We start from the raw sequence: 56,937 nt of genomic DNA on the forward strand, positions 1-56,937 counted from the left end.
TCTCGGTCCCGACAGCGCACGCCCGCAGCACGCGCTCCCGCAAATCTCTCGAATAGGCTCGGCTCATCGCGACACCCTCCACAATGGGGCAATCGCTCCAACAGCCAAGCCTCACTTCCGTTCTTCGCTCCCAACAGAAATTTGCTCTAATCGCCTTTGACCGCCAATCGCCTTTGACCGCCACACCCCCGACCGAACCGGATCATTCCGCCTTGGACAGCAGGACCTCTCCACGTTCCGTGGGCGTGGGGTGTGGCGGCGTGCCCGGAAGGACGATGCTCACCACCGTCCCCTCTCCGGGGGCGCTGCTCAGCTCGAGCCGCCCGCCGTGGGCCTCCACAAAGCGCTTGGCGAGCGGCAGCCCCAATCCCGTGCCCGAATGGGCCTTGGTCATGTAGTTGTTCACTTGGCGGAAGGGCTCCAGCGCGATCGTGATGTCCTCCGGCGACATGCCGATGCCGGTATCGGCAACCGTCAACGTCACGCAGCCATCCCCTCCACGCGCCGCGTCCACACGCACCCATCCCCCCACCGGCGTGAACTTGATGGCGTTGGACAACAGGTTCAGGACGGCCTGCCGCAGCCGGATGGCGTCGGCCGTCACCGTAAGGCCGGGTTCGACGGGGGGGCATTCCATCCGCACGCCCTTCTGACCGGCCAGCGCTTCCAACAGTTCGACGCATTCGCTCAGCAGGACAGTGACCCGCACCGGCTCCGGATACAGCTCCAAGCGCCCCGCCTCCACCTTCGCCATGTCCAGAACGTCGTTGACCAGCGACAGCAAATGCTGACCGGAAGCGTGGATGCTGGCGATGTACTCCTGATGCTTCGGTGGGCTTGGGCCGAACAGGCCGGACAGCAACGCCTCGCTGAAGCCGATGATCGCGTTCAGCGGCGTGCGCAGTTCGTGGCTCATGTTGGCCAGGAAATCGGACTTTGCGAGGTTGGCGGCCTCGGCATGCTCCTTTTCGGCCTCCAGCCGGCGGCGCTGCTCCGCCAGCATGGCCTCGCGAGCGACGCGGGCCTCGCGTTCCGCATGGCGGCGGCGACGGACATGGCGCGTCACCACCAGAGACAGGACCAGCGTCGCCAGACCGGCCCCCGCCGCACCGGCCAGAATGGTGGTGCGCGTCTGGTTCAACTGGCCGCTGATCTGCTCGAACGGGACGGCCATGATGATCGACCAGCCGGTCTGCTGCGACCGGTGAACGAGAACCAGCGCCTCCTGTCCCTCCCGCGTCGTCGCCGAAAACAGTTTCGGATGCTGTTCCATGAGCCGGGGGACCATCTGGTCCCTGACCTTCTGGCCGATATGCAGGTCGGGGTCGCGGGTCCGCGCGGCGATGACCATGGAAGGGTCGACGACCGACACCGTCCATGCCTGGGGGATTCCCGATCCGCGCAGCACGGCGCCCAACCCGTCCAGCCCGACCGCCAGCGACAGGACGTGCCGGACGGACGCGCCGGGAGGACCTTCCGGGTCCAGGATCGGCGCACGAACAATCAGCGCCGGACGTCCCGGCGGCCCTCCCGGAGGCAGAACCCCGCCGACCACCGTCCGCTGCGTGGCGACCACTTGCCGGGTCACCTCGTCCAAACGCGGTGGCGGCAGGGAAACGCCCAGCGGGTACTGGGTATGGAATCGGAGGGACATATCCTCCACCCGCACCATTCCGATCGCCAGCCAGCCCGGTTGGCTGCGCACGGCCTCCGCGGCCTCCGACTTCAGCAGGGCGAGATCGTCCACCGTGTTGCGGCTCAGCGCGGCCAGAAGCTCCAGCGGGCGGGCCTTGCTTTCCAGCTCCCGGTCGATGGCGACCATCACGGAACGGGCCTGCGCCGCCAACTCCGCCGCCAGGACGTCCTGCTGCCGGAGATCCAGAATCCAGACCACCACCGCCAGGAACAGCAGCAGCGGGGCGATGGCGGCTAGCCCCAGGCCAAGCGTCGATGAGGGCAGGCGCAAGGCACTCTCCGACCATTGACGGAAATGGAATGGCATCCGGACTGGAAAGGGGAAGGCGGTGCGCTTCCCACCCCAATGGGTCGCCCGCATCAGCCCGCCTGTCAAGCCCGTCGGTTGCCCTCCCTCCCCCCTCACCCCACCGTCGCGAGCATGCGGGCCAGTTCCACCGCCGTCTTGACGCCCATTTTCTCGAAGACGTGCGCGCGGTGCACCTCGACGGTCCGCATGCTGATCCCCAACTCGTCGGCGATGACCTTGTTCAGCTTGCCGGCCACCACCAGCCCCATCACCTGCCGTTCGCGCTGGGTCAGGGTTGCCAGCCGGGCGGCCACGCCGGCCTGCCCGGCCTGCCGCGCGCGTTCCCCGGCGTCGAAGGCCAGCGCTTCGATCACCCGGTCGACGAGGTCGTTGTCGTTGAAAGGCTTCTCCACAAAGTCGCGGGCGCCCTTCTTCAAAGCCGACACCGCGATGGGCACGTCGCCATGGCCGGTCAGGAACAGCACGGGCATCCGGCAGCCCATGGCGGACAGCCGATCGAACAGCTCCAGCCCGCTCATCCCCTCCATGCGGATGTCGAGCAGAAGGCAGCCGGTCATGGCCGGGTCGTAGTCGGCGAGAAACGCCTCCGCCGACGGCCAGGAGGCCACCGGGACGTTGCGCGACTGGAACAGCCAGCCCAGGGCGTCGCGGATCGCCTCGTCGTCATCGACGATGTGAAGCTTCGGCTCACACATCGGCCGCTCTCTCGTCGTGGGAGTCCGCCGCACCCGTCACCGATGGGTCGCACAGGACCGGCAGGGAGAAGAGGAACACGGTTCCGCCGTCCGGCGCGGGCTCGAACCACAGGCGCCCCTGATGGTGTTCGATGATGGACCGGCAGATGTTCAGGCCCATGCCCATGCCCTCGGTCTTGGTGGTGAAGAAGGGAGAAAACAGTTTTTCCGCATTTTCGGACGAAATGCCACAACCGCGGTCCTGGATGCGCGTCAGGACCGCCCCGTCGACCTCCTGCACCGTCACGCCCAGCCGGCGGCGGTCGCGACGGGTCGTCGCCATCGCTTCGATGCCGTTGCGCATCAGATTCACCGCCACCTGCTGCAGCAGGATGCGGTCGGCCATCACCGCCGGCAGGCCACGCCCCATCTCCAGCACCAGCTTCACCCCTTGCTGACGGGCGTCGGCCTCCATCAGCGCCACGCAGTCCTCCAGCACCTCGGACAGGCAGCAGGGAGCGACGTTCGGTTCGCTCTTGCGCACGAAGTCGTGGATCCGGCGGATGATCTGGCCGGCCCGCTTGGCCTGCCCGGACAGCTTCTCCAGCGCCGTCGCCAGTTCGTCCGGCCGAATGCTGCCGGCCTGGAGGCGGTTGAGGCAGCCGGTGCAATAGCTGGCGATGGCCGACAGCGGCTGGTTCAATTCGTGCGCCAGGGTGGAGGCCATCTCGCCCATGGTGATGAGCCGCGCCGTCTGCTGGAGCCGTTCCTGCTGCTGGCGGGCCAGTTCCTCCGCCCGCTTGCGCTCGGTGATGTCGAGGACGGAGCCCATCCAGCCGGTGTGCCGACCCTTGGCGTCGATCAGCGGTGCCTCGTAGATCAGCGCGTCGAACCGCTCGCCGTTGGCCCGGCGGAAGCGCAGCTCGAAGCCGTTGGCCGGCGCGTTGCCGGCCAGAACGGCGCGGAAGACCTCCTCGGTGTGAACGAGATCCTCGGGCAACCAGTAGGGCATGATTGGCCCGGCCCCCACCAGTTCCTCCGCCGACCAGCCGACCATGCGGCAGAAGGCCGGATTCACATAGATGATGCGCCCGTCCAGGTCGCGGGCGCGCATGCCCACCGTCAGGCTGTCCTCCATCGCCTTGCGGAAGGCGTGCTCGGCGCGCAGCGCCTCCTCCGCCCGGATTCGCCGGGCGATGTGGCGGCGCACCGCCCACAGGCTCCACAGGGCCGAAACGGTCAGCGCGAAGATGGCGGCGATCAGGATGTTGCGCCCGAGGTTGCCGGACAGCTGATGCAGCGTGGCGACCAGGGTCAGGCCATGCCCCGGCGGATCGAAGGGCACGACATGGCTGCGCCGGGGCTCCGGCATCGCGATGCGCGACTTGGTCCCCAGCACCGCGCCGTAGGGGTCGATGACCTCCAGCTGGTAGCGCTGGGCGAACCACCAGGGCACGTGATGGGTCAGCAGGGCGTCGATCGACAGCACGCCGGCGAGCGCGCCCGCGAACTGGTCCCCGCGGAAGATGGGGATGACGACCTCGAAGGCGGTGTCCGCGGCCCCCAGCCGGTAGGGCGCCGAATAGGCCCGCCGGCCCGAGGAGCGGGCGATCAGGAAGGCGTCGGCGCGCGGGCTGGGGCCGAAGGCGTCGTCCAGCGCCGGCCCATCGTCCACCGGCGGTTCCGACCGCACCGGCCGGCCCTGCGGGTCCAGCCGCACCACGCGCTGGATCGCCGGATTCACCGTCACGATGTGGCGCGCCATCACCGAGAAGTTCACCGGTGTGGTGTCCTCGCGCCCCAGCGATTCGGCGAGATACTGCAGCTTCTCCTCGTCGGAGGTGAGCTGGAAATGCAGGTTCTGCTCCACCCACAGCACGTCCTTGATGAGGGTGAGAGTCTCCTCCTCCCGCTCGCTGCGGTGGAGCACCCACAGGAAGACGCCGAACAGAAGGACGACCAGCGCCATCGCCACGATGGGCATGGCCTGCACCGGGCCGCGCTGGCCGAGGCCATGGGCGGCGCTGGCCGCACCGCCGGTCATGGGGGGGAGAGGTGTTGGCACGGCAACCAATATGTCACGTTCACAGCTACGGATTTCCACAATAGCGTCGGGGGAGAAATTATCGAACAATGAAAGAATATCAAAGGCCGGACTATCAGTCTGGCCAACAACAAGTGGAGGATGACCCCTATGAAGTTCGTTTCGCTGCTGTGCGCCACCGTCGCCGCCGGCTGCCTGATGGCCGCCACCGCCGCCACCGCGCAGGAGCCGATCGTCATCAAGTTCAGCCACGTCGTCGCTCCGGAGACCCCGAAGGGCAAGGGCGCCGAGAAGTTCAAGCAGCTGGCCGAGCAGCGCACCGCCGGCAAGGTGAAGGTCGAGGTCTACCCGAACAGCCAGCTCTACAAGGACAAGGAAGAGCTGGAGGCCCTGCAGCTCGGCGCCGTGCAGATGCTGGCCCCGTCGCTGGCCAAGTTCGGCCCGCTGGGCGCCAAGGAATTCGAGATTTTCGACCTGCCCTACATCTTCCCCTGCAAGGCCGCCCTGGTGAAGGTCACCACCGGCACGATCGGCAAGCAGCTGTTCCAGAAGCTGGAGAACAAGGGCATCACCGGTCTGGCCTATTGGGACAACGGCTTCAAGATCATGAGCGCCAACAAGCCGCTGCACGCCACGGCGGACTTCAAGGGCCTCAAGATGCGCATCCAGTCCTCGAAGGTGCTCGACGCGCAGATGCGCGCGCTCGGCGCCCTGCCGCAGGTGATGGCCTTCTCCGAGGTCTATCAGGCGCTGCAGACCGGCGTCGTCGACGGCACCGAGAACCCGCCGTCCAACATGTACACCCAGAAGATGCACGAGGTGCAGAGCCACGCCACGCTCTCCGACCACGGCTATCTGGGCTACGCGGTCATCGTGAACAAGAAGTTCTGGGACGGCCTGCCGGCCGACGTCCGCACCCAGCTCGACGGCGCGATGAAGGAGGCGACCGAGTACGCCAACAACATCGCCCAGGAAGAGAACGACAAGGCGCTGGAGGCGATGAAGGCCGCCGGCAAGACCAAGTTCTACGAGCTGACCAAGGACGAGCGCGCGTCGTGGCGCCAGGCCATGCTGCCGGTCCACGAGGACATGGCGTCGCGCGTCGGCAAGGAATTGCTGGCGAGCATCAAGACCGAGACCGACGCCGCCAAGTGCGAGTAACACGGTTCGGGTAACCGGGCGGCACCCCCGCCCGGTCTTTCAAGAAAACAAGACAAAAGCACGGCCTTCGGCAAGCGCCCGCGCACTCGACGCGGGCGCTTCCTCCTGCGCGCGGAGCCACCATGCCCATGAAAATCCTAGACCATCTGGAGGAGATTCTTATCGCCTTCCTGATGGCCGCGGCGACGACGATCATCTTCGTCGCTGTCGTCCACCGTTATGCGTCCGGCATCCCCGTCATCCAGGACTACATCCTGCATTGGAATCTGGCCTGGGCGCAGGAACTCTGCATCTACATGTTCGTCTGGATGGCGAAGTTCGGCGCCGCCTATGGTGTCCGCACCGGCATCCATGTGGGTGTGGACGTGCTCATCAACAAGCTGTCCGTCCCGATGCGGTCGAAGTTCATCGTGTTCGGCCTGCTGGCCGGCGCGACCTTCACCGGCGTCGTCGGCACGATGGGTTCCACCTTCGTCTGGCACATGTCGAACACCGAGCAGGTCTCGGCGGACCTGGAATGGCCGATGTGGATCATCTATCTGGCGATCCCGGTCGGCTCCTACCTGATGTGCTTCCGTTTCCTTCAGGTGATGGTCAACTTCCTGCGCACCGGCGAACTGCCGCACCACGACCACGGTCATGTCGAAGGTCTGGAGGAGGACATCACCGACCCGCAGCGCGCCGCGCAGGACGTCAACTGGTACGAGATGGACGACAACCTGCACCCGCACGACATCGCCCATCACGAGGGCCGCAAGCCCGGCAACGGCCCGGCCGCCGGCCCGACCGCCGGCCCGACCGCCGGTAAGGGACCGAAGGAGAACGACCGATGAACGCCGCCATCATCTTCGGCCTTCTGCTGGTTCTGATGCTGACCGGCATGCCGATCTCGATCTCGCTCGGCCTGACGGTTCTGACCTTCCTCTTCACCATGACCAATGTGCCGATCGAGGCCGTGGCGCTGAAGCTATTCACCGGCATCGAGAAGTTCGAGATCATGGCGATCCCGTTCTTCATCCTGGCCGGCAACTTCCTGACGCACGGCGGCGTGGCCCGCCGCATGATCAACTTCGCCACGGCGATGGTCGGCCACTGGCATGGCGGCCTCGGCCTCGCCGGCGTGATGGGCTGCGCCCTGTTCGCGGCGGTGTCGGGCTCCAGCCCGGCGACGGTGGTGGCCATCGGCTCCATCGTGCTTCCGGCGATGGTCGCCCAGGGCTTCCCGAAGCAGTTCGGCGCCGGCGTCATCACCACCTCGGGCGCGCTGGGCATCCTGATCCCGCCGTCGATCGTGATGGTGATGTACTCGGTCGCCACCAGCGGCAGCCCGCAAGCCGCTTCGGTCGGCCAGCTCTTCATGGCGGGCGTCATCCCCGGCCTGATGCTGGCGGCGGTTCTGGGCGGCGTTACCTGGTACCGCGCGCGCAAGTTCGGCTATCCGCGCCTGCCGAAGGCCAGCCTGGGCCAGCGCCTGAAGGCTCTGCGCGAAGCGATCTGGGGCCTTCTGCTGATCGTCATCGTCATCGGCGGCATCTATTCCGGCATCTTCACGCCGACCGAGGCCGCGGCGATGAGCGCCGTCTACGCCTTCATCATCGCGGTCTTCGTCTACAAGGACATGCCGCTGCGCGGCGTGCCGAAGGTGCTGCTGTCCTCGGCCAGCATGTCGGCGATGCTGCTCTACATCATCACGAACGCGGTGCTGTTCTCGTTCGTGCTGACGTCGGAGAACATCCCGCAGGGCATCGCCGATTGGATCGTCGCCCAGGGGCTGGGCGTGATCGCCTTCCTTCTGGTGACGAACATCCTTCTGCTGATGGCCGGCAACTTCATGGAGCCGTCGTCGATTGTGCTGATCATGGCGCCGATCCTGTTCCCGGTCGCCATCAAGCTGGGCATCGACCCGGTCCATTTCGGCATCATGATGGTCGTGAACATGGAGGTCGGCATGTGCCACCCGCCGGTGGGCCTGAACCTCTACGTCGCGTCGGGCATCACCAAGATGGGCATCACCGAGCTGACCGTGGCCGTCTGGCCGTGGCTGCTGGCGATGCTGGGCTTCCTGGCGCTGATCACCTACGTGCCGATCATCTCCACCTGGCTGCCGCGCGCGCTGGGGATGATGTAGTCCCCGTCCCCGGGCGAAGGCCCCTAAGAAAACCCCCTCGCCGGAGCGCTCCGGCGAGGGGGTTTCTCTTTCAGGGGAAACCAGGGGTCGTCACGCCTTCTTGACGAATTCCGACTTCAGATTCATCGCGCCGATGCCGTCGATCTTGCAGGCGATGTTGTGGCCGTCGGCCCCGTCGACCAGACGGATGTTCTTCACCTTGGTGCCGCCCTTGACGACGAGGGACGAGCCCTTGACCTTCAGATCCTTGATGACCGTCACCGCATCGCCATCGCTCAGCGCGTTCCCGTTGGCGTCCCGCACCCCCTGATCCGCCGCTGCGTCCGCGCCCGCGCCGCCTTCGGCCTGCGGGTTCCATTCATGGGCGCATTCGGGGCAGATCCACAGCATGCCGTCCTGATAGACATGCTCGGAGTTGCATTTCGGGCACTTCAATCCGTCGTCCATATCATCCTCGCCGTTCGGGAGCGGCATCCTAGTGCGGCGAGGCGAAATCCGGAAACGCAACTTGCCTGCGGCGGGTAGGAAACGCTCGCCGCAGGCAACCTGTGTTTCATTGAAAGCCGCTTATGCCGCCTTGATCGAGGCCAGGAACTTCTGCACCTCGTCGCGCAGATCGACGAAGCGCGCCTGAAGGGTCTGCGCGACTTCCACCGACTGGCGGGCCGCCGTCGCCACCTCCGACGAGGCGCCGGAGGCGACCGCGATGCTGCGGGTCACGGTGTCGGCCTCGCCGGCCACCGTGCGGACCCTCTCGGCGATTTCGCCGGTCGCGGTCAACTGCTCCTCGACCGCCGCGGCGATCTCCGTCGAGCGCTGGCTGAGTTGCCCGATGGTTTCGGTGATGGCGCCGATGGCGGAGACGGTTTCCTTGGTGACGGACTGGATGGCGCCGATCTGGGTAGCGATCTCCTCCGTCGCCTTGGCGGTCTGGCTGGCCAGATTCTTCACCTCGCTCGCCACCACGGCGAAGCCCTTGCCGGCCTCCCCGGCGCGGGCAGCCTCGATCGTTGCGTTCAGGGCCAGCAGGTTGGTCTGGCCGGCGATGGAGGTGATGAGGCTGGTGATCTCGCCGATCTTCGCGGCGCCGGCGGCCAGCGCCTCCACCGTCTTGCGGCTGGCGTCGGCGCGGTCGATGGCCTGGGCGGACATGGCGACCGACTGCTTCACGCTCTCGGCGATGCTGCGGATCGATTGGGTGAGTTGCTCCGCCGCCGCGCTGGCGGTCTGGACGGTGCGGCTGGTCTCATCGGCGGCGCCGGCCACCGAGGCGTTGCACTGATCGGCGCGCAGCGCGCTGTCCAGCATGCTGCCGGCGCTGCCCTTCATCTGCGAGGCGGCGGTGGAGGCCTCGCCGACCGTCGCCTGGACCGAGCGGTCGAAGGCGGCGGCGAGGCGGGTCAGCCGTTCCCCCCGATGCGCCTCCTCCGCCTGCCGGGCCAGCTTCTCGGCTTCGAGCTGTTGGCGGTGCTGGGCGTTCTGGCGGAGCATGTCGATGGTGCGGGCCATCGCCCCCATCTCGTCGCGGCGGTCCAGCGCCGGCACGGCGACCGCGTAGTCGCCCTGGGCCAGCCGCCCGACCATCGCGGTGATCTGCATCAGCGGGCGCGTGATGGCCGAGACGACGATGTAGAGCGCCGCCATGATGGCGAGGAACGCCACCGCCCCGACGGCGATCTGGGTCGCCGCGTCGGCGGTCACCCGCGCCTCCACCCGGTCCGTGCGCAAGCGCAGGACGAACTCGCCGATGGTCTTGCGCTGCCCGGCCTGCCCGCCGACGATCGGCTTCACCACCTCGATGAAGCCTTTCGCTGCTTTGGTGTCGCCGACCTCGGCCACCACCTTGGCCTTGTCGTCGCGCACCTGGGCGCCGAGGAAATCGGGATCGGAGGACGGCGCCTTGGCGACCTCGCGCACCTGCTCAGTGTCGAAGTCGTAGAGCGGGATCGCCGCCGCGCGGGCCTGCAGCGACGCCACCATGTCGGCGCGTGCCGCCAGCGTCTCATTGGCTTGGTTGGCCGAGCCGTGCACGCCCCAGGCGATGGCCAGCACCTGATAGATCAGCAGCACGCCGCCGATCAGCAGCATCGCCCGCAGGCGCAGCCCCAAACCACCGCCTTGATTCCCGCTGTCCGGCATCGCGTCTGCCGCCCCGCTGACCGTCATGATCCGCCCTTTTTCCTTGCTGAACAACCGGTTGCCGAGGTCGGCGCCCGACGACGCCCGCCGTGGCGTCACTGGGTCGCCTTGAACCCGGCTTCGAGCTTCGCCAGAACCGCCGCGGCGTCCGGGGTCTTCTTCGAAACGACGATGTAGACGTCCAGACTCTGGACCGGCGTCGCCTTCAGGTCGGGAAGCGTCTTACCTCCCAGCGCCTGCTGCATCGGCAACGAGTATTGCAGCAGCGTCGGCGCCCGCCCGGCCTGGAGAAGCTGGAGCGCCTGATCGGCGGTGCGCGCATCGACCATCTGCACCTTGTTGGCCGGGTCCTCCATCCAGGCGCGCCAGCCGCCGTAGGAATAGCCGTTCAGCGCGATGACCGCCTTGCCCGACAGATCCTCCTTCGCCTTCACCGCCGGGGCTTCGCCGAGGCCATAGGCGTTCAGTTCGATCCGGGCGATGGGGGCGGCGCTGATCAGCGTGGAGCCGTCGAACTCCTTGACCGTTCGAATGCCCAGGAAAATGTTGAACTCGCCCTCCGCGATGCCGGAGAAGAGACGGCGGGCCGGGGCCGATTCGGCGGTGTAGGCGATGCCGGCGGCCTTGGCGGCCTTGTCGAACGATTCGATCAGGCTGCCCTTCGCGGCCCCGCCGTCGGTCTGGGTGTAGGGCGGGAATTCCACATAGCCGAGCTTGACGCCGTCCGCCCGCGCCGTGGCGATCCCCGGAGCGGCCATACCGGCAACCGCTCCGATCATGGCTCCGATCAGGCTGGCGAACACCCCGGCCCGCAGCGTCCGCCGGGCGCCTCCGGCAACATTCGCGATCATACGGCTTCCCCTTGCTGTGTCGTTCCGTGCGCGCGGCGGGGCAAGCGCCGCCTTATGAGAGTATTTTTCGGAAAACATACATCTTTCCGCGACGCACCTCCACAAGGATAGGGCTGCAACATTGAAATCTCATGGCAGTCCTTAAACAATCCTGACCGGTTGCGGAAAGCCGAACGCCGGACATAAGCTGACCACCGTTCCCCCCGCCGAGGCGTCCTTCCGTGAACTCCGTCTTCCTGCCGACCGCCTGCCCGCACGATTGCCCCAGCACCTGCGCCCTCGAAGTGGAACAGGTCGCGCCGGACCGCATCGGCAAGGTCCGCGGGGCCGCCGCCAACAGCTACACGGCGGGCGTCATCTGCGCGAAGGTCAGCCGCTACGCGGAGCGCGTCCATTCCCCCGACCGGTTGAGGACGCCCCTGCGGCGCACCGGCCCCAAGGGGTCCGGCCAATGGGCGGAAATCGGCTGGGACGAGGCGCTGGACCGCATCGCCGACGCCTTCCTGGACGCCGAGCGGGTCCATGGCGCGGAAGCCGTCTGGCCCTACTTCTACGCCGGCACCATGGGGCTGGTGCAGCGCGGCGCCATCCAGCGGCTGCGCCACGCGAAGGGCTATTCCCGGCAGATCAGCACGGTCTGCGACACGCCGGCCAACATGGGCTGGCTGGCCGGCCACGGCGACATCCGCGGCGCCGACCCCCGCGAGATGGCAGACAGCGACCTGATCGTGAACTGGGGCGGCAACCCGGTGGCGACCCAGGTCAACGTGATGACCCATGTCAGCCGAGCCCGCAAGGGCCGCGGGGCGACGCTGGTCACCATCGACCCCTACCGCACCGGCACGGCGGAGGTGTCGGACCTCCACCTGATGCTGCGCCCCGGCACCGACGGCGCGCTGGCCTGCGCGGTGATGCACGTCCTGTTCCGCGAGGGTCTGGCCGACCGCGCCTATCTCGACCGCTACACCGCCGGGGCGGAGCGGTTGGAGGCCCATCTCGCCACCCGGACGCCCGAATGGGCGGCGGCGATCACCGGCCTGACGGTGGAGGAGATCGTCGGCTTTGCCCGCCTCTACGGCGCCACCAAGCGCAGCTATCTGCGGCTGGGCTACGGGCTGACGCGCGGCCACAACGGGGCGGCCCAGATGCATGCGGTGTCCTGCCTGCCGGTGGTCACCGGCGCCTGGGCACACAAGGGCGGCGGGGCGCTCTACTGCTCGTCGGGCATCTACAGCATCGACCGCACCCTGTCGGAGGGGCTGGACCGGCTGGACAGCTCGGCGCGCGGCTTCGACCAGTCGCGCATCGGCGCGGTGCTGACCGGGGAGGACATCAAGAGCGGCCCGCCGGTCACCGCCATGCTGATCCAGAACACCAACCCGGCGGCGATCTGCCCGGACAGCGCCCGCGTGCGCCGCGGCTTCCTGCGCGACGACCTGTTCGTGGCGGTGCACGAGCAGTTCATGACCGACACGGCGCAACTCGCCGACATCGTCATCCCCGCCACCACCTTTCTGGAGCATGACGACCTCTACCGCGGCGGCGGGCAGATGCACATCCTGATCGGCCGCAAGGTGATCGAGCCGCAGTTCGAGGCGCGCGAGAACCACTGGGTGATTTCCGAACTCGCCCGCCGCGTCGGCGCCGAGCATCCGGGCTTCGCCATGAGCGCGCTGGAGATCATCGACTCCATGCTGAAGACCTCCGGCCTGACCGACGCCGCCACCCTGACGGAGCGGCGCTGGATCGACGCCCAGCCGGATTTCGAGACCTCGCATTTCCTGAACGGCTTCGCCTTCCCGGACGGGCGCTTCCGCTTCGCGCCCGACTGGGCGGCGCTCGGCCCTTACGGCGCCGGCCAGTTGCCGGAGTTGCCGGACCACATGGCGCCGGGCCGCCCGGCCGACACCGAGCATCCCTTCCGCCTCGTCACCGCCCCGGCGCGGCAGTTCCTCAATTCCAGCTTCACCGAGACGGTGACCGCCCAGCGCCGCGAAGGCCGTCCCACCGTTCTGATCCATCCCGAGGACGCAGCGGACCTCATCCTGGCCGAAGGCGACGCCGTGCGCCTCGGCAACGGGCTGGGCAGCGTCGTCGTCCACGCCAAGCCCTTCGCTGGCGTGCCGCGCGGGGTAGTGATCGTGGAGGGCATCTGGCCGAACAGCGCCTTCCTGGAGGGGATCGGCATCAACACTCTGACCTCGCCCGAGCCGATCCCCCCGGCGGGCGGCGCCGCCTTCCACGACACGGCAGTGTGGCTGCGCGCCGCGTGACGTGGCCACGGCCTCCCATCACCGGACATGATCCGTCCCATCTGAACAAATCATTTTTCACGATGGCCGGACTGCCCTAGCCTTCCTCCGCGGATCACCGAAAGCGGAGGGCGGCGCGATGCCGGTTCACAGCAGTCTGACCCAGCGCCTGGGCCTGTCCCACCCCATCGTCCAGGCCCCGATGGCCGGGGGCGCCGACACGGCGGACCTCGTCGCTGCGGTGGGCGAGGCGGGCGGCATAGGCTTCATCGGGGCGGCCTATCTATCCCCGGACCAGATCGCCGAGCGGGCGCGGGCGATCCGCGCCCGGACCGCCCGCCCCTTCGGGATCAATCTGTTCGCCCCCCTGCCCGCGCCGGACGCACCGGACGCCGGCCGGATGGACGCGGCGGTCGCCCGCATCGCGCGCTACCACGCCGATCTCTGCCTGCCCGCCCCCGGTACGCCGGCTTTGGGCGCCGATGGCTTCGCCGCCCAACTGGCCGCGGCGCTGGACTGCGGGGCGTCGGCCTTCAGCTTCACCTTCGGCATCCCGCCCGCCGACGCGCTCGCCGCCATCAGGGCGCGGGGCATGCTCCTGATCGGCACAGCGACCGGCGTCGAGGAGGCCATTGCGTTGGAACAAGCCGGCATGGACGCCGTGATCGCCCAGGGCGCGGAGGCCGGAGGACACCGCGGCAGCTTCGCCACCGGTCCGGAAGAGGTGGATTTCGCCGCCGGACTGGTCGGCACCATGGCGCTCGTCCCACAGGTGGTCGACGCGGTGGACCTTCCCGTGCTGGCGTCCGGCGGCATCATGGACGGGCGCGGCGTCGCGGCGGCGCTGGCTCTGGGCGCCGCCGGGGTGCAGATGGGCACCGCTTTCCTGACCTGCGCGGAGGCCGGCATCCCCGAGGCACACAAGCGGGCGATCCTCGACGCCCGCGAGACGCAGACCCGCGTGACCCGCGCCTTCTCGGGCCGTCCGGCGCGCGGGATCGTCAACCGCGTCATGGAGGACATCGCTGACGGCGACGCCCTTCCCTTCCCCTTGCAGAACACGCTGACCCGTCCGATGCGCACCGCCGCGGCTCAGCAGGGGCGGGCGGAGTTCCTCTCGCTGTGGGCCGGTCAGGGGGTACGGCTGGCGCGGCGGCAGACGGCGGCGGAGCTGATGGCGCGGCTGGTGGACGAAACCGACGCCGCGGTCCGACGCCTGACCGGCTGTTCCTGACGGCCGGCGGTTAACCCGCCACCGTCCCCTCCGCGCAAACGCGGTTGCGCCCGCCGCGCTTGGCGGTGTAGAGCGCCTCGTCGGCGCGGCGCATCAGGGCCAGCAGGTCCTCGCCGGCGCGGTATTCGGCCGCCCCGACCGACAGAGTGACCGAGCCGTAATTGGCGTTGCGCGACCGGTTGATGATCTGCCGCGACCCCACGGAGGCGCGAAGCTGCTCGGCCAGCTTCACGGCGTTCTGAAGCCCAGTGTGCGGCAGGATGACGCTGAACTCCTCGCCGCCGTAACGGGCGACGGTGTCGCGCCCCTTCACCCCTTCGGTCAGCACTTTGGCGACCAGCTTCAGCACATGGTCGCCGACGAGATGGCCGTGGGTGTCGTTGAAGCGCTTGAAATGGTCGATGTCCACCATCAGCAGGGTCATCGGCATTCCGGTCTGCACCGCCTCCTCCGCAGCGGAGGCCAGCGCCAGATCGAAGCCACGCCGGTTGGCGATTCCGGTCAACCCGTCGGTCATCGCCTCGCGACGCGCGGAATCCAGGACGACGCGCAACTCGGCCAACTGCTGACTGGATTCGAGAAGCTGGCTCTGCAGGCGGGTCTGGCGGTCCACGATGGCGGTCGTCTCCGCCGCGATGGCCGCCACCATGGCGCGCAGCTCGGCCAAGCTCATCGGCTGGTCCAGCTCCCCCCGGAAACCGGCCAGTGCCTGCCCGTAACGGTCGGTCTCCGAGCCGACGCTGCCCAGCTGATCAAGGATGCGGCCCAGGGCGACGCGCGCCCGTTCCGACGTTTCGCGGATCGCCTGGGCTTCGGCGTCGAGCGTGAAAAAGCGCTTGTACAGTTCGTCGCAATGGCCCTGCGACAGCGTGGCGCCGTCACGCTGAGCCAGTTCGATGGCGCGCGTCAGGTCCGGGTTCTGCCCGCCGAAATAGGCGTACCAGAGGGTAAAGTTCTCCGGGTTCGGCAGAAGCCCATGGACGGCGATCCGATCCATGGCGCGGCTCGCGAGAATCCGCGCCGTCTCGAAATCTTCTTCGCCCGCCATTGCCGCCGCCTTTCCACTGCTCATAGGGGAAAAAGGCTACCGCAGCGGGAAAGAGGCGGGCAAGCAACTTTCGGATAGGGTTATTATAATACGGTGAAAGGCAAATTTACTTGCCGTTTCATCAGTTGCACTGTCCCACGGATTTCTCGGCGCACACCGTCGTGCCGTCGATCCAGGTGGCGCCCGACAAATCGGCGTGCCGCAGGTCCGCACCACCCAGCCGCGCCCCGGTGAAGTCGGCCTTTTGCAGGATGGCGTTCACCAGCTTCGCGTTGCGCAGGTCCGCTTCCTTCAGGGATGCCCCGGTCAGGTCGGCGCGGGTGAAATCGGCCTCGATCAGGCGGGCGCCGTCCAGCTTCACCCCCGGCATGGTGGCGCTGAAGAACTTCGCGCGATAGCCGTCGGTCTCCGACAGGTCGGCATCCTTCAGCGTGGTCCGCTGGAAGGTGGCGTCGCGAAGCATCGCCCCGGCCAGTTTCACAGACGACAGATCGCGCCCGTCGAAGTAGCAACGGCGCCAGTTCACCTTCGGCTGAGCCGGATCGGTGCATTCGGCCAATGCGGCGGAGGGGACCAGGGCGGTGCCCAGGAAGGTGGCAAGTACCGCGAAGGCGGCGAAAATTGTCGTCTTCATGCGCCAACAGATAGTGTCGCGCGGGCCGAATAACAAAGGGTCCGGCGCAACAAAAGGCCGTGGCAGGCAGCGACCTACCGTCACGCCCCCTTCGGTGTGCGCAGCCCGACCGACCGACCGGCCTGCGGCGGCACGGGCAGAGCGGCGTGCTCCGCCACGGCGCGGGCCAGCCGCTCCGCGGCGTCCGGAGCCAGCGGCACCGACCGGCGCTCCGCCAGATCCACATGGACCAGAACGAATTCCGCCGTGGCGGCGAGGAATCCGTCTTCCTCATGGCGCATTTCATGAAACAGATGCAGCCGTTTGGCGTCCGCGCCCAGGACAAGGGACGTGAAGGTCAGGCCGTCGCCCTCCGTCACCTCGCGGGCATAGGTCAGGTGCGCCTCCACCGCGAACATCGACCGCCCCTCGCCCTCCGCATAGGCCTTGCCGATCCCGAAATGGTCGAGCACGGCATCGGTCGCATGATCGAAGGCGAGCAGATAGTAGGCCACGTTCATGTGGCCGTTGTAGTCGATCCACTCCGGGCGGACGGTTTCCCGGTGCAGGCGAAGCGGGGTGGGCGAATGGTTCATGCCTTCAAGGATAAGCGATGCCGCCACGCTTTGGGAACCGGCTTGGATGGTCAGCCGGGCCGGTTCCGACCATCCTGAAGGCGCCTCCTTCCCCGTCGTAACGCAGGAAAGGAGGCGATGCCCCGCTTCAGGCGGCCCGCATCACACGCTGAAGTATTTCGCCCGCGGATGATGCAGGACGATGGCGGACGTGCTCTGCTCCGGGTGGAGCTGGTGCTCGTCGGACATCTCCACGCCGATCCGCCCGGCGTCGAGGAGCTTCAGAAGCTGCTCCTGGTCGGCGAGGTTCGGGCAGGCCGGGTAGCCGAAGCTGTAGCGGCTGCCGCGGTAGACCTGCTGCAGCAGCTTCTCCTTGTCGCGGCTGTCCTCGGCACCGTAGCCCAGCTCGGCGCGGATGCGGGCGTGGACATACTCCGCCATGGCCTCGGTCATCTCCACCGACAGGCCGTGCAGGTAGAGATAGTCCTGGTAGCGGTTCTCGGCGAACCACTCCCGCGCCACCTCGGCGCAATGCTGGCCCATGGTGACGATCTGAAGACCCAGCACGTCGCGCTCGCCGTCGTTCACGTCGCGCAGGAAGTCGGCGATGCACTCGCCGTCCTCCTTGCCCTGACGCGGCAGGGTGAAGCGGGCGACCTCGCTGGTCCCGTCCTCGGCGAACAGGATGACGTCGTTGCCCTCGGCCGCCGCCTTCCAGTAGCCGTAGACCGCCTGAGGCCGCAGGATCTCTTCCTTCGCGGCGATCTTAAGGATGCGGTCGAGCACCGGGCGAAGCTCCTTCTTCGCCCACTCCTTGAACTCCTCGAAGGACTTGCCGTCCTTCCGGTAGCCCCACTGGAGCTGGTAGAGCATGCGCTCGTTCAGGTAGGTCACCAGCGTCTTCAGCGGCACATGCTCGATGACCTTCGGCCCCCAGAAGGGCGGAGTCGGCACCGGCACGCCCTCGGCGAGGCGGGCGCGGCGGGCGCGGATGGCGTCCTTGTCCACCGGGCCGACGGCGGCGCTGGTCGCCTGCCCCAGCACGCGGCGGCGGTTGACCGCCCGGCCCGACCGCTTGGCCTGCTGGATGGCGAGCTGCTGGTCGAAGCTGCCGCCCACCACCTGGTCCATCAGGGTCAACCCGTCGAAAGCGTCCCCGGCATAGGCCACGCGGCCCGAGCCGTAGGAGGCCACGCAGTCCGTCTCCACATAGGCGCGGGTCAGGGCGGCGCCGCCGAGCAGGACCGGAACCTCCAGCCCCTCGCGGGTCATCTCCTCCAGATTCTCGCGCATGACGACGGTGGATTTCACCAGCAGGCCGGACATGCCGACGGCGTCGGCCTTGTGCTCCTTCGCCGCCTGGATGATCGCGCCGATCGGCTGCTTGATGCCCAGATTGACGACCTTGTAGCCGTTGTTGGTCAGGATGATGTCCACGAGGTTCTTGCCGATGTCGTGGACGTCGCCCTTCACGGTGGCTAGCACCATGGTGCCCTTCTGCTGGCCGTCCAGCTTCTCCATGTGCGGCTCCAGCCACGCCACGGCGGCCTTCATGGTCTCCGCCGATTGGAGCACGAAGGGAAGCTGCATCTTGCCGGCGCCGAACAGCTCGCCCACCACCTTCATGCCGTCGAGCAGGTAGGTGTTGATGATCTCCAGCGGCGGGTGGGTCTTCATCGCCTCGGCGAGATCGTCCTCCAACCCGGTGCGGTCGCCGTCGACGATGCGCTCCTTCAGCCGCTCCTCGACCGTCTCGGCGCGGGCCTTCTTCTTGGCGTCCGCGGCCTTGCGGCCCTCGAACAGGGCGATGAAGGCCTGGAGCGGGTCGTAGCCTTCCGCGCGGCGGTCGAAGATCAGATCCTCGGCGGTCTTGACCTCGGTCTCGGGGATCTGGTGCAGCGGCATGATCTTCGACACATGCACGATGGCGCCGGTCATGCCGCGCTTCACCGCATGGTCGAGGAAGACCGAGTTCAGAACGTGGCGCGCCGCCGCGTTGAGGCCGAAGGAGACGTTGGACAGGCCCAGGATGATCTGGCAGCCGGGCATCTCGCGGCTGATCGCCTCGATGCCTTCCAGCGTCCAGATGGCCAGCTTGCGGTCGTCCTCGTTGCCGGTGGCGATGGTGAAGGTCAGCGGGTCGAACAGCAGGTCGTGGGCCGGCAGGCCGAACTCGTTGACCGCGAGATCATAGAGGCGCTTGGCGATGGCGAGCTTGCGCTCCGGCGTCTTCGCCATGCCCTCCTCATCGATGGTCAGCGCGATCACCGCCGCACCGAACTTCTTGGCCAGCGCGAGGCGCTTGCGGGCCGGCTCCTCGCCGTCCTCGAAGTTGATCGAGTTGATGATCGCCTTGCCGCCGTAGAGCGCCAGCGCCTTCTCCAGCACGATGTATTCGGTGGAGTCGATGACCAGAGGGGCGGTGACCGAGCCGGCGAAGCGCTGCACGACGGCCTTCATCTCCGCCACCTCGTCGCGGCCGACGAAGGCGGTGCAGACGTCCAGCGTGTGCGAGCCTTCCTTCACCTGCTCGCGGGCCATCTCGACGCAGCCGTCCCAGTCGTTCTTCTCCTGAAGCTCGCGCCACTTCTTGGAGCCGTTGGCGTTGCAGCGCTCGCCGATGGCGAAGAAGGCGTTTTCCTGGCGCAGCGTGACCTGGGAGTAGAGCGAGGCGACCGCGGGCACCCAATGGACCGTGCGGCCCTTCGGGTTCGGGCGGTGCGACCCGGCCGGGGCCAGCTTGCGCAGCATCTGATTGGCCGCCGCGATGTGCGGGACGTTGGTGCCGCAGCAGCCGCCGACGAGGTTCACCCCGTCCTCGGTCACGAACCGCTCCAGCCAATGGGCGAAGTCGTCGGCACGCAACGGATAGTGGGTCTTGCCGTCGACCAGTTCCGGCAGGCCGGCGTTCGGCTGCACGGAGACGAGGCCCGGCCAGTTCTGGCTCAGCCACTTCACATGCTCGCTCATCTCCAGCGGGCCGGTGGCGCAGTTCAGCCCCATCAGCGGCACGTCCAGCGCCTGGATCACCGTGGCCGCTGCGGCGATGTCGGTGCCGACCAGCAGCGTGCCCGTGGTCTCCACCGTCACCTGGACGAAGACGGGCGTGTCGGACCCGGCCTCGGCGCGGGCGCGCTTGATGCCGTTGACGGCGGCCTTGATCTGCAACGGGTCCTGGCAGGTCTCGACCAGGATGGCGTCGGCGCCCCCGGCGATCAGACCCGCGGCCTGGACGAAGAAGCTGTCCTCAAGATCCTGATAGGGAATGTGGCCCAGGCTGGGCAGCTTGGTGCCCGGCCCGACCGACCCGATGACGAAGCGCGGCAGCCCGTCCGTGAAGGTCTCCGCCGCCTCGCGCGCCAGTTCGACCGCGCGCTGGTTGATCTCGAACGCCTTCTCCGAGATCCCGAACTCGCCCAGCGTCACCGGGGAGGCGCCGAAGGTGTCCGTCTCCACCATGTCCGCGCCGGCCTCGAAATAGCCGCGGTGTATCTCCCGCACGATGTCCGGGCGCGACAGCGGTAGGATGTCGGTGCAGTTCTCGTGCCCCCAGTAGTCCTTCTCCACATCGAGATCGAGCGCCTGGATGCGGCTGCCGAACCCGCCGTCGCAGAGCAGGACGCGGTCGCGGAGAGTGTCGAGAATGTGCGGCATGGGAAGGGTCTGGTCCGTTTCGGAAGGAAGGTCGGGCGGAAAGGTTCAGGAAGTCAGTGTTTTATTCAAGGCCATGGCGGTTCACCGGCCACCAGTCTTCGTCAAGAAGCTGTTCGAGTGCGTAGGGACATTCGGCAGGCAGACCCCACTCATCGACGCGATCTTGTCCAAGCCCGTCGGTGGCAAAGGCGCGTCCACGGCGGAACGCGGACGGAAGATCGATATGCCCCTTCAGGCTGGGACTGTCGGCCAGCGCATCGACGGCGGCCGCACGCTGTTCGCGCACGGACTTCCGCCAACCGCTGCGCGGGTCGGAGGCCGGAGAGAACTCCAGTTTCAGAAGATGCTCGATGATACGGGTAAGGTGGCTGTTGATCGCGCGCCGATCGTTCCTGCCCATGTCCTCGATCTCCTCCGCCACGTGCTCCCAGTCGATGGACGTGTTCAGGCGTTCGCGGGCGGCTTCGCGCAGCAGACGGGCCTGTTCCTGGGTCCAGGCGTAGAAGTCGTCGTCGTACCCGATCCGGCTGTCCATGGCCCTTCCTCCGCGACCGCGATCATCCGCAACACCCTACCACAGGGGGGCGGTCAGGACACCGCCGGCTGCTTCGCCTTCACGCCCAGCATCCGGCAGATGGCCACCGTCAGGTCCGAGCGGTTCAGGGTGTAGAAATGGAAGTCCTTGATGCCCTGGGCCTGGAGCGCCTGGCACTGCTCCGCCGCCATGGTCGCGGCGACGAGTTGCCGGGTCTCCGGGTCGGCGTCCAGCCCCTCGAAGGTCTCGGCGAAGCGCTGGGGCATCGCCGCCCCGCACTTGCCGGCAAACTCCACCGCGCGGGCGAAGTTGGTGATCGGCAGGATGCCCGGCACGATCGGCACGGTGATGCCGGCGGCGGCGCAACGGTCGAGGAAGCGGAAATAAGCGTCGTTGTCGAAGAAGAACTGGGTGATCGCCCGCGTCGCCCCGGCGTCCACCTTGCGCTTCAGGTTGTCCAGGTCGAACTGCGCGCTCGGCGCCTCCGGATGACACTCCGGATAGGCGGCGACGGAGATCTCGAAATCGGCGACCTTCTTCATCCCCGCCACCAGATCGGCGGCGTAGGCGTAGCCGCCGGGATGCGGGACGTAGCGCCCGCCGACCCCGCCCTCGGTCTCCGGCGGATCGCCGCGCAGGGCCACGAGGTGGCGGATGCCGGCATCCCAATAGGTGCGGGCGATGGCGTCGATCTCCTCGCGCGTCGCGCCCACGCAGGTGAAGTGGGCGGCGGCGGGGATGCCCGTCTCCTTCTGGATGCGCGTCACCGTGTTGTGCGTGCGCTCGCGGGTCGAACCGCCGGCCCCGTAGGTCACCGAGACGAAGGATGGGCCGAGCGGGGCGAGGCGCTGGATCGCCTGCCACAGGCTCTGTTCCATCTTCTCCGTCTTGGGCGGGAAGAATTCGAAGCTGACCGACGGGATGCCGGACGTCATGACTGGGCTCCGCTGATGGAGAGGATGGAGGGATCGGCCGGGGATGCGCCCTTCGCGGCGCGCACCGCCGGCCAGATGGATACGGTAAGCGGTTCGCCCGGCAGATGCACCACCGTGCCGCAGTCCAGACCGCATTGGCGGCACCAGGCGGCGACCTCGGCGTCGGAGAAGCCCAGCCGGCGGTGTGCATGCTCCGCCCGCAGGGACTCCAGGGCATGGGGAGCGAAATCGACGAGCAGCAGCAGGCCGCCGGGTCGCAGCACCCGCGCCGCCTCGGCCAGCAGATCGGCCGGCGCCTCCGCGAAATGCAGCACCTGATGGACGACCGCCGCGTCGAAGGACCCGGACGGAAAGGGAAGCTGGTACATGTCCGCCTGCCGCACATGGCAGTGGCGGAGCGCCGTGTCCTCCAGCTTGGTGCGGGCGATGGACAGCATCTCGCGCGACTGGTCGACGCCCACGGCGCGCCGGGCGCGCGGCCCCAGCACCTCCAGCATGCGGCCCGTGCCGGTGCCGATGTCCAGGAGATCCCCCACGCCGTCGGCGGGGATCAGGCGCAGCAGCGCCTCCTCCACCTCGCGTTCCGGGACGTGGAGGGAGCGGATTTCATGCCAGCGGGCGGCGTTCTCGCGGAAGTAGCTGGCCGCCGCCTCGGAGCGGGTGCGCTTGATCGCCTCCAGCCGCTCCAGGTCCAGCGTCAGCGTCGGGTCGTCGGACGGGATCGCATCGACCAGCACCCGCGCCAGCTCCGCCGAGGCACCGCGCTCCGTCAGCCGGTAGAAGGCGAAGGTGCCCTCGCGGAAGCGGTCGAGAAGACCGGCGTCGCACAGGAGCTTCAGATGGCGGGACACCCGCGGCTGGCTCTGCCCCAGGATCTGGGTCAGCTCGGTCACCGTCAGCTCGCCATGCGCGCACAGCGCCAGCAGCCGAAGCCGCGTGGTCTCCGCCGCCGCCTTCAATGTCGCAAGCAGTTCGTCCATGACCGCCGACACCGTCCCGAAACGCCCCGAAGGGCCGGCGGACCACCACGGCCCGCCATGCGGGATACAGATATAAAGATATCTTTATGCAGCGTAAACACGTTTTCTCCGATCACGCTTTCTATCGGGCGGTTCCGGCCGACGGGAAGCCCGGAGGGGACGCGAAGGGCGCGGCAATCCTACCACATAGGGCGGTATCCGTATGACGACCTCGCGTGGCACGCTGGTCAAAAGGCGGCGCCTGTGTTAGGCACGGAACAAAGGGATCGCACGGATTTTCCGGGCGATGTCCTGTCCGGCAGCGTCCGTTGCCGCCCGGCGAGGGGTCGAACCCTTTGGACGTGGCGCGACGGGGCCGCGGAATCGGATGCCCCGCCCAAAGTCGTGTCCCCAGAAAGAGCCGTCGCCGATGAAGCTGGCCAACCTCTCCCGCTCCCTTCTTCGCTCGGCCGCCGTGGCCGTCGTCGCCCTCGGCATGGCGGGCTGCGCAACCGCGCCCGGCAGCAGCGAGGCCGACGTCACGGTGAGCGATCCGCTGGAGATTCCCAACCGATTTGTCTTCGCCGTCAACGAGACCGCGGACATCCTGCTGATCCGTCCGGCGACGGAGGTCTATGTGGGAGTCGTCCCCGACCCGTTGCGCCAGGCGGTTCACAACTTCATCCAGAACCTGCTCGGCCCGCTCTACATCGCAAACAACCTGCTGCAAGGCGATTTCGAGGGCGCCCAGGTCGCCACCGGCCGGTTCATGACCAACACCATCCTCGGCATCGGCGGCCTCGCCGACGTGGCGACGGAGGCTGGAATCGGCGACCGTCCGGAGGATTTCGGCCAGACGCTGGGTGTCTGGGGCGTCGGACCCGGCCCTTATGTGGTGCTGCCGTTCCTCGGCCCGTCGAACGTCCGCGACACGCTGGGCTACGGCGTCGACACGCTGGCCGACCCGTTCCGCATCGGCACCAACGCCGCCGGGGCGGACAACGTGATGTACGGGCGGACCGCCGCCGCCGGTCTGGACCGCCGCTCGCAGCTCCTGCGCGAGATCGACGACCTGCGCAAGAACTCGCTGGACTTCTACGCGACGGCCCGCAGCCTCTACGCGCAGCAGCGCCGCGCCGCGATCGCCAACGACATCGCGCCGGCGACGCCGGATTTCCCCGATTTCGACGAACCCGCCAAGAAATAAGGAGGAGGCTTGCCGCGGTGCGACCGTCCGCGCTCGATCCTTTGGCCGATTGAGTGTTGACAAAGCCCCCGCGGCAGCCACTTTTGCCTTGCCATGCTGACACGTCGCCTGTTTCTCGTGTGCGCGGCCCTGCTCGCGGTGAGCAGCTGGGCCGCCCGTCCCGCCGCCGCACAATCGGCCGATCCGGGCGCGACCGCGTTCATCCAATCGCTGGGGAACGAGGCCGTCGCCACCTTCTCGAACAAGAGCCTGTCGCGCGAGCAGGCGGTGCAGCGCTTCCGCGGCCTGCTCTATCAGGGCTTCGACGTGGCCTACATCGGGCGCTGGGTGCTGGGCCGCTACTGGAATTCCGCCACGCCGCAGCAGCACGACGAGTACCAGAAGCTGTTCGAACGGCTGATCGTCAACACCTACGCCGACCGCTTCGTCGAATATTCGGGCGAGACCTTCCGGATCAGCGGGTCCCGCGTCGAAGGCGAGGCGGACACCATGGTCTCCACCCAGATCGTCCGCCCCAACGGCCCGCCGGTGAATGTGGACTGGCGCGTGCGCAAGCGCGACACCGCCTACAAGATCATCGACGTGGTGGTCGAGGGCGTCAGCATGGGTGTGACCCAGCGCCAGGAATTCGCCTCCGTCATCGGCCAGAACGGCGGGCGGGTCGAAGGGCTGCTCCAGGCGCTCCGCCAGAAGGTTGGCAGCGCCGGCTGATCCTTTGTACCGCGCGCCTGGGACGACCGGGCCATCTCAAGGGCCGCCTTCGGGCGGCCCTTTTTCGTGGCTCCTTTTTAATGCCCCCTTTCCATGGCCCCATTTCATGAAGATCCAAACGGCGATTCCGTGACGAACACCGCCGGAAGGGGTATGGTCGCGCCCGAAGCCTCTCTTGTGTGTGTTGCAGCAGCGGGCGCCCCATCCGATGGCCGACCGGACTCCGAACGAGATCGAAGAGATCAAGGCGATCATCCTCGCCCACCAGACGTGGCTGACGCGCCGCGGCGGGCGGCGGGCCGACCTCAGCTTCCGTGACCTTTCAGGCCTCAACCTCGATCGGGTGAATCTGAACGGGGCGAAGCTGGCCGGAACCAATCTGGTCGGCGCCCGCCTCGTCCGGGCCGACCTCTCGCAGGCGGACCTGTTCGGCGCCGACATGGAAGGGGCGAACCTGACCGCCGCGACCCTGATCGGGGCGGACCTGCGCGGCGCCAACCTGCACCGGGCCATCCTGACCGACGCCAACCTGCGCGGCGCCGACTTCCGCGCCGGGGCGCTGATGAACGGAACGGACGACAGGCCGCGCAGCGATGGCGTCACCCGCCTGACCGAGGCGAAGATGGAGCGCTCCATCCTGGCCGGCGCGAACTTCACGGGCTGCGACCTCAGCGGCGCCGACCTCAACGACGCCGACCTGACGGGCGCCGACATGACCGCGGCGGTGCTGGTCGGTGCCGATTTCTGGGGCGCCACGCTGGACGGCGTGACGTTCGACGGCACGACCATCGACGAGGCGACGCTCGACCGCAACTACCTGCCCGCCTCCCTTCCCAAGAACGCCATCGTCAAGCCGGCCTACAAGCCGATGCCGTCCGAGGCGTTCCTGGAGGCCGTCGCCGAGCATGAGCGCTGGGTGAACAGCCAGGGAGCGGAGGGCCGCCACCTCGATCTCGACCTCGTGTCGGTGATCGGGGCCGACCTGACCGGCCGCGTGCTCGCCGCGGCGCGGCTGCGCCGCTGCCGCCTGATGGGCGTGCGGCTGCGCAAGGCGAGCCTGGAGATGGCCGACCTCTCCTACACCGAGATGATCGGGGCCGACCTGACGGAGGCCTGCCTGAACGGCACCAACCTGCGCCGCGCCGGGCTGTCCCGCGCCGTCCTGGCGCGCGCCGACGCCCGGCCCGCCCGCCTGTCCGGGGATCGCCCCTGGCCCGCCAACTTCGACGGCGCCAACCTGACCGGCGCCGACCTGCGCGATGCGCGAATGGAGGATGCGGTGCTGCGCTCCGCCAAGCTGGGCGGCGCGAAACTCGACGGCACCGGAATCACGGTGACGGTGCACACCGCGCCACCGCCGCTGCCAGCGCCGGAAGAGCGGCGGGCGCAGAAGCGCTACGCCCAGCCCTGTCTGGTCGTCCAGACCGACCGCGGCACCCACTCCTCCCGCAACTGGTCGATCGGCGGGATCTGCCTCTACGCGCCGGACGATCGGTTCGAGGAGGGCGAGACGATCGAGGGGCGCCTGTCCATGGCCGGGCGGGACGACATCATGGCCACCGCGCGGATGGTCGTGGTGCACAAAGGCGTGGGGAAGGGGCAGGTGTCCGTGCGCTTCCACCAGTATGGCGACGATCTCAAGCAGCTCTTGAAGACCGCCTTCCTGGAGCATCAGAAGCTGGAGGGGTGACCGGAAGACGCTCCCTCTCCCGAGGCGGGAGAGGGAGTTCGCCGGAGCCGCTTACGAACGGACCAGCGGCTTGTACTTGATGCGGTGCGGGTTCACCGCATCCTCGCCCAGACGGCGCTTCTTGTCGGCTTCGTAGGCTTCGAAGTTGCCCTCGAACCACTCCACATGGCTGTCGCCTTCGAAGGCCAGGATGTGGGTGGCGAGGCGGTCGAGGAACCAGCGATCGTGGCTGATGACCACGGCGCAGCCGGCGAAGCTCTCCAGCGCCTCCTCCAGCGCGCGCAGCGTGTCGACGTCCAAATCGTTGGTCGGTTCGTCGAGCAACAGCACGTTGGCGCCGGACTTCAGCATCTTGGCGAGATGGACGCGGTTGCGTTCACCGCCGGAGAGCTGGCCGACCTTCTTCTGCTGGTCCGGACCGCGGAAGTTGAAGGACGAGACGTAGGCGCGGCTCGGCATCGACTTCTTGCCGAGGTCGATCACGTCCAGCCCGTCGGATATCTCCTCCCACACCGTCTTGTTCGGGTTCAGCGTATCGCGGCTCTGGTCGACATAGCCCAGCTTCACCGTGTCGCCGACGCGGAAGGCGCCGGCGTCCGGCCCCTCCTGTTCGGTGATCATGCGGAACAGGGTGGTCTTGCCGGCGCCGTTCGGGCCGATCACGCCGACGATGCCGCCCGGCGGAAGGCGGAAGGACAGGCCGTCGATCAGCAGACGATCGCCGAAGCCCTTGTTGATGCTCTCGGCCTCGATGACGACGTTGCCCAGGCGCGGCGGCGTCGGGATGACGATGCGGGCCTCGCCCGTCGCCTCCTTGCCGCTCTCGGCCAGCAGCGTCTCGTAGGCGGAGATGCGGGCCTTGCTCTTGGCCTGACGGGCGCGCGGAGACTGCCGGATCCATTCCAGCTCGGTGGAGAGCTGCTTCTGGCGGGCCTCCTCAGCGCGGCCTTCCTGCTCCAGCCGCTTCTGCTTCTGCTCCAGCCAGGAGGAGTAGTTGCCCTCGTAGGGGATGCCGGCGCCGCGGTCGAGTTCGAGAATCCAGCCCGTCACGTTGTCGAGGAAGTAGCGGTCGTGGGTGACCAGGACGACGGTGCCCTTGTAGTCCTCAAGATGCTTCTGGAGCCACGCCACGGACTCCGCGTCCAGATGGTTGGTCGGCTCGTCGAGCAGCAGCAGGTCGGGCTTTTCCAGCAGCAGCTTGCACAGAGCCACGCGGCGCTTCTCGCCGCCGGACAGCTTGGTCACGTCGGCGTCGCCCGGCGGGCAGCGCAGCGCGTCCATGGCGATCTCGACCGTGCGGTCGATGTCCCAGGCGTCGGCGGCGTCGATCTTCTCCTGAAGCTCGGCCTGCTCGGCCAGCAGCGCGTCGAAGTCGGCGTCGGGTTCGCCCATCGCCTCCGACACGGCGTTGAAGCGGTCCAGCAGGCCCTTGGTCTCGGCCAGGGCCTCCAGGACGTTCTCCTGCACCGTCTTCGTCGGGTCGAGCTGCGGCTCCTGCGGCAGGTAGCCGACCTTGGCCCCCTGCGCGACCCAGGCCTCGCCCGAGTAATCCTTGTCCAGACCGGCCATGATCTTCATCAGCGTCGACTTACCGGAGCCGTTGACACCGAGAACGCCGATCTTCACGCCGGGCAGGAAGGACAGCCAGATGTTGTCCAGAACCTTCTTGCCGCCGGGGTAGACCTTGGACAGGCCCTTCATCACATAAACATATTGATAGGACGCCATGCGCCGCTCCGCCCCTTCTGCACAAAAAGGAAAAATTTCAGGACGCCACCGGCGGCGCCACTTCGCTCGCCCAGGGTTTTAGCGCATAAGGACGCGGCATGAAACGGCGAAGGAGGGAGGCCGGGTGGTCGAGATTTATGTGGATGCCGATGCCTGCCCGGTAAAGGCCGAAATTTACCGGGTGGCCGGGCGCAGCGGAATCAAGGTCTGGATCGTCAGCAACGGCCCGCTCCGCCTGCCCAACGAATGCCTGTCGGAGCTGGTCGTCGTCGGGTCGGAGTTCGACGCCGCCGACAACTGGATCGCGGAACACGCGACCGAGGCCGACATCGTGGTGACCGCCGACATCCAGTTGGCCGACCGCTGCGTCAAGAACCGCGCCGTGGTGATCGGCCCGACCGGCCGCCCCTTTACGGAGGACAGCATCGGCTCGGCCATCGCCACCCGCGCGCTGATGCAGGACCTGCGCGACATGGGCGTGGTCAGCGGCGGCAACAAGCCGATGAGCCAGCAGGACAAGTCGAAGTTCCTGCAGACGCTCGACCAGGCGGTGCAGGCGCTGAAGGCCGGGCGGCGGCCGAAATGGCGCTGAACCTTTGTTTGGGCCGCGTTCACTCCGGCAGCGCGCCGGCCTGACCGGCCGCGAAGGCCCGCGCCTGCCCGTGCGTGGCGATGCCCCGTTGGTCCAGCCGCGTCATCAGCGCCGCCGCCAGCTCCGCCTCGACCAGGGTGGGAGCGAAGGGACCCATGCGGCCGTCGGTGGCGATGCCGAAGGACGCGGACAGCCGTTCCAGCGACGCCCCCTCCAGCGCCGGGTCGAGGGCTGCGGCCAGCCGCGCAAGGTCGAGCGCCGGTGGCGCCTCCGGCTCCGGCAGACCGGCGTCGCGGCAGGCGCGGGCCAGTGTGCCGAGCGCCGTATCCACCCCCCAGCCGACCACCGCGCAGCCGCGCAAGGCGTCGGCGACCACCGGCCAGGCCGCGGCGAAAGGGCGTGCGCCCGCCACCATCGCCGTGGTCACGCCGTGGAGCGCGGTGCCCTCCGCCGGAATGGGCGCGCCGGGATCGATGAACAGCTCCAGCGACAGGTTGCGGAAGACGCGCGGCCCGACCATCCGCACCGTGCCCACCGCGACGACCGGCCCCTCCTCCGGGTGCCCGGTGGCGGTGGCGACCCACAGGCTCACCATCGGCAGGGCCAGCAGCGGGTCCTCGTCGCCGAGATGGACGGGACGGGCGGTGGGGCGCAGAAGCCGCCGCTCCCCGGACAGCAGCGGCTGCGCCTCCCCTGCCTTCGCCGGGAACACCAGGGCGATCCCCGACTGAAGCCCCAGATCCTTGACGCGGACCGGCACCTCCCCCCCTTGGGCGCGGCGCAACAGGGCGGAGACCAGCTGGCCGTCCTCGCGCGCCCGCTCGATGGCGCGGAACAGTTCGGGGCGCGACAGGTGGTCGTAGATGTCGGCCCCGGCGGACAGCCCCAGATGGGCGGAGGCCGCGGGGTTCAGCGTGTCGATCCGCCCGAAATCGTCGAGCACCACCACCGGCTCCTCCAGCGCGGCGATCACCCCGGCCAACCGCTCGCCCGGGCGATGCTCCCCATGGCGGCCATGGCGCAGCGCCTCCGCCGCCGCGCGCGCGAGGTCGCCGGCCTCGTCCTCCTTCGCATCGGCGGCGAGGGAGACGGCGCTGCGCCCGCGCCACCCCGACAGGGTCTCGCGCAGCCGGCCCAGATCGCGGAAATGACGGTTCAGCCGGGCGAAGGCCATCCACAGCGCCAGCACGCCGAGCCCGACCGCCCCCATATCCAGCAAGGAACGCTCCGGGTCGGCGACGGCCAGCCGCCCGATCTCCACCCCCAGGAAGGCGAGCGCCATGCCCGCCACCGCAAAGCCCAGAACCGCCGAACGCCACGCCCCGCCCCGCATCGGGCCGCCTCCACACACCGTACGAATGGCGCGACTGTAACGCTCCCGGATGCCGGCGGAAAGGGAGCGGGCGGGTCAGCCCTCCCGCTCCCGCCCCATCGCTCCGCCGCTAATCCGCCGCGAAGCAGTAGAACAGCCCCGCACCGCCCGTGCCTTTGAGAGCGTCCTGGCTGCAGCCGCCCCGCGTCAGATGCGAACTGTTCCAGGATTTGGCCGGCGGGTCGTCGCCGAGGCCGATGCGGTCGTGGTGGCCGACCATGGCGGTGCCCTCCGTCCCGCTGCGGGTCCAGTTGCCGCAAGTCCGGTCCTCCGCGCCGCCGAAGGCGGTGCCGTCCGGCTGGCTGCCGGTCAGGATGTCGTGGGTGTTGGGGGTGTCGCCGCGGCCATTGACCATCTCGCCGGTTTCGGTGAGGCCGGTCTGCTTGGTCAGGCCATTGTTGGCGTGAAGATCCTCCACGCTGCGGGCGATCACCTGCCCTTTCACGTTCTGCCAGGGGCCGGCGCCGATGCGGTCGCGGGCGTTCACCGCCGGCCGGCCATCCGCCGCCTGGGTGGACAGGTAGGCCTTCCAGTCGCGGTTCCCCGCCCCGACGGCCTGCGCCAGTTGCCGGCAATGGCGGTCCGCCCCCTCCAGCCCACCCAGATCGGCGCCCTTCCCCGATCCGACGCTGGTGATGAAGAAGCTCATGCTTGCGGAACCGCCGCCCGCTGAACGGTCGGACGTCTGCGCCGGTGCCGGCGCCGCCGACAGCAGAATTCCGATCGCGAGCGCAGCCCCAATGCCAGCCCCGGAGATCTTGCCGTCCATGGATGCCCTCCCCTGTCTTGTTGTTTGGACGATGGTTCCTCCTGGACGCCCGGACGCAAGGCTTTATTCCCACTCCCCTTCGGTGCATCGCCCACCCGCACGGCCGATCCTTCTTTTTTCCCCTTCCGATGCGGCACGGAATCCTTATCTTCCCTGGCGGCCTCGCCCCACCGGCCAATCAAAATGATTTAGTACGAATTTCAAACCAATCTCCCTTCTTATCGCTCGAAAGCTTCATGCAACTCAAAATAATTATGAGAATAAGCGCGAACAATCACACGCTCTCGTTATCCGGTTTTTAAAGATTCAAAGACTTATTCGACCGCTGTTAATCGCTCATTAAGGCAGTTTTGGCAGATTTGATCTTGCGTTCTCCTTCACATTTTTGGGTCCGGCGATGGTGATGGTCTACCACCCTTACGCGCTCCAGCATCGGCAGGAACGGCGGTCCGGGCGCAGGCTTGCGCTGGCGTTGATCGTCGCGCTCGGCCTCCCCCTGGCGGTGGGCGCCGGCTACACCCTGGAAACGGTGCGCGGCTACGCGGTCCAGGCCCGCTTGGCGCAGGCGGTGGACGCGGCGGCGCTGGCCGGCGGGCGGGTCATGTTCGACGACCAGCGTGACGGCCACATCCGCACCTTCTTCGACAATGCCTTTTCCAGGAGCTTTCTCGGCGCCCACGCCGCGGTGCTGAGGATCGAGGACGATACGAACAGCGGCGTTCTGACGGTGCATGGCCGGGCGACGGTGAAGGCGCTGTTCACCCGCGTCCTGGGCGGCAGCGATCTGGTCGTGGAAGCCCAATCGGTCGTCCGGCGCAACGTCCGGGGCCGCAAAGGGTCTTAAGCCCTCCGAACCGCAACCCCCGGCGCCGTCGGATGGACAGCCACCACGGCGCCGCGCCCTTGCCCGAATTTTTTAAGGCATCGGGAAGCTTTGCGCTGATACCATGCGCGACTAGGCCCACCCACAACCCGCCGCGCTCCCGTGTCCAGCATTCCGTCCCTATCATCGCCGTCCAACGCGCAGTCCCTGTCCGGGATGGGCCGGCTTCGGCAGATGCTGGCCAGCGAAGCCATCGCGGTGCAGCCGATCCGGCGCGTGCCGGGGGAAGCGGAACGCCGACGGTCCGACGATGTCTCGGCCGCCGACGATGCGCTGAAAGGCGGAAACCGGACGGAATTGGGGGAAGCGGAAAGCAACCGCGCCCGCCGCGCCGGCTCCTCGTCCAAATTCGCGCTGGACGATGCTGAAGGTGACGACGGACCAGTGACCGGCGCGTCGCCGCGCCTGAGCGCCACCCCCAACGCCGGCTTCATCGCGCAGAGCATCCATCAGGACGCGATGGGCAGCGGCCTGCACATCGAGCCCTGGTCCGCCGCCATCACCGCTTACCGCAAGGCCGATGCCGCGGCCTATGCGGCCGGGACGTCGGCGGGGATGTCCGTCTAGGCGGCGGACCGTTCCCCATCTCTTAAGACGAGGAATCCTCGCCGTAGATCTGCTCCTGCTGGTAGGCGGTCAGGCCCACACGCTGGATCAGGTCGAGCTGGGTTTCCAGCCAGTCGATGTGCTCCTCGGTGTCCTCCAGGATCTCCCGGAAGATTTCGCGGCTCTGATAGTCACGCACCGCGTCGCAGTCGGCGATGGCCTCCAGCAGGTTGCCCCGGTTGTGGCTCTCGATGCCAAGGTCGGCGGTGAACATCTCCGGCAGATCCTCGCCGATCTTCAGCTTGTGCAGGTCCTGGAGGTTGGGAAGCCCTTCCAGGAACAGGATGCGCTCGATCAGCTTGTCGGCGTGCTTCATCTCGCCGATCGATTCCTCGTAGACCTTGTGCGCCAGCCGGTGCAGGCCCCAGTTCTTCAACATGCGGGCGTGCAGGAAATACTGGTTGATGGCGGTCAGCTCGTTCGTCAGAATCGTGTTGAGGTGCCGGATAACCTTCGGATCACCTTTCATCTACCCCTCCGTCTTGATTGGCCGCGCGGCACGGCGCACGGCGCGCTGTTCTTTTGCCCGACGACTGGCGCCAAGTGTAAGCCAATAGCGCAGGATCGCAATCGGCTTCCGGTTCGGCTGGCTTCACGACCGCTCGCCGCGGACCGCCTCGGCCAGCCGGCGCACCCCCTCGTCCCCGGCCATCGCCTCCACCGGCAGGCCCAGGCGGCGGCGCCAGTTGGGATGCTGGTCCACGGTGCCCGGAAGGTTCGGCTGCTCCACCTCGCCCAGCGCGTCCTCGATCTGCACCATGGCGATGCGGCCCGGCGAGCGGGCGAGGTAACGGTGCACCGCCTCCATCAGCTCGCGCGAGAAGGGTTGCGAACCCTCGTTGTTCGGGTAGCGGACCGGGCGCAACCCTTCCCGCTCCAGTGCCTGGAGCATCCACCAACGGTCCACGCCGCGGTCCCAGACGTCCTTGTTGCGCGCCGCCTCGTCGGGGTAGAGGTCGAGCCGGGCGCGCCAGTCGAGGTCGCGGTTGGTCCAGAAGCCCTTGAAGGTGGCGAGGTCGTGGGTGGTCACCGTGACCATGGCCCCGGCGGGATACTCCTCCGGCGCCTTGAACCCGCCGTCGGCGCTGCGCTCGAAATACAGCACGCGGTAGCTGAGGATGCCCGCCCGCTCCAGCGCCGGGCGGAAGCCTTCCGGCACGGTCCCGAGATCCTCGCCGATGACGATGCAGCGGTTACGCCGGCTTTCCAGCGCGATGATCCGCAGCAGGTCCTCGAACGGGTACTCGACATAGGCGCCGTCGCTGCCGTCCGCCGGAATCCAGAACAGGTGCTGCAGGGCCATCACATGGTCGATGCGCAGCGCCCCGGCGTGGCGCATGTTGGCGCGCAGCATGGCGATGAAGCTGCTGTAGGCCGATTCGCGCAGGCCCACCGGCGACAGCGGGGCGAGGCCCCAATTCTGCCCCTTCATGTTGAACTGGTCCGGCGGCGCGCCGACGTTGGCGCCCTGCACCAGAATGTCCGACTCGCCCCAGGCCGCCGCCCCGCCGGGATGCGCCGCCACGGCGAGGTCGCGGTAGAAGCCGAGGGGCAGCCCGGCCCGCCGCCCGCGCTCCGCCGCCGTGCCGAGCTGACGGTCGGCCTCCCATTGCAGATACTCGAAGAAGCCCACCCGCTCGGCCTGCTCGGCGGCAAAGGCCTGGACCTCCGGGCTGTCCGGGTGCTGGAAGGCCGCCGGCCAAGTCCGCCACATCCATTGGGACGGGTCGCGGCGGTAGAAATGCTCGTGCAGCGCCTCGAACACGGCGTGGCGGCGCAGCGGCTCGCCCATCTCGCGCCGGAACGTCTCGAACGCCTCGCGCCGCGCGTCGCTCTCGCCGAGCGCCCGGAAGGTCGTGTGCAGCGCCTCCAGAACCGGCATCTTCAGGGCGGAAACGGCGGGATAATCCACCAGTTCCGTCGCCCGCGCGGCGGCCAGCCGCTGCCGGAAGTCCTCCGAGGCGATGAGGGCCTGCGCCTGCGGGGTGGCCGCCAGCTCCGGCACCCGCTCCACGTCGATGTAGAGGCTGTTGAGGAAGGTCCGGCTGCTCGGCGAATAAGGGCCGATGTGGTTGGGGTCGGCCGGGAACAGCGCGTGCAGCGGATTCAGCCCGACCAGCCCGGCCCCGAGCCCCGCCGCCGTCTCGGCGAAGCGCCCGAGATCGTCGAAGTCGCCGATGCCCCAGTCGTCACTGCTCTTCAATGCGTAGAGCTGGAGGCCGATGCCCCAGGTCCGCCCGCCGGGAACCACGTCCTCCACCGTCAGGCAGCGCTGCGGCGCGACGATCAGCACCGTGCCGCCCTCCAGCGTCCCTCCCACGCCTTGAGGACGGATCACCACCGTCAGCCGGTGATAGCCGAGCGGCAGGGTCGGCGGCAGGCGGGTGGACACCGTGCGCCGCTCGTAGGCCACGCCGTCGAGCACCCGCTGCTCGGCCAGCGGCAGATTGCCGACGCGCAGCGACGCGCGGTGGGCGAGCCCGTCCTCCTCAGTCAGCGTCCAGGTCAGCTCGGCGTCCTCCAACCCGGCCGGGACGGCCAGCGCGAGGCCGAGCGGCGCGCCCTCGTCGATCACCAGGACGGGGGGCAGCATGCGGCGCCACGCCCGGTCCTCCACCGCGTGCAGGCTCCCCGCCAGTTCCTCGCCGTTGCCGGCGGGATAGCCCATGGCGGCGGACAGAGCCCGCTTCGTCGCGTCGGAGGTCTCGCGCCGGTTGCCCCAGATGTCATGGTAGAAGGGCTCGATGCCAAGCCGTTCGGCAAGCCGGTCGAGATCGCTCATTCAGGGTTCCCCGCGGTTATCGGTCGTGGCGTCTTGGTGGTGTCATTCTGGCCGCAACGGCCTGCGCGCGAGCATTGCGCGTCGGGCCGATTCCGTCCAGCCCCGAACATTCGAATTTTCATATTTACCGCAACGCTTTCGCGTGCGGCGACGGGGCATGGGTGACAACGCGCCGCAACCTTGGATGATCCGGCCTTCGCCTTCAGCGGCTCACCATTTGCGGGGTCACGACCCAACCGCCTCTTTCGCGGCATCGCCATTCGCCGCGGGCACGACCATGGCGGCCTTCGCGGCCTCCGCCTTGGCCGCCTCCGCCTTGGCTTGGGCCATCTGCTCCAGCCGGGAACGGTAGCCGGTCACGGCGACCGACACTTCCGCCATCATGGCCTCCAGGGAACGCGCCGCATCCACCGCCTGCATCAGGTCGCGGGCGAGCGCGCGGACGCGCTCCAGCTCCTCCGCCGCGACGGCACCTGATTCGGCCTGCAGCCGCAGCCGTTCCGCCATCATCTTCAAGGACTTGGCGACGGACTCCGCCGGCCCCGGCTCGCTCAGGTCGTCAAGGCGGCGCAGCAGGTCGTCGAGGAAGGCCGGGACGCGGGCCAGATGCTCCACCGCCATGCGCTCCGGCGGGCGGGCGGCCAGGCCGGGGGCGGCGAACTCGACCAGGAAGGCGACCTGGACGCTGATGCGCAGCAGCTTCTGCTCGTTGACGAAGTGGTTGGCCTCGGCCATGAGCTGCCGGGCGTTGATGTGCGCCCAGCGGTTGGTGGCCTTCAGCCGCAGCGTGTTCGGTGCGTCGAGCAGCGGCACCTGGGCACCCTCGCGCGGCGACTTGCGCCGGTCGGGGCCGGTGTAGTCGGCGGTCACCACGAATTTCTTGCGCGACTCGATCAGGGCGGCCAACCGCTCCTGCACCTGCTTGGGCGAGACCGGCTTCACCAGAAGATCGTCGGCCCCGGCGTTGGTGACCCGCATGACCAGAAGCGGCGTCGGCTGCCACGTCGTGGCGACGATGCAGGCGTAGGGGTTGCGGGTGTCCGGCTCGTTGCGCAGGCGGCGGATGAGGCGCAGCGCCTCCGCCTCCTCTCCATCGATGTCCAGCAGGATCAGGTCGGGGGTGGCCGCCGCCGCCATGTCCACCGCGTCCCGGACCGAGCCGTAGGCCTCCGCCCGCTTCATCCCCAGCCGCGCCAGAACCTCGCGCAGGACGCGCTGGGTGTTGGACTGGGTGTCGATGATGGCGGCATCAACCAGGGAGTAGTCGTAGTCGGGCATGCGTGGGTTCCGCGGAAACCGGAGGTGGAAAGGCCATCCCCGGCCTGGACGTTAGCACAGGCGGAAAAGACCGCCTATTGACCCGCATCAACGACCGGGCGAATCAACCTGCACGAACACCAGCGCGGTCCGTCCGTCCACCGGCATCGTCCGCCCGGCGAGCTGCATCCGCCCGTCGCCGGCTCCGTCCGCCACGCGGGTGTCGAGCACGCAGCGCCAGCCGCGCGCGTCGGGCACCTCCGGCAGGGTGACGTTGACCGTATCGGTGTGGGCGTTCAGCACGATCAGAAGAACCCCGTCGTCCTGTGGCGCGCCGTCCACCCCGGTGTAGGTTCCGGCATGGCCGTTCAGCAGCAGCATGATGCAGCGGGCGTGCCCGTTGCGCCAATCCTCCGCCGACTTCTCAACACCCTGCGGCGTGTACCAAACGATGTCCTTCAATCCGTTCGGCGAGGTCCGGCGCCCGTGCAGGAAGACCGGGCGGCGCAGCACCGGATGCGCCTTGCGAAGCGCGATCAGCCGCTTGACGAAGGCCAGCATCGGCCCGCCCTCGCCCTTCAGCCGCGCCCAATCCAGCCACGAGGTCTCGTTGTCCTGGCAATAGGCGTTGTTGTTGCCCTTCTGGCTGTGGCCGATCTCGTCGCCGGCCAGCATCATCGGCGTGCCCTGCGACAGGAACAGAGTGGCCAGCAGGTTGCGCTTCTGCCTGGCGCGGGCCTCGCGGACCGCCGGGTCGTCGGTCTCGCCCTCCACCCCGTGGTTCCAGGAATGGTTGGCGGAATGGCCGTCGCGGTTGTCCTCGCCGTTGGCCCAGTTGTGCTTGTCGTTGTAGGAGACGAGGTCGTGCAGGGTGAAACCGTCGTGCGCCGTGACGAAGTTCACCGACGACCAGGGCCGCCGCCCGCGCTTCTCGAACAGGTCCGACGAGCCGGCGATGCGTCCCGCCAGTTCCGGCAGCATGCCGTCGTCGCCGCGCCAGTAGCGGCGCACCGTGTCGCGGTAGCGGTCGTTCCACTCCGCCCAGCCCGGCGGGAAGTTGCCGACCTGATAGCCGCCGGGACCGACGTCCCACGGCTCGGCGATCAGCTTCACGTCGGCCAGCGCCGGGTCCTGCCGCACCGCGTCGAGGAAGCCCGAACCGGGGTCGAACCCGTAGGGCTCCCGCGCCAGCACGGTGGCGAGGTCGAAGCGGAAGCCGTCGACGTGCATCTCCGTCACCCAGTAGCGCAAGCTGTCCATGACCAGCTGGAGCACGCGCGGGTGGCTGAGATTCAGGGTGTTTCCGGTGCCGGTGTCGTTGATGTAGAAGCGCGGGTTGTCGGGCAGCAGCCGATAATAGCTGAGATTGTCGATGCCCTTGAAGGACAGGGTGGGGCCGAGATGGTTGCCCTCGCCCGTGTGGTTGTAGACCACGTCGAGGATGACCTCGATCCCCGCCTCGTGCAGGCGGGCGACCATGGTCTTGAACTCCGACAGCACGCCGGTGGTCATGTAGCGCGGCTCGGGCGCGAAGAAGCCGACGCTGTTGTAGCCCCAGTAGTTGCGCAGGCCTTGCCCGACCAGATGCCGGTCGTCGGCGAAGGATTGCACCGGCAGGAACTCCACCGAGGTGATGCCGAGCGCCTTCAGATAGTCGATCACCGCGTGGGTGGACATGCCGGCGAAGGTGCCGCGCAGCGGGGCCGGCACCTCCGGATGGCGCATGGTGAAACCGCCGACATGAGTCTCGTAGATCACCGTGTCGGACCAGGGCACCGCCGGGTGCCGGTCGTGGCCCCAGGTGAAGGCGCGGTCCACCACCCGGCATTTCGGCATGCCGCGGGCGTTGTCGCGCCGGTCGAAGGACAAATCCTCACGCGTCGAGCCGACGCGGTAGCCGTAATGGGCGTCCGACCAGCGGAACGGCCCGAACAGCGCCTTGGCGTAGGGATCGAGCAGCAGCTTGTTCGGGTTGAAGCGGTGCCCGGCCGCCGGCTCGTAGGGGCCATGGACGCGGTAGCCGTAGAGCAGACCGGGCCGGGCCTCCGGCAGGTAGCCGTGCCAGACCTCGTCGGTGTGCTCCGGCAGGACGACCCGCTCGACCTCGCGCTGGCCGGTCTGGTCGAACAGGCACAGCTCGACCTTTTCGGCGTGAGCGGAGAACAGGGCGAAATTGACCCCGAACCCGTCCCAGTTCGCTCCGAGGGGATAGGGCTTGCCGGGCCAGACGGCGGTGCGCGTAGCGGTCGAGATGGACATCAGGGCAGACTCACCACGGGCACGGACATCGGGCGGAACCGCAAGCGGCTTGCGTCGGGCGCAACGGGTGGCCTAGCCGAAGCGGATAGCCACCTCTTGCAATAAAGGAGCGGCACGCCGGTCGCGTCAAGTGCGGAACGCCGCTCCTCCCTCCTCCCTTTGATCGAAACGCGCCCCTACCCCGCCTTGCGCTCCAGCACCAGCGTGCCCAGCGGCGGCAGGGTCAGGCAGATGGAATGCGGACGGCCATGCCATTCCGTCTCCTCGCTCGCCACGCCGCCGGCGTTGCCGACGCCGCTGCCGCCGTACTCCGGGGCGTCGGTGTTCAGCACCTCCTCATAGCGGCCCGGCAGGGTAACGCCGACGCGGTAGCCGTCGCGCGGCATCGGGGTGAAATTGCAGACCACGACCACATGGTGCTCCGGGTCCTCCCCGCTCTTGCGCAGGAAGGCGAGGACGGAGTTGTCGCTGTCGTTGGCCTCGATCCATTCGAAGCCCGCCGGGTCGCAGTCGGTCTGGTGCAGCGGTTTCAGGCCGCGGTACATCCGGTTGAGGTCGCGCACCAGGGCGTGAAGCCCCTGGTGCAGCGGCTCCTCCAGCAGGTGCCAGTCCAGGCTGCGCGCCTCGCTCCACTCGCGCCACTGGCCGAACTCGCCGCCCATGAACAGCAGCTTCTTGCCGGGATGGGCGAACATGAAGCCGTAATAGGCGCGCAGGTTGGCGAACTTCTGCCAGTCGTCGCCCGGCATCTTGTTGATGAGCGAGCCCTTGCCGTGCACCACCTCGTCGTGGCTGAGCGGCAGCACGAAGTTTTCCGAGAACTGGTAGATCAGACCGAAGGTGAGCTGGTGGTGGTGGTAACGGCGGTGGATGGGATCCTTCGCCATGTACTCCAGCGTGTCGTGCATCCAGCCCATGTTCCACTTGTAGCCGAAGCCCAGCCCGCCGAGATAGACGGGCCGCGACACCGCCGGCCAAGCTGTGGATTCCTCGGCCACCGTCATGATGCCCTGGTGGTGGCCGTAGGTCAGCTCGTTCATCCGCTTGAGGAAGGCGATGGATTCCAGGTTCTCGCGCCCGCCGAAGCGGTTGGGAACCCACTCGCCGGCCTTGCGGCTGTAGTCGAGGTAGAGCATGGAGGCCACGGCGTCGACCCGCAGCCCGTCCAGCCGGTAATGCTCCAGCCAGAACAGCGCGTTGCCGAGCAGGAAGTTCTGCACCTCCGTCCGGCCGAAATTGTAGATCAGCGTGTTCCAGTCCTGGTGATAGCCCTGGCGCGGGTCGGCGTGCTCGTACAGGTGCGTGCCGTCGAACCAGCCCAGCCCGTGCGGATCGGTCGGGAAATGGCCGGGCACCCAGTCGAGCAGCACCCCGATCCCCGCCGCGTGGCAGGCGTCCACGAAATACTTGAAGTCCTCCGGCGTGCCGTGACGGCTGGTCGGCGCGTACATCCCGATCGGCTGGTAGCCCCAGGAGCCGTCGAAGGGATGCTCGGTGATCGGCAGCAGCTCGATGTGGGTGAAGCCGAGATCCTTCACGTAGGGCACCAACCGGTCGGCCAGTTCGCGGTAGGTGAGGAAGCGGTCGCCCTCCTCCGGCACCCGCGCCCAGGACCCGAGATGGACTTCGTAGATGGAGATCGGCGCGGTCAGGTCGGCGCTGGCGGAGCGGGTCCGCTGCCACTCGGCATCCCGCCAGTCGTAGGACGGCAGGCCGTGCACGACGGAGGCGGTCTGGGGACGGAATTCCGCCTGGAAGGCGTAGGGATCGGACTTCAGCGGCAGCAGGTCGCCGCCGGCCCCCTTGATCTCGAACTTGTAGCGCTGACCGACGGTGGCGTGCGGCACGAAGATCTCCCACACGCCGGCTTCCGTCCGCTTGCGCATCGGCAGGCGCCGGCCGTCCCAGTCGCAGAAATCGCCGACGACGCTGACCCGCCGGGCGTTGGGCGCCCAGACGGCGAAGGCCACGCCGGCCACCCCGTCGATCTCCCGCGGGTGGGCGCCCAGCCGCTCGAAGCTCTTGAGGTGCGTGCCCTCGGCCAGCAGATGGATGTCCAGTTCGCCCAGGACGGACCAGAAGCGGTAGGCGTCCTCGAACTCCACCGTCGCCAGCGGGAACTGGACGCGCAGGCGGTAGCGGAAGGGCTCCTTGCGGTCGGGCAGGACGGCGACGAAGAAGCCTTCGTCATGGACCTTGTCGGCTTCGCCCGCCGGGTCGCCCGACGCGCTGTCGATCACCCAGAGCTTTTCCGCGCCGGGGATGAAGGCGCGGACCTCGACGGGCTGGTCCTTGCCGGTCTGGTGCATGCCCAGGATCGCGAAGGGATCGCCGTGGTCGGCGCGGACGATGGCCTCGATGCCGCCGCTCAACGGCGACACGGCCTTCGGCGACGCTTCCTGCGCCTTGGCACGGTTTCCCGTTCGGATGTCGTTCGGCATCGGCTGACTTTCCCCTTACCCTTGCTCGTTCCTGGGGTGTGAACATAGCGCCGGGGCGTTTGTCACACCACGCCCGCGGCGTCCTATGTCCCGTTTCGGGTTTCGCCTCAGGACTCGCCGTCCAGAAGCCCCAGCACGCCCTTCACCGGAATGCCGATCCAGTTCGGCCGGTTGGCGGCCTCGTAGGCGATCTCGTAGAGCGCCTTTTCCATCAGGAACAGCGCCAGCAGGCGGCGGTCGGCGGCGGCGCCGTCCGGCGCGTCCGGGCAGGCCGCCATGGCGGCGCGGTAGGCCTCCAGGAAGCTCTGCATGCTGCGCCGCTCCCAATCGAGCGCGGCCTCCATCACCGCCCCGGCCTCCTCCAGCGCGCCCGTCTCGTCGATCCGGAACAGCGCCGCCCAGGTGGCGTAGTTGAAGGAGCGCAGCATCCCCGCCACGTCGCGCAGCGGGCTGTGCTTGGCCCGGCGCTCCTCCAGGGACTTCGCTGGCTCGCCCTCGAAGTCGATGATGTACCAGTCGTTCTGGGCACGCAGCACCTGCCCAAGATGGTAGTCGCCGTGGATGCGCGTCTTGTCGCCCTGCGGCGGGGTGTCCGCCAGCTCGGCCAGCCGGTTCATCACGTCGGTGCGGCGGGCGAGCAGGGATTCCGCCTGCTCCCGCACGGCGGGGGCCAGACGGTCGAGCGCGCCGGGCAGCGCTGCGAAGGCGGCCTCGGCCTGACGGCGGGCGGCCTCGCCCCAGCCCTTCAGGTCGTCGGCGGTCACCGGCTCCGGATCGAAGGCCGGGTCGCCGGTCCGCTTCGCCAGCGAGCAGTGGAGTTCCGCCGTGCGCTGGCCGAGCGTCGCCATCATGGCGGCGTGCATGCCGAAGGGTTCGCCCTCGGTCGGCTCCTCCGGATCATGGGCCAGACCGAGACGAATGTCGTCCAGGTCGCGCACCAGCGAATCGACCGTGCTGCTCCAGCCGTCGCCCTGGTTGCGGACGAAGCCCTGGAGCACGAACAGGGCGGTCGGCGTGCCGTCCTCCGCCACATGCTCGACGGAACCCAGCAACGGCGGCGTGTTCTGGAAGCCCGCAACCTCGGTCAGGAAGCGCCCGACCTCCAGTTCCGGATGGGCGCCAGGGGTCAGGCGGCGGAACGCCTTCAGCACGGCCTGGCTGCCGACCAGGATGGAGCTGTTGCTCTGCTCCACGCCGAGGCGGCGGATCTCGGTGTCGTCGTCCACCGTCAGGTCGGCCATGCAAGCCGTAGGCGAGAAGCGCAGATGCCCGTGCGACGCCGGGATCTCCCGCCCCTCGCGCAGGGCGGTCAGCAGGCTGCGGGTGAAGGCGTCGGCCTGCATGGCGTCGTAGATTGCGCCGGTGCGCGGGCCACGCCGGGCCTTGGCCAGCGTGAAGGGCAGCAGCGGCCAGCCGGTGTTGCCGGCGTTCTCCTCCCAGCTCATGGCGAGCGGCAGGAAGTAGGATTGCCTGCCGCCGCCAGAAAGCTCGACCTCGGTGTGGAGCAGCATGAAGCCGTCGCCCGGCCCATTCAGCCGCGCGGACACCGGGACATGCGCGCGCTCGATCCGGCGGTCCTTGGCGGCGAACCAGCGCTGCTGCGGCAGGTAAGCCTGCAGGATGTCGCGCGCCAGTTCCGCCTCCGCGCGGCCGCTGATCAGGCTTTTCCAACCGTCGCGCACGACCACGGTCAGCAGGTCGGGCACCGGCTCCGGCATCGTCTCGTGCCAGGACGGCAGAGCCGCCTCGGCGGCCAGCGCGAACCAGTAGAAGCCGTAGGCGGGGATGGTCAGCAGATAGGGCAGATCGCCGACCGGCGGGAACACCGTCCGGCCCAGCATCTCCACCGGGACGCGGCCGCGGAACTGCTTCAGGTCCAGTTCCACCGCCTGGGCGGAGCGGGACAGGTTGGCCACGCAGAGGATGACCTCGTCGCCCTCCTCCGTCGAATGGCAGCGCAGATAGGCCAGGACCTTGCGGTTGCCCGGATAGAGAAGCTGGAAGCTGCCGCGCCCGAAGGCCTTGTGCTGCTGGCGCACGGCGATCAGCCGCTTCATCCAGTTCAGCAGTGACGACGGGCTGCGCTGCTGCGCCTCCACGTTGATGGCCTGGAAGCCGTAGATCGGGTCCTGGATCGCCGGCAGATACAGCCGCGCAGGGTCGGCGCGGGAGAAGCCGCCGTTGCGGTCGGGAGACCACTGCATCGGCGTGCGCACGCCGTCACGGTCGCCGAGATAGATGTTGTCGCCCATGCCGATCTCGTCGCCGTAATAGAGCACGGGCGTGCCCGGCATCGACAGCAGCAGGCTCTTCAGCAGTTCGATCTTGCGGCGGTCGTTCTGGAGCAGCGGGGCGAGGCGCCGCCGGATGCCCAGGTTGATCCGCATCCGCCGGTCGGCGGCGTAGAAATCCCAGAGATAGTCCCGCTCGCGGTCGGTGACCATCTCCAGCGTCAGCTCGTCATGGTTGCGCAGGAAGATGGCCCACTGGCACTCGTCCGGGATGTCCGGAGTCTGGCGCATGATGTCGGCGATGGGGTGCCGGTCCTCCATGGCGACGGCCATGTAGATGCGCGGCATCAGCGGGAAGTGGAAGGCCATGTGGCATTCGTCCCCGCCCTTCTCCAGGTCGCCGAAATAGGGCAGCACGTCCTCCGGCCACTGGTTCGCCTCGGCCAGCAGCATGCGGTCGCCATAGCCCTTGTCGATCTCCGTGCGGATCGCCTTCAGGACGTCGTGGGTTTCCGGCAGGTTCTCGTTGTTGGTGCCCTCGCGCTCCTTCAGGTATGGCACGGCGTCGAGCCGCAGCCCGTCCACCCCCATGTCCAGCCAGAAGCGCATGACGTTCAGCACCTCCTGAAGGACCTTGGGGTTGTCGAAGTTCAGGTCGGGCTGGTGCGAGTAGAAGCGGTGCCAGAAATAGGCCTGCGCCTCGGAATCCCAGGTCCAGTTGGACTTTTCCGTGTCGCAGAAGATGATGCGGGTGCCCTGGTACTTCTGGTCGGTGTCGGACCAGACGTAGAAATTGCGGTGGTTCGATCCCGGCTTGGCCTGACGGGCGCGCTGGAACCACGGATGCTGGTCGGAGGTGTGGTTGATGACCAGCTCGGTGATGACGCGCAGGCCGCGGTCGTGGCATTCGCGCAGGAACCGCTTGAAGTCCTGGAGATTGCCGTAGGATGGGTTGACCGCCTTGTAGTCGGCGATGTCGTAGCCGTCGTCGCGCAGCGGCGAGGGGTAGAAGGGCAGCAGCCACAGCGTGGTGACGCCAAGCTCCTGGATGTAGTCGAGCTTCTGCGTCAGGCCGGCGATGTCGCCGATGCCGTCGTTGTCGGCGTCGAAGAACGCCTTGACGTGAAGCTGATAGATGACCGCGTCCTTGTACCAGAGCGTGTCGTTCCGATCGATCCGGCCATTGTCCGAGTTCTTCATACCGCCCCGTCGCTCCGCTGGTCTGGTGGAGCGGGGTCGCCGGACGGGCGGGGAATCCCGCGCCCATCCGGCAGCCGCGCCACATCATAAACCAGTTAGAGTTGGGTCCGTTCCACGGCAAAGGCAACGTTGGACGCGAAACCTGCGATGGCGGACCACCATCGCAGGCGGTGCCGGCGTCAGGCGTCGGCCAGCGCCGCGACGGAGAGCGGCTGGGTTTCCGTGCTGCTCCGGACGTCCACCGAGACGCCGCCGTTGACGTAGCCCGTCACCGTCTGGCGCAACGCGTAGACCGTCTTGCCCAGCTCGGCGCTCATCGCCGGATCGTAGGTCGAACCGGGCACCGGCTGGGTGTAGTAGAAGACCGCCGGCGTGCTGTAGGAGGTCGCCGGGATCTCCGCCATCAGGATCGTCATCGTCGAGCTGTAGCGGCAGTCGGCCGGGATCTCGACCGTCTGGCTGACCGACAGATCGTAGTAATTGGTGACCGAGGTCTCCTTGGTGCCGGTGTAGGTGTAGGACATGGAGAAGGTGCAGCCGACCTCGACCTCACCGGTCAGACCGATTCCGTAGGTGAAGCGCACCTCCTGGACATAACCGATCGTGTAGGAATCGGTGACCGACAGCGTCAGGGACTGCGATTTGCCGCTGGTCACCGACACCGTGTCGGTGATCGTCGCCGCCCCCTGGTTGGTGCCGGAGATGGAACTGCTGATCGTGCTCGACGGGCTGCTGGGGACCGGCGAGGTGATCGTGAAGGGCTCGACCACCGAATGGGCCGGGGGCAGCAGATCCCATCGCCACGAGGCTTCCTTGTCGACGAAGGAACAGCTGCGCAGGTCCGGAATGCCGTCCATGCTCAACCAGCCGGCGACGGACATCGTTTCCCCTTCGGCTTGGCCGCCGTCGTACAGCGCCACCTCCTGGGCGGTCAGCCCGCCGAAATAGATCGACGCCGCCCGGTCGCAGATGTACCAGCCCACCAGCGACAGCACCGTCCCCATCGGCCATTCGCACAGGAAGAAGGTGTTGCGGTTGTCGACGTAGTTCAGCCCGTCGAACAGCTGGAAGACACCGGTGTTCAGGTCCACGCGCCGCCAGATGTAGGCGGACAGGCAATCGTTGGCGCCGAGTTTCTCGACGTCGACCGTTTGCGTCTTGCCGTTGCCGATCAGATCGACGCAACGCCCGCAGCCGTTGAAGCTGTAGGGCTGGCCGGCGGGCGGGGTGGTCTTGTGTTCCAGCAGGGTCAGGACGACCCCCTCCGGCAGATTGAAGGCAACCCAGGTGGTCCGGTCGTTCAGGTTGGTCCCGGCAAAGGAACTCTGGACGCCTTCGATCGCGCCCGAGGTGGTGATGGTCAGGTTGTCGCTGCTCCAGTTCTGATCGGCGTACAGCTTCACCGTGCCCGACGGAAGGCTGGACGGATAGGCCACGGACGTGGCCGGCGGCAGCAGGTAAGGTGCAGTCATGGCGTTCCCTCGCGGTTGGCTAAACACCCCCGACCATCCGCACGGATTTGGCAAAATTACCAATCATACGAGTGCAATACATGGTTCTCATGAATTGCATTCATTTATATTTATTGCGGAATGGTCAGGTTACCCGCAAACACTACCGATGATAATTTATAGAAAGAAAACAGAATCTTTTAAATACATTCGCACTTAATCTTTTCGTCAGGATCTTCATGCAAACGTGTTTTCCCACACAGAGCGCCTCGTCCGATCCCGGGAGAGTCCGCCCGGACCGAGGCGGCCGCACTCCGGGCGCCCTTCAAGAGGCGGAAGCCCGCTTCCGCTTGGTGCCCGGGGTCAGGCTGCGGTAGACGTCCTGATCCTCTTCGATGAAGTGCGCGATCAAGCGGTGTTCGACCCAATTGGTCAGTTCGTTGGGCGTGCAGAAGACGACGCCGTACGGCCCTTCAAACCGCAGGGCCAGCAGTTCTTCGGTGATCTGCCGGTGCAGGCGCTTGTGCTTCTCGACGGCGGCGCTCTTGGCGTCGATCCAGAACTGTTCCTCGTCCGAGAAATGCTCCTCCGTGTACTTCACCAAGGCGGCGAAGGCGTTCTGGATGATCTTGTAGCCCTGCCCCGCCGCGACCGCCATGTGCAACAGCCCGGCCAGTTCCAGAAGGGTCCGGTGCTGCTCGTCGATGGACTCGTTTCCAACCGTGTATTCGGACTTCCACGGAAAGCGGGCGGATGGTTGCATGGGGGGCCTGCCGACGAACGGCTGTGCTGAAGGTGTGAGGAACGCCGCAAGATAGCACCCCGAACCGCCCGCCGGGGTCGGACAACTTGCCGCAAATCGAGTCTCCATCCGGTGCGATGGATACAATTTTTGGCAAATTATCACAAAGGCGTCGGCTCAGCCTTTCACCGGCTTCGTCATGTAGGTCATGCCGCCGCCGTAGGAGGCGAGCTTGGCCGCCAGCCCAGCCCCGCCATCATGGGGCAGGAATCCTTGCGCGTCCCAGAAGGCCCGTGCGCCAGGGGTGGAGGTCAGGGCCAGCCAGCGAAACCCCTGCCGCGCCGCCAGCGCGTTCATGCGCTTCAGCGCCGCCACGCCCAACCCCAGACCCCGTGCCGCGGGCAGCAGGGCGACGTCGTGCAGATAGAGGCAGTCCGGTACCTCCGGCAGCGCGCCGAGCGGCGAATCGAGCGGCGGCGGAACGCCCAACCGGCCCGGATGCATGACGATGTAGCCGATGCAGGTTTCGTCCGCCTCCGCCCCATCAATTTCCGCCATGGCACAGCCATACGGGTAGAGGGCCAGACGCTCGGCGAAGACGGCACGATCCTCCGGGTAATCGGGGTGCACGACCTCGGCGATGGCCATGACACGGTCCAGGTCCGCCGTCACCATGGCGCGCCAGCCCGCCTTCATCCGCATTCTCCCATCCTCCCCGCCCTTTCCAGCCTTCCAGCCCACCATCCGGGCGCGCTATGGTGACCGTTCGCACACCAGCCGACCGGAGGACCACCCATGACCGACACCGCCGCGGCGAGCCTGCTGCCCAAGGTGCGGACCATCGCCCACGAAGCGGGTCAGGTGATCCTGCGCTTCTACAACGACGGCATCGACGCCGCCACAAAGGTCGACGGCAGTCCGGTCACCCAGGCCGATCTGGCCGCCGAGCATGTCATCACCCCGGCCCTGCACCACATCGCCCCCGGCATTCCGGTTGTCGCGGAGGAGGCCGTGGCCGCCGGGCACCGGCCGGACATTTCCGGCGGACGCTTCTGGCTGGTCGATCCGCTCGACGGTACCAAGGAGTTCATCAGCCGCAACGGCGAGTTCACCGTCAACATCGCCCTGATCGAGGGCGGGCGTCCGGTCCTGGGAGTCGTCTACGCGCCGGCGACCGGCGACCTCTACGCCGCCTGCGGACCGGGCACCGCCGTCCATTGGGTAGAGGGCCGCCACGACTATCCGATCCAGGTCCGCAAGCCGCCGCCCGACGGTCTGACCGTGGTCGCCAGCCGCTCCCACGGCAGCGGCGGCGAACTGGATGGCTTCCTCGCCGGCTACACGGTGAAGAACCGGGTGTCCTGCGGCAGTTCCCTGAAATTCTGCACGGTGGCGTCGGGCAAGGCCGACCTTTACCCCCGCTTCGGTCCGACCAGCGAATGGGACACCGCCGCCGGCCACGCCATCCTCACCGCCGCCGGCGGGCGGGTGGAGCAGCCCGACGGCTCTCCCTTCCTCTACGGCAAAGCCGACATCCTGAACCCCCATTTCGTTGCGTATGGATGGCAATGACGCTGTGTGACGCGGCCGTCGCGGTGCTGACCACCGCGGCGCCGCTGGAGAAGGTGCGCCTGACGCGGGACTACGCCGCGGCGTGGCGTGACGGACGCCTTTCCGACTTCGGCACGCAGGCCCCGCCGGAACGCCCCGCCCGCCCGGAGCGTCCGCCCTTGATGCTGCCCCGCGACATGCCCAAGCGCGGGCGCGGCGGCAGCGCGCAGAACCGTGTCGCCCTGCTCCACGCGCTGGCCCACATCGAGCTGAACGCCATCGACCTCGCCTGGGACATCGTGTGCCGCTTCGTCGGCGAGGGGATGCCCAAAGGCTTCACCGACGACTGGGTGCAGGTCGCCGACGACGAGGCCCGGCATTTCCAGATGCTGGAGGAGCGGCTGAACCAGCTCGGTTCCGGCTATGGCGAGTTGCCGGCCCATGACGGGCTGTGGCAGGCCGCGACCACCACCGCCCACGACCTCGCCGCCCGGCTGGCGGTGGTGCCGATGGTGCTGGAGGCCCGCGGGCTCGACGTGACCCCGGAGACCGTCCGCCGCCTGCGCGAGTTCGGCGACGCGGAGAGCGCCGCCCTGCTCCAGGTCATCCACGACGAGGAGATCACCCACGTCGCCGCCGGACGCCGCTGGTTCGGCCATCTCTGCGCCAAGCGCGGCGTGGACCCGGTGGAGACGTGGCAGGATCTGGTGAAACGGTACTTCCGCGGCGGCCTGAAGAAGCCCTTCAACGTGACCAGCCGCCAAGCCGCCGACTTCGGCCCGGAATTCTACGATCCGATCGCGGAGTGAGGGGAGCTTTCACCTCCGCACCGGTTCCTTCTCCCCCCGGGGAGAAGGTTGGGATGAGGGGGCGCCGCAGGCGACCTGCTTCCCAACCAGTTTCCTGATCCGCCCTGACGGGCGCCCCCTCACCGGCTCTCAGCGGATGCCATAGGCATCCGCCTGCCGCCGTCAGCGCTGGTCTTTGACCAGTGCGAGAGGCCCTTCGGGCCACCCTCTCCCGGGACGGGAGAGGGATGCCTGATCTACCCCCGCAGCAGCTTCGGGTTGGTGATGCCCAGCCGGGCCTGGACGATCTCCTCTAGGCATTCCATCAGCACGTCCTGGCCGTCATGGTCGAAGTCGCCCGCAGCGATCTCGATGCACAGCCGGTGCTGTAGGGCCTCCACCCGCCGGCGCAGGTCGGTGCCGGACAGACTGTCGTCGGCGTCCTCGCCATAGAGCAGGGCGAGCGCCGCCAGCATGGAGTGGCCGGCCTCGTCCACCCCGGCCAACTCGCGCTGCACGATGCCGAGCGCGTTGGCGATCATCAGCGCCGTGTAGCGCTGGGCCGGCGGGATGTGGGGAAGCAGGTCCGTCCGGAAGGTCTCCGCGACGATGCTCAGCAACTCCTGAGCGTCGGGGCTGGTGCGCATCAGGCGACCCTCTCTTCGCCGGCATCGCCGGACGGTTCGGCACCCACCGCCGCCGGGGCGGACGCCGTCAGCCCCAGCCCATGGATGTGGCGCAACAAATCCAACTCGATCTCCGGAAGCATCCGCCCGGTCAACGCCAGTTCCAGCGAAGGCTCCTCGCCGGAGGTGTGGCGGCGCCCCTGGAGGACCGCGATGGCCGCCCAGCGCATGTAGGCCGCGGTTTCCCAATAGGCGACCGCCTGCGGGTCGACCCGTCGGCCCGAGGTTTCCTCGTAGCCGGCGTAGAAGTCCTCCCGGCCGGCCAGCCCGCCCGCCTCGCGGTCGTGGCGCCCGAACCGCCAGGAACGGGCGCAGAACCAGCCGAGATCCTCCATGGGGTCACTGAATCCCGCGAACTCCCAATCCAGGATGGCGGTCAACCCGCCGTCCTTCACCAGATAGTTCCCGGTGCGGTAGTCGCGGTGGCACAGCACCAGATCGCCCGGCGGCGGCGCGTGGATCTCCAGCCAGCGCAGCCCCCAGGCCAGAACGGCGTCGCGCAAGGCCAGATCGCCCAGCCAGTCGCGGTAGGCGTGGACGCAGTCGAGCGCCGGCGACGCGGCCGGCACCGGCAGATCCTCCAACCCCGGCGTGTCCGGCCCGGCCTTGTGCAGGCGACCAAGCTGCCGGCCAAGCTCGCGGGCGAGGCCGCGCTGCGGCTGGTCGGCCTTCACCACCTTGTGCCCGGCGCCGATGCCCTCGGCGCGGCGCATGATGTAGAAGTCGGCGCCGAGGACCGCCGGGTCGCCGCAGGCGGCAATGGGCTCCGGCGCCGCCACCCCGGCGCCGAAGGCGGCGCGCAGCACGGCGTACTCCTGAGCCTTGGAAATGCTGGCCTTCATGCCGGACGCCGCCGCACCGCCACCGGGCTGGGCACGCAGCACGCAGGCGTGCCGCCCGGCCTGCGGCCCGCCGTCGATGTCCAGAGTCACCGCAAGGTTGAGCGAGATGGCTCCCCCGCCGAGCGTGCCTTCGTCGGCCACCGACACGCGCGTCGCGCCGGTCGCCCCGGCCAGCCACGATTCCAGCCGCGGCCGGCTTTCCCCGTCGATCAGTGCGCCCATCCCATCACCCCCAGGCCCAGAAGCCGTCGCCCTCGTCCATGTAGAATCGCGCCAGGACCATCTTGTGGACCTCCGACGCCCCGTCCACCAGCCGGGCCTGCCGGGCGTAGCGGTACATCCACTCCAGCGCCGTGTCCTTCGAATAGCCCCTGGCCCCGCAGAGCTGGATGGCCGTGTCCACCGCCTTGTGCAGCGTGTCGGCGACATGGACCTTGGCCATCGACACCTCCTTGCGGGCGAAGTCGCCGCGGTCGATCTGCCACGCCGCCTTCATGACCAGCAGCCGCCCGATCTCGATCTGCATGGCGACGTCGCCCATCATCCACTGCACGCCCTCGTGCCCGGCCAGCGTGGTGCCGAAGCTCTCGCGCTCGCGCACATAGGCGGCGGCGATCTCCATGGCCCGCTTCGACAGGCCGGTCCAGCGCATGCAATGGGTCAGCCGCGCCGGGCCGAGGCGGATCTGCGTGGCCTTCAGCCCGTCGCCGATGTTCATCAGGACGTTCTCGTCGGAGACCTCCAGCCCGTCGAAGCGCAGCTCGCAATGGCCGCCATGCTCCTCCGGCCCCATGATCGGGATGCGGCGGACGATCTCCCAGCCGGGTTGGTCCTTGTCGAACAGGAAGGCGGTCAACCCCTTGCGCTTGTCGTCGGAGGTGCGGGCGATCAGGATGAAATGCTGCGCCTCGCCCGCCCCGGTGATGAACCATTTGTGGCCGGAGATCACCCAGCGGTCGCCCTTGCGCTCCGCCCGCGTCTTCATCATCGAGGGGTCGGAGCCGCCGCCGGGATGCGGCTCGGTCATCACGAAGGCGGAGCGCACCTTGCCGTCGACGATGGGCTGGAGCCAGCGCTCCTTCTGCGCCTCGGTCGCCACCTTGTTGAGAAGCTGCATGTTGCCGTCGTCGGGGGCGGCGCAGTTGAAGCAGACCGGCCCGAAGATGGAGCGGTTCATCTCCTCGTAGGCCGCGGCCATGCCGACGATGCCCAGCCCCTGCCCGCCGCGCTCCGTCGGCATTTGCGGCGCCCACAGCCCGGCGGCCTTCACCTCCCCACGCAGGCGCTCCAGCAGGGCGGGCGCGATGTTCTCATGCGCGTCGTAGGAGGCCGAGTCCGCTTCCAGCGGCAGAATGCGCTCCTCCACGAAGGCGCGCACGCGGCGGCGAAACTCCTCGATGTGCGGGGGCAGGCTGAAATCCATCGGTTCGGGTCCTCTCCGTCGCTTTTTTTTGCTCACAGGGTGCTGACCAGATGCCCGCCATCCACCGGCACGACCGCTCCGGTCATGTAGGCCGACGCGTCGGAGCAGAGCAGCAGCAACGGCCCGTCGAGATCCGCCAGCCGCCCCAGCCGCCGCTGCGGCACCCGCCGGATCAGCGCCTGCCCGGCGTCGGTCGCCAGGAAATCGCGGTTCAGGTCGGTCTCCATGTAGCCGGGGGCCAGCGCGTTGACGCGGATTCCGTAGCGCGCCCATTCCAGGGCCAGCGCCTGGGTCATCTGCACCAGCCCGGCCTTCGACGCGGTGTAGGCCACGACATGGCCGGCCACCCGCAGCCCGAGGATGGAGGCGATGTTGACGATCGACCCGCCCCGCCCCTGCTCCTTCATCACGCGCGCCGTCTCCTGCGCGGTGAGGAAGGCGCCCTTCAGGTTGGTGTCGATGACGCGATCCCACTCCTCCTCCGCGTAATCGAGCGCGGGCTTGGCGACGGTGGCCCCGGCGTTGTTGACGAGGATGTCCAGTCCGCCGAGCGCGCCCGCCGCCTCGCGGACGCCGGTGCGGACGGAGGCGGCATCGGTGACGTCCAGCGGCACGGCGATGGCCTGCCCGCCCGCCGCCTCGATTTCCGCGACGGCGGCGTCCAGGCTCTCGCGCCGCCTTGCGGCCAGCGCGACACGGGCGCCCGCCGCGGCCAGCACACCCGCGAAGTGGCGGCCCAGGCCGGCGGAGGCCCCGGTGACCAGAGCGGTGCGGTTGGTGAGGGAGAGGGTCATGGGGGTCCTGAGTTTATGAAGGTGGGGTTCATGCGTTGGGCCCCCTCCCTAACCCTCCCCCGCTTCGCAGGGGAGGGAACTGACTCCTCCCCCTGCGCAGCGGGGGGAGGTCGGGAGGGGGCAAAAACTCCCCTCACAACCCCCTCGCCTGCTCGCGCAGCACGAACTTCTGGATCTTCCCGGTCGAGGTCTTCGGCAAGGCCCCGAACACCACCGTCCGGGGCGCCTTGAAGTGGGCGAGATGGTCGCGGCACCAGCCGATCACTTCGGCCTCCGTGACCCGTCCTTCCGATCCGGGCTTCAGCGTGACGAAGGCGCAGGGCGTCTCGCCCCATGTCGCATCGGGACGGGCGACGACGGCGGCCTCCATGACGTGGGGGTGCTGGTAGAGGACCTCCTCGACCTCCAGCGAGGCGATGTTCTCGCCGCCGGAGATGATGATGTCCTTGGCGCGGTCCTTGATCTCGACGTAGCGGTCGGGGTGCAGCACGGCGAGGTCGCCGGTGTGAAGCCACCCGTCGCGCAGCGCCTCGTCGGTCGCCGCCGGGTTCTTCAGGTACCCTTTCATCACCGTGTTGCCGCGCAGCGCCAGTTCGCCCAGCGTCTCCCCGTCGGCGGGCACCGCGCGGCCGGTGTCGGGGTCGAGCACGGTCTGCTCGGACATGGTGACGTTGGGCACGCCCTGGCGGGCCATCTTCACCGCCCGCTCCTCCAGCGGCAGGTCCGCCCAGGCCTCCTGCCACGCGCAGCCGGTAGAGGGGCCGTAGCATTCCGTCATGCCGTAGAGGTGGGTCAGGCGGAAGCCCATCCGCTCCATCCCCGCGATCACCGCGCTGGGCGGCGCCGCCCCGCCGGTCGCCACTTGCACCGGCCCGTGGTCGAAGCCGCGCTTCACCGCGTCCGGCGCGTGGATCAGCATGGTCAGCACGACCGGCGCGCCGCAGAGGTGGGTGACCTTCTCCTCCGCGATCAGGCGGAAGATCGCCGCCGGATCGACGGCGCGCAGGCAGACATGGGTCGCCCCGACCGCCGTCACCGCCCACGGGTAGGTCCAGCCGTTGCAGTGGAACATGGGGAGCGTCCACAGATAGACGCTGTCCGGCCGCAGCCCGAAGGTGATGACGTTGCCGAGCGCGTTCAGATGGGCGCCGCGGTGATGGTACAGCACGCCCTTGGGGTTTCCGGTGGTGCCGGAGGTGTAGTTGAGCGCGATGGATTCCCACTCGTCCTCAGGCATGCGCCAAGGGGCCTCGGGATCGCCGCTCTTGAGGAAATCCTCATACTCCAGATCGCCCACCGGGTCGGCGTCCTGTGCCGCCGGATCGTCGATCCACACCACGCGCGGCGGGGCCGTCATGCGCTCCAGCGCGGCGCGGGCCACCGCGGACAAGCCGCGATCCACCAGGAACAGGCGGCTTTCCGCGTGTTCCAGGATGAAGGCGACGGCGGGCGGGTCGAGCCGCGTGTTGATGGCGTTCAGCACCGCCCCGGCGCCGGGAATGCCGAAATGCGCTTCCAGCATCGCCGGAGTGTTGAAGGCCAGGACGGACACCACCTCCCCCGGCCGGACGCCGGCACTGGTCACCGCGGAGGCCAGCGCGCGGGCGCGGCGCTCCACCTCCGCCCAGTTCCGCCGCAGGGGGCCGTAGACCACGGCGGTCTTGTCCGGATAGACCATCGCGGAGCGGCGCAGGAAGTCCAGCGGCGTCAGCGGCACATGGTTGGCCGTGCGCCTGGATAGGTCTGCGGACGGAGTGGTGGCGTCCACGCTCGTCTCCTTCCCCTGTTCTGCGGTCCCTGAATTAGGGCCGGCGCCTCATACCGGGCGCCTTACTGACGATGGTAGCCACGAACCATTGGACAGAACAAGTTTCACCTTTGGTCGGTCCCCTCCCCTATGCCCGCAAGAACGTGGCAGGGACGGGCGAGCGCGTTACCGCCTCTGGCGCCGCGGTTGCGGGCCGTCCGCCCGCTACACTGTCCGGCATCGAGCCGTATGGGGGCGACCATGACGACGGTGCGGATCGCGTTCGACAAGGAGCTGGTGCTGTCCGGGCATTTCCTGCTGAAGCATCTGGAGAAGCCGGAGTTGCAACGCCTCGCCGCCAGCGCCCGGCTGGCCTATTTCCGGCCCGGCGCGGTCATCTTCCAGAAGGGCGACCCCGGCGACAGCATGATGGCGGTCATCCGCGGGCGGGTGAAGATCTGCTCCCACTCCACCGACGGCAAGGAGTTGGTGCTGAACATCATCAACAAGGGCGGCCTGTTCGGCGAGATCGCCCTGCTCGACGGCGAGCCGCGGACCGCCGACGCCGTGGCGCTGGAGGAGACCGACCTGCTGGTGCTCGACCGCTCGAAGTTCGTGCCGCTGCTCAACGAGCGCCCGGCGGTGGCGCTCCAGCTCATCACCGTCCTGTGCAAACGCCTGCGCCAGACCAGCGAGCATCTGGAGGACACGCTGTTCCTGGAGGCCTCCTCCCGCTTCGCCCGCGCGCTGATGCGGCTGGCCGACGTGTTCGGCAAGCCGGCGCCGGGCGGGCTGAAGCTGGATATAAAACTGTCGCAGCAGCAACTCGGCTGCTTGGTGGGCGTTTCGCGGGAAAGCATCAACAAGCTGCTCGGCGAATGGCAGCGCAACGGCGTGATCGCCGTGGAGTCCGGACGGATCACGCTGCTCGACCGCAACGCGCTGGAGGAGATCGCTGAGGCGAATGGGTGAAGTGTCTCGTTGGGCCCCCACCCCGGCCCTCCCCCGCTTCGCAGGGGAGGGAGATTTTTGCGAAGCGGCGGCAGTCCCCTCCCCTGCGTTAGCGGGGGAGGGTTAGGGTGGGGCCCCGACGCAACCACTCCCCCTCAATTTAACTCCCGCAGCACCCGCACCCCGTTGTTCAGGTAGCGCACGTCGGGATCGTAGAACAGCCGCGCCGTGTCGGTGATGTCAGCCAAGCCGCCCCGCCAGGACCCGCCGCGCAACACGCGCTCCCGGCAGTTGGTGGACATCCAGGCGCTGCCGTCCGTCGGCGCGCCCGCATAGTCCGCGTGCCAGCAGTCGGCGACCCATTCCGCCACGCCGCCGTTCATGTCGTGCAGCCCGAAGGGGTTCGGCTTGTAGCTGCCGACCGAGGCCGGGGTCAGCCGTTCCTGCGCGCCGCCGCAGTCCTTGCAGTTGGCCAGCGTCCCCGTCTGCCCATCCCACCAGTAGCGGCCTGTCGTGCCGCCGCGCGCCGCGTACTCCCATTCGGCTTCGGACGGCAGGCGGTAGCGCTGGCCGGTCTTCTGGCTCAGCCACTTCGCATAGGCCTGGGCCTCCAGCCAGGAGATGTTGTGGATCGGGGTGCTGTCGGTGGGCTTGGTCATGCGCGGCATGCCGCCGGTGCAGCCGCCACCCTCTACGCAGGCGCGCCACTCGGCCACCGTCACCTCGTAGGCGCCGAGCGCGAAGGGCTTGGCGATGGTGACCTTGTGCACCGGACGTTCGGAGCGGTCGCCCTGGTCGCTGCCCATGGTGAAGCTGCCGGGTGCGATGCGCACCATCACCGGACAGGCCGGGCAGTCCTGGAAGCTGGCCGACCGGCTGTGGTTGCGCACCGTGCTGTTCCCATTGCCGTTCGGGGGCGCTGCGGCCACCTGCTCCGGCGCGGGCACGGGCTGCGGCGATGCCGGTGGGGGCGGTGCCGGTGGGGGCGGTGCCGCCGCCTCGACCACTGGAGCCGGGGGCGGGACCGGAGGAGGAGCCGATTGGGTTGGTGGCGGCGGCCGAGCCGACGCAACCTCTGGCGGCTTGGCAGCGGGGGTGAGCGCGCCCAGCTTCTCCCGCGCCGGCTTGGCGTAGGCGCCGCTGCCGAACAGCCGCAGGAAGGCCTCGAAGTCGGCGGGCTCGCGGCTCCTCTTGACCATCTGCCACAGCGATTCCTCAAGCGCCGGCGCGGCCGGGGCGGCGCCCGGCGGAGCGATCTCCAGCGTCACCGTGCCGGTGGCCTTGCCGCCCTTGCCGTCCTCCACCTGATAGGTGAAGGCGCCGGCCGCCCCCGCCCGCTCCTGCTCCGGGTCGAAGGTCAGACGGGTCAACCCCTCGGCCGGCAGGCGGTCGCCGGGGCGGATCAGGGTGGCGCCGTCGCGCACCTT

45 protein-coding genes (1 of these 45 only partly in view) are annotated in these 56,937 nt (G+C 68.3%); 14 read left to right on the forward strand and 31 right to left on the reverse strand.

Annotation, left to right across the window (positions count from 1 at the left end):
• Positions 1-202 precede the first annotated feature (202 nt).
• The 3 genes from AC1DVI_RS21190 to AC1DVI_RS21200 all read right to left on the reverse strand — a co-directional run bounded on the left by AC1DVI_RS21190 (position 203) and on the right by AC1DVI_RS21200 (position 4,723).
• Positions 203-1,966 carry a sensor histidine kinase gene (locus AC1DVI_RS21190; protein WP_476959652.1) on the reverse strand — a complete coding sequence of 588 codons (1,764 nt, stop codon included), beginning with the start codon at positions 1,964-1,966 and terminating at the stop codon, positions 203-205.
• Positions 1,967-2,097: 131 nt separating this feature from the next.
• Positions 2,098-2,700, reverse strand: coding sequence for a response regulator transcription factor (locus AC1DVI_RS21195; protein WP_476959653.1), 603 nt, complete (start codon positions 2,698-2,700; stop codon positions 2,098-2,100).
• Entirely contained in the window at positions 2,693-4,723 is a 2,031-nt protein-coding gene (locus tag AC1DVI_RS21200; RefSeq protein WP_476959654.1) for a sensor histidine kinase, read from the reverse strand. Before AC1DVI_RS21200 ends, AC1DVI_RS21195 begins: the two co-directional genes overlap by 8 nt.
• 150 nt (positions 4,724-4,873) lie before the next feature.
• Here AC1DVI_RS21200 and AC1DVI_RS21205 point away from each other — a divergent pair, with 150 nt between their 5' ends.
• From AC1DVI_RS21205 to AC1DVI_RS21215, 3 genes are all read left to right on the forward strand, one after another.
• Positions 4,874-5,884 (forward strand): TRAP transporter substrate-binding protein, encoded by a 1,011-nt coding sequence (locus tag AC1DVI_RS21205; RefSeq protein WP_454018542.1) that lies wholly within the window; start codon positions 4,874-4,876, stop codon positions 5,882-5,884.
• Positions 5,885-6,006: 122 nt separating this feature from the next.
• The gene (locus AC1DVI_RS21210) at positions 6,007-6,717 is read left to right on the forward strand and encodes a TRAP transporter small permease (RefSeq protein WP_476959655.1); all 711 of its coding nucleotides are present in this window, start codon (positions 6,007-6,009) and stop codon (positions 6,715-6,717) included.
• Positions 6,714-8,012: a TRAP transporter large permease gene (locus tag AC1DVI_RS21215; RefSeq protein ID WP_476959656.1), complete on the forward strand. Its 1,299-nt coding sequence runs from the start codon at positions 6,714-6,716 to the stop codon at positions 8,010-8,012. The genes AC1DVI_RS21210 and AC1DVI_RS21215 overlap by 4 nt, the downstream gene beginning before the upstream one ends.
• A 90-nt stretch (positions 8,013-8,102) precedes the next feature.
• Here the strand turns inward: AC1DVI_RS21215 and AC1DVI_RS21220 are convergent, their stop codons facing one another.
• From AC1DVI_RS21220 to AC1DVI_RS21230, 3 genes are all read right to left on the reverse strand, one after another.
• Positions 8,103-8,459: a zinc ribbon domain-containing protein YjdM gene (locus AC1DVI_RS21220; protein WP_038527454.1), complete on the reverse strand. Its 357-nt coding sequence runs from the start codon at positions 8,457-8,459 to the stop codon at positions 8,103-8,105.
• A 120-nt stretch (positions 8,460-8,579) separates the two neighbouring features.
• Positions 8,580-10,178: a methyl-accepting chemotaxis protein gene (locus AC1DVI_RS21225; RefSeq protein ID WP_476959657.1), complete on the reverse strand. Its 1,599-nt coding sequence runs from the start codon at positions 10,176-10,178 to the stop codon at positions 8,580-8,582.
• Positions 10,179-10,246: 68 nt separating this feature from the next.
• The gene (locus AC1DVI_RS21230; protein ID WP_476959658.1) at positions 10,247-11,002 is read right to left on the reverse strand and encodes a hypothetical protein; all 756 of its coding nucleotides are present in this window, start codon (positions 11,000-11,002) and stop codon (positions 10,247-10,249) included.
• Between the two features lie 221 nt (positions 11,003-11,223).
• Here AC1DVI_RS21230 and AC1DVI_RS21235 point away from each other — a divergent pair, with 221 nt between their 5' ends.
• Positions 11,224-13,275, forward strand: coding sequence for a molybdopterin oxidoreductase family protein (locus AC1DVI_RS21235; RefSeq protein ID WP_476959659.1), 2,052 nt, complete (start codon positions 11,224-11,226; stop codon positions 13,273-13,275).
• A 118-nt stretch (positions 13,276-13,393) separates the two neighbouring features.
• A complete protein-coding gene (locus tag AC1DVI_RS21240) occupies positions 13,394-14,488 on the forward strand; it encodes an NAD(P)H-dependent flavin oxidoreductase (protein ID WP_476959660.1) in 1,095 nt (364 codons plus the stop codon).
• Between the two features lie 10 nt (positions 14,489-14,498).
• On the opposite strand, the gene AC1DVI_RS21245 is transcribed toward AC1DVI_RS21240, so the two are convergent.
• The 7 genes from AC1DVI_RS21245 to AC1DVI_RS21275 all read right to left on the reverse strand — a co-directional run bounded on the left by AC1DVI_RS21245 (position 14,499) and on the right by AC1DVI_RS21275 (position 22,828).
• Entirely contained in the window at positions 14,499-15,536 is a 1,038-nt protein-coding gene (locus tag AC1DVI_RS21245) for a GGDEF domain-containing protein (RefSeq protein WP_476959661.1), read from the reverse strand.
• 121 nt (positions 15,537-15,657) lie between these two features.
• Positions 15,658-16,170 carry a pentapeptide repeat-containing protein gene (locus AC1DVI_RS21250; protein WP_476959662.1) on the reverse strand — a complete coding sequence of 171 codons (513 nt, stop codon included), beginning with the start codon at positions 16,168-16,170 and terminating at the stop codon, positions 15,658-15,660.
• An 80-nt stretch (positions 16,171-16,250) separates the two neighbouring features.
• Positions 16,251-16,745 (reverse strand): thioesterase family protein, encoded by a 495-nt coding sequence (locus tag AC1DVI_RS21255; protein ID WP_149163610.1) that lies wholly within the window; start codon positions 16,743-16,745, stop codon positions 16,251-16,253.
• Positions 16,746-16,886: 141 nt separating this feature from the next.
• A complete protein-coding gene (metH, locus tag AC1DVI_RS21260) occupies positions 16,887-20,378 on the reverse strand; it encodes a methionine synthase (RefSeq protein ID WP_476959663.1) in 3,492 nt (1,163 codons plus the stop codon).
• Between the two features lie 61 nt (positions 20,379-20,439).
• Complete coding sequence (locus AC1DVI_RS21265) at positions 20,440-20,913, reverse strand: DUF29 domain-containing protein (RefSeq protein ID WP_476959664.1); 474 nt, start codon at positions 20,911-20,913, stop codon at positions 20,440-20,442.
• 53 nt (positions 20,914-20,966) lie between these two features.
• Entirely contained in the window at positions 20,967-21,848 is an 882-nt protein-coding gene (gene metF / locus AC1DVI_RS21270; protein WP_464877824.1) for a methylenetetrahydrofolate reductase [NAD(P)H], read from the reverse strand.
• Positions 21,845-22,828, reverse strand: a complete 984-nt coding sequence (locus AC1DVI_RS21275) for an ArsR/SmtB family transcription factor (protein WP_149163445.1) — start codon at positions 22,826-22,828, stop codon at positions 21,845-21,847. Before AC1DVI_RS21275 ends, metF begins: the two co-directional genes overlap by 4 nt.
• A gap of 409 nt (positions 22,829-23,237) precedes the next feature.
• On the opposite strand from AC1DVI_RS21275, the gene AC1DVI_RS21280 reads away from it, so the two are divergent.
• The 3 genes from AC1DVI_RS21280 to AC1DVI_RS21290 all read left to right on the forward strand — a co-directional run bounded on the left by AC1DVI_RS21280 (position 23,238) and on the right by AC1DVI_RS21290 (position 26,415).
• Positions 23,238-24,014, forward strand: coding sequence for an MlaA family lipoprotein (locus tag AC1DVI_RS21280; protein WP_476959665.1), 777 nt, complete (start codon positions 23,238-23,240; stop codon positions 24,012-24,014).
• A 93-nt stretch (positions 24,015-24,107) separates the two neighbouring features.
• The gene (locus AC1DVI_RS21285; RefSeq protein ID WP_149163443.1) at positions 24,108-24,725 is read left to right on the forward strand and encodes an MlaC/ttg2D family ABC transporter substrate-binding protein; all 618 of its coding nucleotides are present in this window, start codon (positions 24,108-24,110) and stop codon (positions 24,723-24,725) included.
• A gap of 208 nt (positions 24,726-24,933) precedes the next feature.
• A complete protein-coding gene (locus tag AC1DVI_RS21290; RefSeq protein WP_476959666.1) occupies positions 24,934-26,415 on the forward strand; it encodes a pentapeptide repeat-containing protein in 1,482 nt (493 codons plus the stop codon).
• A gap of 51 nt (positions 26,416-26,466) precedes the next feature.
• Here AC1DVI_RS21290 and ettA read toward each other — a convergent pair whose 3' ends face one another.
• A complete protein-coding gene (gene ettA, locus AC1DVI_RS21295) occupies positions 26,467-28,143 on the reverse strand; it encodes an energy-dependent translational throttle protein EttA (RefSeq protein WP_149163441.1) in 1,677 nt (558 codons plus the stop codon).
• Positions 28,144-28,267: 124 nt separating this feature from the next.
• Between ettA and AC1DVI_RS21300 the strand changes: the two genes are divergently transcribed.
• Positions 28,268-28,735 (forward strand): YaiI/YqxD family protein, encoded by a 468-nt coding sequence (locus AC1DVI_RS21300; protein WP_145626027.1) that lies wholly within the window; start codon positions 28,268-28,270, stop codon positions 28,733-28,735.
• A 19-nt stretch (positions 28,736-28,754) separates the two neighbouring features.
• On the opposite strand, the gene AC1DVI_RS21305 is transcribed toward AC1DVI_RS21300, so the two are convergent.
• Positions 28,755-30,068, reverse strand: a complete 1,314-nt coding sequence (locus tag AC1DVI_RS21305) for a 3'-5' exonuclease (RefSeq protein WP_476959667.1) — start codon at positions 30,066-30,068, stop codon at positions 28,755-28,757.
• A gap of 109 nt (positions 30,069-30,177) precedes the next feature.
• Positions 30,178-30,876: a hypothetical protein gene (locus AC1DVI_RS21310; RefSeq protein WP_476959668.1), complete on the reverse strand. Its 699-nt coding sequence runs from the start codon at positions 30,874-30,876 to the stop codon at positions 30,178-30,180.
• Positions 30,877-31,279: 403 nt separating this feature from the next.
• On the opposite strand from AC1DVI_RS21310, the gene AC1DVI_RS21315 reads away from it, so the two are divergent.
• The gene (locus AC1DVI_RS21315; protein WP_476959669.1) at positions 31,280-31,720 is read left to right on the forward strand and encodes a hypothetical protein; all 441 of its coding nucleotides are present in this window, start codon (positions 31,280-31,282) and stop codon (positions 31,718-31,720) included.
• 213 nt (positions 31,721-31,933) lie between these two features.
• Positions 31,934-32,326 carry a hypothetical protein gene (locus AC1DVI_RS21320; protein WP_149163437.1) on the forward strand — a complete coding sequence of 131 codons (393 nt, stop codon included), beginning with the start codon at positions 31,934-31,936 and terminating at the stop codon, positions 32,324-32,326.
• 22 nt (positions 32,327-32,348) lie between these two features.
• Here AC1DVI_RS21320 and bfr read toward each other — a convergent pair whose 3' ends face one another.
• The 9 genes from bfr to AC1DVI_RS21365 form a co-directional block, all read right to left on the reverse strand.
• Positions 32,349-32,834, reverse strand: coding sequence for a bacterioferritin (gene bfr / locus AC1DVI_RS21325; protein WP_145626032.1), 486 nt, complete (start codon positions 32,832-32,834; stop codon positions 32,349-32,351).
• A 123-nt stretch (positions 32,835-32,957) separates the two neighbouring features.
• Positions 32,958-35,147 (reverse strand): 4-alpha-glucanotransferase, encoded by a 2,190-nt coding sequence (malQ, locus tag AC1DVI_RS21330; RefSeq protein WP_476959670.1) that lies wholly within the window; start codon positions 35,145-35,147, stop codon positions 32,958-32,960.
• A gap of 225 nt (positions 35,148-35,372) precedes the next feature.
• Positions 35,373-36,425, reverse strand: coding sequence for a response regulator (locus tag AC1DVI_RS21335; protein ID WP_476959671.1), 1,053 nt, complete (start codon positions 36,423-36,425; stop codon positions 35,373-35,375).
• 87 nt (positions 36,426-36,512) lie between these two features.
• Entirely contained in the window at positions 36,513-38,663 is a 2,151-nt protein-coding gene (glgX, locus tag AC1DVI_RS21340) for a glycogen debranching protein GlgX (protein ID WP_476959672.1), read from the reverse strand.
• Between the two features lie 176 nt (positions 38,664-38,839).
• Positions 38,840-41,104 (reverse strand): 1,4-alpha-glucan branching protein GlgB, encoded by a 2,265-nt coding sequence (gene glgB, locus AC1DVI_RS21345; protein WP_476959673.1) that lies wholly within the window; start codon positions 41,102-41,104, stop codon positions 38,840-38,842.
• A 107-nt stretch (positions 41,105-41,211) separates the two neighbouring features.
• Positions 41,212-44,535: a maltose alpha-D-glucosyltransferase gene (treS, locus tag AC1DVI_RS21350; RefSeq protein WP_476959674.1), complete on the reverse strand. Its 3,324-nt coding sequence runs from the start codon at positions 44,533-44,535 to the stop codon at positions 41,212-41,214.
• 179 nt (positions 44,536-44,714) lie between these two features.
• Positions 44,715-46,007: a hypothetical protein gene (locus AC1DVI_RS21355; protein WP_476959675.1), complete on the reverse strand. Its 1,293-nt coding sequence runs from the start codon at positions 46,005-46,007 to the stop codon at positions 44,715-44,717.
• A 304-nt stretch (positions 46,008-46,311) separates the two neighbouring features.
• Positions 46,312-46,749 (reverse strand): bacteriohemerythrin, encoded by a 438-nt coding sequence (locus AC1DVI_RS21360; protein ID WP_476959676.1) that lies wholly within the window; start codon positions 46,747-46,749, stop codon positions 46,312-46,314.
• 156 nt (positions 46,750-46,905) lie between these two features.
• Positions 46,906-47,430: a GNAT family N-acetyltransferase gene (locus tag AC1DVI_RS21365; protein WP_476959677.1), complete on the reverse strand. Its 525-nt coding sequence runs from the start codon at positions 47,428-47,430 to the stop codon at positions 46,906-46,908.
• 93 nt (positions 47,431-47,523) lie between these two features.
• Between AC1DVI_RS21365 and cysQ the strand changes: the two genes are divergently transcribed.
• Positions 47,524-48,300: a 3'(2'),5'-bisphosphate nucleotidase CysQ gene (gene cysQ / locus AC1DVI_RS21370; RefSeq protein ID WP_476959678.1), complete on the forward strand. Its 777-nt coding sequence runs from the start codon at positions 47,524-47,526 to the stop codon at positions 48,298-48,300.
• Positions 48,291-49,088: a ferritin-like domain-containing protein gene (locus tag AC1DVI_RS21375; protein WP_476959679.1), complete on the forward strand. Its 798-nt coding sequence runs from the start codon at positions 48,291-48,293 to the stop codon at positions 49,086-49,088. The genes cysQ and AC1DVI_RS21375 overlap by 10 nt, the downstream gene beginning before the upstream one ends.
• Before the next feature lie 236 nt (positions 49,089-49,324).
• Here the strand turns inward: AC1DVI_RS21375 and AC1DVI_RS21380 are convergent, their stop codons facing one another.
• The 5 genes from AC1DVI_RS21380 to AC1DVI_RS21400 all read right to left on the reverse strand — a co-directional run bounded on the left by AC1DVI_RS21380 (position 49,325) and on the right by AC1DVI_RS21400 (position 54,580).
• Positions 49,325-49,714: a DUF6285 domain-containing protein gene (locus AC1DVI_RS21380; protein ID WP_476959680.1), complete on the reverse strand. Its 390-nt coding sequence runs from the start codon at positions 49,712-49,714 to the stop codon at positions 49,325-49,327.
• A complete protein-coding gene (locus AC1DVI_RS21385; protein ID WP_476959681.1) occupies positions 49,714-50,817 on the reverse strand; it encodes a phosphotransferase family protein in 1,104 nt (367 codons plus the stop codon). Before AC1DVI_RS21385 ends, AC1DVI_RS21380 begins: the two co-directional genes overlap by 1 nt.
• 4 nt (positions 50,818-50,821) lie before the next feature.
• Positions 50,822-52,018, reverse strand: coding sequence for an acyl-CoA dehydrogenase family protein (locus tag AC1DVI_RS21390; RefSeq protein WP_476959682.1), 1,197 nt, complete (start codon positions 52,016-52,018; stop codon positions 50,822-50,824).
• 32 nt (positions 52,019-52,050) lie between these two features.
• Positions 52,051-52,812: an SDR family NAD(P)-dependent oxidoreductase gene (locus tag AC1DVI_RS21395; protein WP_188259414.1), complete on the reverse strand. Its 762-nt coding sequence runs from the start codon at positions 52,810-52,812 to the stop codon at positions 52,051-52,053.
• A 133-nt stretch (positions 52,813-52,945) separates the two neighbouring features.
• Positions 52,946-54,580, reverse strand: a complete 1,635-nt coding sequence (locus tag AC1DVI_RS21400) for an acyl-CoA synthetase (RefSeq protein WP_476959683.1) — start codon at positions 54,578-54,580, stop codon at positions 52,946-52,948.
• Between the two features lie 240 nt (positions 54,581-54,820).
• On the opposite strand from AC1DVI_RS21400, the gene AC1DVI_RS21405 reads away from it, so the two are divergent.
• Positions 54,821-55,531 (forward strand): Crp/Fnr family transcriptional regulator, encoded by a 711-nt coding sequence (locus AC1DVI_RS21405; protein ID WP_175426384.1) that lies wholly within the window; start codon positions 54,821-54,823, stop codon positions 55,529-55,531.
• Between the two features lie 134 nt (positions 55,532-55,665).
• Here AC1DVI_RS21405 and AC1DVI_RS21410 read toward each other — a convergent pair whose 3' ends face one another.
• Positions 55,666-56,937: the final stretch of an SUMF1/EgtB/PvdO family nonheme iron enzyme gene (locus tag AC1DVI_RS21410; protein ID WP_476959684.1), read on the reverse strand. It continues 1,314 nt past the right edge of the window; the window shows 1,272 of its 2,586 coding nt (coding positions 1,315-2,586); its start codon lies off the right edge, out of view; it ends in the stop codon at positions 55,666-55,668.

This window comes from Azospirillum sp. P4_B5 (genome assembly GCF_056402275.1).

What these genes read in the sequence shown, in the direction of transcription:
- treS (WP_476959674.1), bottom strand. Translation starts at nt 44,535, where the DNA reads ATGAAGAACTCGGACAATGGCCGGATCGATCGGAACGACACGCTCTGG.
- AC1DVI_RS21390 (WP_476959682.1), bottom strand. Translation starts at nt 52,018, where the DNA reads ATGGATTTCAGCCTGCCCCCGCACATCGAGGAGTTTCGCCGCCGCGTG.
- AC1DVI_RS21320 (WP_149163437.1), top strand. Translation starts at nt 31,934, where the DNA reads ATGCTGGCCAGCGAAGCCATCGCGGTGCAGCCGATCCGGCGCGTGCCG.
- AC1DVI_RS21365 (WP_476959677.1), bottom strand. Translation starts at nt 47,430, where the DNA reads ATGCGGATGAAGGCGGGCTGGCGCGCCATGGTGACGGCGGACCTGGAC.
- metF (WP_464877824.1), bottom strand. Translation starts at nt 21,848, where the DNA reads ATGACGTCCGGCATCCCGTCGGTCAGCTTCGAATTCTTCCCGCCCAAG.
- AC1DVI_RS21310 (WP_476959668.1), bottom strand. Translation starts at nt 30,876, where the DNA reads ATGGACGGCAAGATCTCCGGGGCTGGCATTGGGGCTGCGCTCGCGATC.
- ettA (WP_149163441.1), bottom strand. Translation starts at nt 28,143, where the DNA reads ATGGCGTCCTATCAATATGTTTATGTGATGAAGGGCCTGTCCAAGGTC.
- AC1DVI_RS21250 (WP_476959662.1), bottom strand. Translation starts at nt 16,170, where the DNA reads ATGAAGACGACAATTTTCGCCGCCTTCGCGGTACTTGCCACCTTCCTG.
- AC1DVI_RS21360 (WP_476959676.1), bottom strand. Translation starts at nt 46,749, where the DNA reads ATGCAACCATCCGCCCGCTTTCCGTGGAAGTCCGAATACACGGTTGGA.
- AC1DVI_RS21385 (WP_476959681.1), bottom strand. Translation starts at nt 50,817, where the DNA reads ATGGGCGCACTGATCGACGGGGAAAGCCGGCCGCGGCTGGAATCGTGG.
- AC1DVI_RS21220 (WP_038527454.1), bottom strand. Translation starts at nt 8,459, where the DNA reads ATGGACGACGGATTGAAGTGCCCGAAATGCAACTCCGAGCATGTCTAT.
- AC1DVI_RS21225 (WP_476959657.1), bottom strand. Translation starts at nt 10,178, where the DNA reads ATGACGGTCAGCGGGGCGGCAGACGCGATGCCGGACAGCGGGAATCAA.
- metH (WP_476959663.1), bottom strand. Translation starts at nt 20,378, where the DNA reads ATGCCGCACATTCTCGACACTCTCCGCGACCGCGTCCTGCTCTGCGAC.
- AC1DVI_RS21395 (WP_188259414.1), bottom strand. Translation starts at nt 52,812, where the DNA reads ATGACCCTCTCCCTCACCAACCGCACCGCTCTGGTCACCGGGGCCTCC.
- AC1DVI_RS21355 (WP_476959675.1), bottom strand. Translation starts at nt 46,007, where the DNA reads ATGACTGCACCTTACCTGCTGCCGCCGGCCACGTCCGTGGCCTATCCG.
- AC1DVI_RS21315 (WP_476959669.1), top strand. Translation starts at nt 31,280, where the DNA reads ATGGTCTACCACCCTTACGCGCTCCAGCATCGGCAGGAACGGCGGTCC.
- AC1DVI_RS21200 (WP_476959654.1), bottom strand. Translation starts at nt 4,723, where the DNA reads ATGACCGGCGGTGCGGCCAGCGCCGCCCATGGCCTCGGCCAGCGCGGC.
- AC1DVI_RS21215 (WP_476959656.1), top strand. Translation starts at nt 6,714, where the DNA reads ATGAACGCCGCCATCATCTTCGGCCTTCTGCTGGTTCTGATGCTGACC.
- AC1DVI_RS21305 (WP_476959667.1), bottom strand. Translation starts at nt 30,068, where the DNA reads ATGCGGGGCGGGGCGTGGCGTTCGGCGGTTCTGGGCTTTGCGGTGGCG.
- AC1DVI_RS21265 (WP_476959664.1), bottom strand. Translation starts at nt 20,913, where the DNA reads ATGGACAGCCGGATCGGGTACGACGACGACTTCTACGCCTGGACCCAG.
- AC1DVI_RS21195 (WP_476959653.1), bottom strand. Translation starts at nt 2,700, where the DNA reads ATGTGTGAGCCGAAGCTTCACATCGTCGATGACGACGAGGCGATCCGC.
- malQ (WP_476959670.1), bottom strand. Translation starts at nt 35,147, where the DNA reads ATGAGCGATCTCGACCGGCTTGCCGAACGGCTTGGCATCGAGCCCTTC.
- AC1DVI_RS21290 (WP_476959666.1), top strand. Translation starts at nt 24,934, where the DNA reads ATGGCCGACCGGACTCCGAACGAGATCGAAGAGATCAAGGCGATCATC.
- AC1DVI_RS21375 (WP_476959679.1), top strand. Translation starts at nt 48,291, where the DNA reads ATGGCAATGACGCTGTGTGACGCGGCCGTCGCGGTGCTGACCACCGCG.
- AC1DVI_RS21255 (WP_149163610.1), bottom strand. Translation starts at nt 16,745, where the DNA reads ATGAACCATTCGCCCACCCCGCTTCGCCTGCACCGGGAAACCGTCCGC.
- AC1DVI_RS21280 (WP_476959665.1), top strand. Translation starts at nt 23,238, where the DNA reads ATGAAGCTGGCCAACCTCTCCCGCTCCCTTCTTCGCTCGGCCGCCGTG.
- cysQ (WP_476959678.1), top strand. Translation starts at nt 47,524, where the DNA reads ATGACCGACACCGCCGCGGCGAGCCTGCTGCCCAAGGTGCGGACCATC.
- AC1DVI_RS21335 (WP_476959671.1), bottom strand. Translation starts at nt 36,425, where the DNA reads ATGCCCGACTACGACTACTCCCTGGTTGATGCCGCCATCATCGACACC.
- glgB (WP_476959673.1), bottom strand. Translation starts at nt 41,104, where the DNA reads ATGCCGAACGACATCCGAACGGGAAACCGTGCCAAGGCGCAGGAAGCG.
- AC1DVI_RS21285 (WP_149163443.1), top strand. Translation starts at nt 24,108, where the DNA reads ATGCTGACACGTCGCCTGTTTCTCGTGTGCGCGGCCCTGCTCGCGGTG.
- AC1DVI_RS21230 (WP_476959658.1), bottom strand. Translation starts at nt 11,002, where the DNA reads ATGATCGCGAATGTTGCCGGAGGCGCCCGGCGGACGCTGCGGGCCGGG.
- AC1DVI_RS21210 (WP_476959655.1), top strand. Translation starts at nt 6,007, where the DNA reads ATGCCCATGAAAATCCTAGACCATCTGGAGGAGATTCTTATCGCCTTC.
- AC1DVI_RS21275 (WP_149163445.1), bottom strand. Translation starts at nt 22,828, where the DNA reads ATGGACGAACTGCTTGCGACATTGAAGGCGGCGGCGGAGACCACGCGG.
- AC1DVI_RS21240 (WP_476959660.1), top strand. Translation starts at nt 13,394, where the DNA reads ATGCCGGTTCACAGCAGTCTGACCCAGCGCCTGGGCCTGTCCCACCCC.
- glgX (WP_476959672.1), bottom strand. Translation starts at nt 38,663, where the DNA reads ATGTCCATCTCGACCGCTACGCGCACCGCCGTCTGGCCCGGCAAGCCC.
- AC1DVI_RS21380 (WP_476959680.1), bottom strand. Translation starts at nt 49,714, where the DNA reads ATGCGCACCAGCCCCGACGCTCAGGAGTTGCTGAGCATCGTCGCGGAG.
- AC1DVI_RS21405 (WP_175426384.1), top strand. Translation starts at nt 54,821, where the DNA reads ATGACGACGGTGCGGATCGCGTTCGACAAGGAGCTGGTGCTGTCCGGG.
- AC1DVI_RS21245 (WP_476959661.1), bottom strand. Translation starts at nt 15,536, where the DNA reads ATGGCGGGCGAAGAAGATTTCGAGACGGCGCGGATTCTCGCGAGCCGC.
- AC1DVI_RS21205 (WP_454018542.1), top strand. Translation starts at nt 4,874, where the DNA reads ATGAAGTTCGTTTCGCTGCTGTGCGCCACCGTCGCCGCCGGCTGCCTG.
- bfr (WP_145626032.1), bottom strand. Translation starts at nt 32,834, where the DNA reads ATGAAAGGTGATCCGAAGGTTATCCGGCACCTCAACACGATTCTGACG.